This window comes from Nocardia sp. NPDC050378, from assembly GCF_040655675.1.
In the GTDB taxonomy this organism is placed as follows: Bacteria; Actinomycetota; Actinomycetes; order Mycobacteriales; family Mycobacteriaceae; genus Nocardia; species Nocardia coubleae.
This window is the reverse complement of the sequence record NZ_JBFAKI010000006.1, coordinates 287,337-345,007: the sequence shown is the minus strand read 5'-3', so window position 1 is coordinate 345,007 and position 57,671 is coordinate 287,337. Positions and strand designations below refer to the sequence as shown.

Annotated in this window: 49 protein-coding genes and 4 pseudogenes (2 of these 53 cut by a window edge); 25 read left to right on the top strand and 28 right to left on the bottom strand. The window is 66.6% G+C overall.

Features of this window, described 5'->3' with window-relative positions; translation table 11 throughout:
- The 3 genes from AB0I35_RS16845 to AB0I35_RS16835 form a co-directional block, all read right to left on the bottom strand.
- Positions 1-1,872: the 5' portion of a LuxR C-terminal-related transcriptional regulator gene (locus AB0I35_RS16845; protein ID WP_357396898.1), read on the bottom strand. 474 nt of this gene lie to the left of the window's left edge; only the first 1,872 of its 2,346 coding nucleotides appear in the window; its start codon is at positions 1,870-1,872; its stop codon lies off the left edge, out of view.
- A 51-nt stretch (positions 1,873-1,923) separates the two neighbouring features.
- Positions 1,924-2,730 carry a TetR/AcrR family transcriptional regulator gene (locus AB0I35_RS16840; protein WP_357396896.1) on the bottom strand — a complete coding sequence of 269 codons (807 nt, stop codon included), beginning with the start codon at positions 2,728-2,730 and terminating at the stop codon, positions 1,924-1,926.
- A 210-nt stretch (positions 2,731-2,940) separates the two neighbouring features.
- Complete coding sequence (locus AB0I35_RS16835) at positions 2,941-4,296, bottom strand: MFS transporter (protein WP_357396895.1); 1,356 nt, start codon at positions 4,294-4,296, stop codon at positions 2,941-2,943.
- Between the two features lie 228 nt (positions 4,297-4,524).
- On the opposite strand from AB0I35_RS16835, the gene AB0I35_RS16830 reads away from it, so the two are divergent.
- The 7 genes from AB0I35_RS16830 to AB0I35_RS16800 all read left to right on the top strand — a co-directional run bounded on the left by AB0I35_RS16830 (position 4,525) and on the right by AB0I35_RS16800 (position 11,237).
- Positions 4,525-4,977, top strand: coding sequence for a MaoC/PaaZ C-terminal domain-containing protein (locus tag AB0I35_RS16830; RefSeq protein ID WP_357396894.1), 453 nt, complete (start codon positions 4,525-4,527; stop codon positions 4,975-4,977).
- Positions 4,974-5,423, top strand: a complete 450-nt coding sequence (locus AB0I35_RS16825) for a hypothetical protein (RefSeq protein WP_357396893.1) — start codon at positions 4,974-4,976, stop codon at positions 5,421-5,423. The genes AB0I35_RS16830 and AB0I35_RS16825 overlap by 4 nt, the downstream gene beginning before the upstream one ends.
- Entirely contained in the window at positions 5,420-6,142 is a 723-nt protein-coding gene (locus AB0I35_RS16820) for an SDR family oxidoreductase (RefSeq protein WP_357396892.1), read from the top strand. Before AB0I35_RS16825 ends, AB0I35_RS16820 begins: the two co-directional genes overlap by 4 nt.
- The gene (locus AB0I35_RS16815; RefSeq protein WP_357396891.1) at positions 6,139-7,287 is read left to right on the top strand and encodes an acyl-CoA dehydrogenase family protein; all 1,149 of its coding nucleotides are present in this window, start codon (positions 6,139-6,141) and stop codon (positions 7,285-7,287) included. The genes AB0I35_RS16820 and AB0I35_RS16815 overlap by 4 nt, the downstream gene beginning before the upstream one ends.
- Positions 7,287-8,303: an acyl-CoA dehydrogenase family protein gene (locus AB0I35_RS16810; RefSeq protein ID WP_357396889.1), complete on the top strand. Its 1,017-nt coding sequence runs from the start codon at positions 7,287-7,289 to the stop codon at positions 8,301-8,303. The genes AB0I35_RS16815 and AB0I35_RS16810 overlap by 1 nt, the downstream gene beginning before the upstream one ends.
- Before the next feature lie 39 nt (positions 8,304-8,342).
- The gene (locus AB0I35_RS16805; protein ID WP_357396888.1) at positions 8,343-10,283 is read left to right on the top strand and encodes an NAD(P)/FAD-dependent oxidoreductase; all 1,941 of its coding nucleotides are present in this window, start codon (positions 8,343-8,345) and stop codon (positions 10,281-10,283) included.
- 273 nt (positions 10,284-10,556) lie between these two features.
- Positions 10,557-11,237, top strand: coding sequence for an AIM24 family protein (locus tag AB0I35_RS16800; RefSeq protein ID WP_357396887.1), 681 nt, complete (start codon positions 10,557-10,559; stop codon positions 11,235-11,237).
- Positions 11,238-11,253: 16 nt separating this feature from the next.
- On the opposite strand, the gene arfB is transcribed toward AB0I35_RS16800, so the two are convergent.
- The 7 genes from arfB to AB0I35_RS16765 form a co-directional block, all read right to left on the bottom strand.
- Positions 11,254-11,682, bottom strand: a complete 429-nt coding sequence (arfB, locus tag AB0I35_RS16795; protein WP_357396885.1) for an alternative ribosome rescue aminoacyl-tRNA hydrolase ArfB — start codon at positions 11,680-11,682, stop codon at positions 11,254-11,256.
- 76 nt (positions 11,683-11,758) lie between these two features.
- Positions 11,759-12,913 carry a CaiB/BaiF CoA-transferase family protein gene (locus AB0I35_RS16790; RefSeq protein ID WP_357396884.1) on the bottom strand — a complete coding sequence of 385 codons (1,155 nt, stop codon included), beginning with the start codon at positions 12,911-12,913 and terminating at the stop codon, positions 11,759-11,761.
- Positions 12,906-14,072 (bottom strand): CoA transferase, encoded by a 1,167-nt coding sequence (locus AB0I35_RS16785; RefSeq protein ID WP_357396882.1) that lies wholly within the window; start codon positions 14,070-14,072, stop codon positions 12,906-12,908. The genes AB0I35_RS16790 and AB0I35_RS16785 overlap by 8 nt, the downstream gene beginning before the upstream one ends.
- 38 nt (positions 14,073-14,110) lie before the next feature.
- Complete coding sequence (locus tag AB0I35_RS16780) at positions 14,111-14,545, bottom strand: OB-fold domain-containing protein (RefSeq protein WP_357396881.1); 435 nt, start codon at positions 14,543-14,545, stop codon at positions 14,111-14,113.
- Between the two features lie 18 nt (positions 14,546-14,563).
- Positions 14,564-15,769: a thiolase family protein gene (locus AB0I35_RS16775; RefSeq protein ID WP_357396880.1), complete on the bottom strand. Its 1,206-nt coding sequence runs from the start codon at positions 15,767-15,769 to the stop codon at positions 14,564-14,566.
- A 4-nt stretch (positions 15,770-15,773) separates the two neighbouring features.
- The gene (locus AB0I35_RS16770) at positions 15,774-16,277 is read right to left on the bottom strand and encodes a MaoC/PaaZ C-terminal domain-containing protein (RefSeq protein WP_357396879.1); all 504 of its coding nucleotides are present in this window, start codon (positions 16,275-16,277) and stop codon (positions 15,774-15,776) included.
- 35 nt (positions 16,278-16,312) lie between these two features.
- The gene (locus tag AB0I35_RS16765; protein ID WP_357396878.1) at positions 16,313-17,458 is read right to left on the bottom strand and encodes an acyl-CoA dehydrogenase family protein; all 1,146 of its coding nucleotides are present in this window, start codon (positions 17,456-17,458) and stop codon (positions 16,313-16,315) included.
- Positions 17,459-17,795: 337 nt separating this feature from the next.
- Between AB0I35_RS16765 and AB0I35_RS16760 the strand changes: the two genes are divergently transcribed.
- Positions 17,796-19,151 carry an AMP-binding protein gene (locus AB0I35_RS16760; protein WP_357396876.1) on the top strand — a complete coding sequence of 452 codons (1,356 nt, stop codon included), beginning with the start codon at positions 17,796-17,798 and terminating at the stop codon, positions 19,149-19,151.
- A gap of 79 nt (positions 19,152-19,230) precedes the next feature.
- Positions 19,231-20,172 (top strand): LysR substrate-binding domain-containing protein, encoded by a 942-nt coding sequence (locus AB0I35_RS16755; RefSeq protein ID WP_357396875.1) that lies wholly within the window; start codon positions 19,231-19,233, stop codon positions 20,170-20,172.
- A 157-nt stretch (positions 20,173-20,329) separates the two neighbouring features.
- Here AB0I35_RS16755 and AB0I35_RS16750 read toward each other — a convergent pair whose 3' ends face one another.
- Entirely contained in the window at positions 20,330-21,346 is a 1,017-nt protein-coding gene (locus AB0I35_RS16750) for an SDR family oxidoreductase (RefSeq protein WP_357396874.1), read from the bottom strand.
- 162 nt (positions 21,347-21,508) lie between these two features.
- The gene (locus AB0I35_RS16745; protein WP_357396873.1) at positions 21,509-22,351 is read right to left on the bottom strand and encodes an N-acyl homoserine lactonase family protein; all 843 of its coding nucleotides are present in this window, start codon (positions 22,349-22,351) and stop codon (positions 21,509-21,511) included.
- 516 nt (positions 22,352-22,867) lie between these two features.
- Between AB0I35_RS16745 and AB0I35_RS16740 the strand changes: the two genes are divergently transcribed.
- From AB0I35_RS16740 to AB0I35_RS16730, 3 genes and pseudogenes are all read left to right on the top strand, one after another.
- Positions 22,868-24,145 carry an MFS transporter gene (locus AB0I35_RS16740; protein WP_357396872.1) on the top strand — a complete coding sequence of 426 codons (1,278 nt, stop codon included), beginning with the start codon at positions 22,868-22,870 and terminating at the stop codon, positions 24,143-24,145.
- A gap of 344 nt (positions 24,146-24,489) precedes the next feature.
- A pseudogene (locus AB0I35_RS16735) lies at positions 24,490-24,717 on the top strand (zinc-binding dehydrogenase); the annotation flags it as partial.
- Between the two features lie 276 nt (positions 24,718-24,993).
- On the top strand, positions 24,994-26,115 hold the full coding sequence (locus AB0I35_RS16730; protein WP_357396871.1) for a low temperature requirement protein A: 1,122 nt from the start codon (positions 24,994-24,996) through the stop codon (positions 26,113-26,115).
- A gap of 2 nt (positions 26,116-26,117) precedes the next feature.
- On the opposite strand, the pseudogene AB0I35_RS16725 reads toward AB0I35_RS16730, so the two are convergent.
- A pseudogene (locus AB0I35_RS16725) lies at positions 26,118-26,213 on the bottom strand (peptide-methionine (S)-S-oxide reductase); the annotation flags it as partial.
- Between the two features lie 107 nt (positions 26,214-26,320).
- Positions 26,321-27,256, bottom strand: a complete 936-nt coding sequence (locus AB0I35_RS16720; protein WP_357396870.1) for an alpha/beta hydrolase — start codon at positions 27,254-27,256, stop codon at positions 26,321-26,323.
- A gap of 289 nt (positions 27,257-27,545) precedes the next feature.
- Here AB0I35_RS16720 and AB0I35_RS16715 point away from each other — a divergent pair, with 289 nt between their 5' ends.
- The 3 genes from AB0I35_RS16715 (at position 27,546) to AB0I35_RS16705 (ending at position 30,758) form a co-directional block, all read left to right on the top strand.
- Positions 27,546-28,850 carry a hypothetical protein gene (locus AB0I35_RS16715; protein ID WP_357396869.1) on the top strand — a complete coding sequence of 435 codons (1,305 nt, stop codon included), beginning with the start codon at positions 27,546-27,548 and terminating at the stop codon, positions 28,848-28,850.
- Complete coding sequence (locus AB0I35_RS16710; RefSeq protein ID WP_357396868.1) at positions 28,847-30,175, top strand: PQQ-binding-like beta-propeller repeat protein; 1,329 nt, start codon at positions 28,847-28,849, stop codon at positions 30,173-30,175. The genes AB0I35_RS16715 and AB0I35_RS16710 overlap by 4 nt, the downstream gene beginning before the upstream one ends.
- A 301-nt stretch (positions 30,176-30,476) precedes the next feature.
- Positions 30,477-30,758, top strand: a complete 282-nt coding sequence (locus AB0I35_RS16705; protein ID WP_357396866.1) for a DUF2510 domain-containing protein — start codon at positions 30,477-30,479, stop codon at positions 30,756-30,758.
- A 446-nt stretch (positions 30,759-31,204) separates the two neighbouring features.
- On the opposite strand, the gene AB0I35_RS16700 is transcribed toward AB0I35_RS16705, so the two are convergent.
- On the bottom strand, positions 31,205-31,762 hold the full coding sequence (locus AB0I35_RS16700) for a GNAT family N-acetyltransferase (RefSeq protein WP_357396865.1): 558 nt from the start codon (positions 31,760-31,762) through the stop codon (positions 31,205-31,207).
- 134 nt (positions 31,763-31,896) lie between these two features.
- On the opposite strand from AB0I35_RS16700, the gene AB0I35_RS16695 reads away from it, so the two are divergent.
- Positions 31,897-32,457 (top strand): TetR family transcriptional regulator, encoded by a 561-nt coding sequence (locus tag AB0I35_RS16695; protein ID WP_357396864.1) that lies wholly within the window; start codon positions 31,897-31,899, stop codon positions 32,455-32,457.
- A gap of 54 nt (positions 32,458-32,511) precedes the next feature.
- On the opposite strand, the gene AB0I35_RS16690 is transcribed toward AB0I35_RS16695, so the two are convergent.
- Entirely contained in the window at positions 32,512-33,078 is a 567-nt protein-coding gene (locus AB0I35_RS16690; RefSeq protein WP_357396863.1) for a TetR/AcrR family transcriptional regulator, read from the bottom strand.
- A gap of 39 nt (positions 33,079-33,117) precedes the next feature.
- Between AB0I35_RS16690 and AB0I35_RS16685 the strand changes: the two are divergent.
- Positions 33,118-34,361: pseudogene (locus tag AB0I35_RS16685) on the top strand (KasA/KasB family beta-ketoacyl-ACP synthase).
- A gap of 378 nt (positions 34,362-34,739) precedes the next feature.
- Here the strand turns inward: AB0I35_RS16685 and AB0I35_RS16680 are convergent.
- Positions 34,740-36,445, bottom strand: a pseudogene (locus tag AB0I35_RS16680) (aldehyde dehydrogenase family protein).
- 208 nt (positions 36,446-36,653) lie between these two features.
- Here AB0I35_RS16680 and AB0I35_RS16675 point away from each other — a divergent pair.
- The 5 genes from AB0I35_RS16675 (at position 36,654) to AB0I35_RS16655 (ending at position 43,137) form a co-directional block, all read left to right on the top strand.
- Positions 36,654-37,277 (top strand): TetR/AcrR family transcriptional regulator, encoded by a 624-nt coding sequence (locus tag AB0I35_RS16675; RefSeq protein ID WP_357396861.1) that lies wholly within the window; start codon positions 36,654-36,656, stop codon positions 37,275-37,277.
- Positions 37,278-37,395: 118 nt separating this feature from the next.
- Positions 37,396-38,781 (top strand): FAD-dependent oxidoreductase, encoded by a 1,386-nt coding sequence (locus AB0I35_RS16670; protein ID WP_357396860.1) that lies wholly within the window; start codon positions 37,396-37,398, stop codon positions 38,779-38,781.
- A gap of 136 nt (positions 38,782-38,917) precedes the next feature.
- Entirely contained in the window at positions 38,918-39,745 is an 828-nt protein-coding gene (locus tag AB0I35_RS16665) for a sulfite exporter TauE/SafE family protein (RefSeq protein ID WP_357396859.1), read from the top strand.
- 222 nt (positions 39,746-39,967) lie between these two features.
- Positions 39,968-41,323 carry a flavin monoamine oxidase family protein gene (locus AB0I35_RS16660; RefSeq protein WP_357396857.1) on the top strand — a complete coding sequence of 452 codons (1,356 nt, stop codon included), beginning with the start codon at positions 39,968-39,970 and terminating at the stop codon, positions 41,321-41,323.
- Positions 41,324-41,970: 647 nt separating this feature from the next.
- Complete coding sequence (locus tag AB0I35_RS16655) at positions 41,971-43,137, top strand: serine hydrolase (RefSeq protein WP_357396856.1); 1,167 nt, start codon at positions 41,971-41,973, stop codon at positions 43,135-43,137.
- A 117-nt stretch (positions 43,138-43,254) separates the two neighbouring features.
- Here the strand turns inward: AB0I35_RS16655 and AB0I35_RS16650 are convergent, their stop codons facing one another.
- Together AB0I35_RS16650 and AB0I35_RS16645 are read right to left on the bottom strand one after the other, a co-directional pair.
- Positions 43,255-43,611 (bottom strand): limonene-1,2-epoxide hydrolase family protein, encoded by a 357-nt coding sequence (locus tag AB0I35_RS16650; protein ID WP_357397018.1) that lies wholly within the window; start codon positions 43,609-43,611, stop codon positions 43,255-43,257.
- A 41-nt stretch (positions 43,612-43,652) separates the two neighbouring features.
- A complete protein-coding gene (locus AB0I35_RS16645) occupies positions 43,653-44,882 on the bottom strand; it encodes a cytochrome P450 (protein WP_357397017.1) in 1,230 nt (409 codons plus the stop codon).
- Positions 44,883-45,135: 253 nt separating this feature from the next.
- Here AB0I35_RS16645 and AB0I35_RS16640 point away from each other — a divergent pair, with 253 nt between their 5' ends.
- Complete coding sequence (locus AB0I35_RS16640; RefSeq protein WP_357396855.1) at positions 45,136-45,732, top strand: helix-turn-helix domain-containing protein; 597 nt, start codon at positions 45,136-45,138, stop codon at positions 45,730-45,732.
- Positions 45,733-45,915: 183 nt separating this feature from the next.
- Here the strand turns inward: AB0I35_RS16640 and AB0I35_RS16635 are convergent, their stop codons facing one another.
- Genes AB0I35_RS16635 through AB0I35_RS16620 form a run of 4 tightly spaced genes read right to left on the bottom strand, consistent with a single transcriptional unit; the run spans position 45,916 to position 50,439 of the window.
- Positions 45,916-46,815 (bottom strand): LLM class flavin-dependent oxidoreductase, encoded by a 900-nt coding sequence (locus tag AB0I35_RS16635; protein ID WP_357396854.1) that lies wholly within the window; start codon positions 46,813-46,815, stop codon positions 45,916-45,918.
- Positions 46,812-47,567 carry a helix-turn-helix domain-containing protein gene (locus tag AB0I35_RS16630; RefSeq protein ID WP_357396853.1) on the bottom strand — a complete coding sequence of 252 codons (756 nt, stop codon included), beginning with the start codon at positions 47,565-47,567 and terminating at the stop codon, positions 46,812-46,814. Before AB0I35_RS16630 ends, AB0I35_RS16635 begins: the two co-directional genes overlap by 4 nt.
- A gap of 13 nt (positions 47,568-47,580) precedes the next feature.
- Complete coding sequence (locus AB0I35_RS16625) at positions 47,581-48,885, bottom strand: amidohydrolase family protein (protein ID WP_357396851.1); 1,305 nt, start codon at positions 48,883-48,885, stop codon at positions 47,581-47,583.
- A 33-nt stretch (positions 48,886-48,918) separates the two neighbouring features.
- Entirely contained in the window at positions 48,919-50,439 is a 1,521-nt protein-coding gene (locus tag AB0I35_RS16620) for an MFS transporter (protein ID WP_357396850.1), read from the bottom strand.
- A gap of 85 nt (positions 50,440-50,524) precedes the next feature.
- Here AB0I35_RS16620 and AB0I35_RS16615 point away from each other — a divergent pair, with 85 nt between their 5' ends.
- Positions 50,525-51,490, top strand: a complete 966-nt coding sequence (locus AB0I35_RS16615) for an AsnC family transcriptional regulator (protein ID WP_357396849.1) — start codon at positions 50,525-50,527, stop codon at positions 51,488-51,490.
- 150 nt (positions 51,491-51,640) lie between these two features.
- On the opposite strand, the gene AB0I35_RS16610 is transcribed toward AB0I35_RS16615, so the two are convergent.
- Positions 51,641-52,738 (bottom strand): DUF3089 domain-containing protein, encoded by a 1,098-nt coding sequence (locus tag AB0I35_RS16610; RefSeq protein ID WP_357396847.1) that lies wholly within the window; start codon positions 52,736-52,738, stop codon positions 51,641-51,643.
- Between the two features lie 452 nt (positions 52,739-53,190).
- Between AB0I35_RS16610 and AB0I35_RS16605 the strand changes: the two genes are divergently transcribed.
- Complete coding sequence (locus AB0I35_RS16605; RefSeq protein ID WP_357396846.1) at positions 53,191-54,162, top strand: AraC family transcriptional regulator ligand-binding domain-containing protein; 972 nt, start codon at positions 53,191-53,193, stop codon at positions 54,160-54,162.
- A gap of 16 nt (positions 54,163-54,178) precedes the next feature.
- Here AB0I35_RS16605 and AB0I35_RS16600 read toward each other — a convergent pair whose 3' ends face one another.
- The 4 genes from AB0I35_RS16600 to AB0I35_RS16585 all read right to left on the bottom strand — a co-directional run.
- Complete coding sequence (locus AB0I35_RS16600; RefSeq protein WP_357396845.1) at positions 54,179-54,364, bottom strand: hypothetical protein; 186 nt, start codon at positions 54,362-54,364, stop codon at positions 54,179-54,181.
- Between the two features lie 171 nt (positions 54,365-54,535).
- Complete coding sequence (locus AB0I35_RS16595; RefSeq protein ID WP_357396843.1) at positions 54,536-55,420, bottom strand: MEDS domain-containing protein; 885 nt, start codon at positions 55,418-55,420, stop codon at positions 54,536-54,538.
- 3 nt (positions 55,421-55,423) lie between these two features.
- Complete coding sequence (locus tag AB0I35_RS16590; protein ID WP_357396842.1) at positions 55,424-56,416, bottom strand: MEDS domain-containing protein; 993 nt, start codon at positions 56,414-56,416, stop codon at positions 55,424-55,426.
- Positions 56,417-56,525: 109 nt separating this feature from the next.
- On the bottom strand, positions 56,526-57,671 hold the 3' portion of the coding sequence (locus tag AB0I35_RS16585; protein WP_357396841.1) for an MDR family MFS transporter. Its footprint extends 474 nt past the window's final position; only the last 1,146 of its 1,620 coding nucleotides appear in the window; its start codon lies beyond the right edge, outside the window; its stop codon occupies positions 56,526-56,528.

The following is a 57,671-nucleotide window of genomic DNA, read 5'->3' as shown; positions in this document are numbered from 1 at the left end:
GGCCACGATCCACGACATCGCCTCCAGGCACACCGCGATGCCGAGCTGATCATCCAATTGCCGCTTGAGCTCAAGGGTTTCGCGCTCCAGCTTCGCCGCCGTCGCCACGTCGCCCTGGCGCAACTTCTCGATGCCGAAGGCCCACAGCGAGAACGACCGCCACCACGACTCGCCGATCCGGGTGGTGATCTCACAGCATCGGCGGTGCCAAGCCGCGGCGCGTTCGCCCTCGCCTGCCAAGCTCAGCGCGAGCCCGACCTCGAACATCGAATGTATCTCGGCGGTGCGATGTCCCAGTTCGGCGAACCGTGCGACCGCTTCCTCCAGCCGCTCGACGGCCAGGGGCAGCTCACCCTGGAACAGCGCGAGCAAGCCCCGGGTCTGGTCGACGAACGCCGACAGCAACGGGTCACCCGTCGTCGACGCGATATCGGCGGCTTCCTCGAGCAGCGGCGAGACGACCTCGTGATCGCCCTGCAGGATGGCCAGCCAGGCGTTGAGCCGCAGGACCCGACCACGCTCGATCGCCGGTTCCGGCCCGGCGGCCGCCAATCGATCGAGCCATTGCCTGGCTTCGGCCAGGAAACCCCTGGCTAGCCAGTAGTTCTCGATGGAGTAGGCCAGGCGCATACCCGCCACCGGGTCGGCGGCGAGACCGGAGTTCAGCGCCGCCCGCAGGTTCGCGTGCTCCCAGCGCAACCGTTCGAGCCACTCCATCTGGCGTGGACCCGACCAATCCGCGTCGGCGCGCTCGGCGAGGGCGACGTACCAGCGGCGGTGGCGGCCTTCGAGTTCGGCGCGCTCCTCCACATCGAGCCGACCCGCGCCGTACTGGCGAATGGTCTCCAGCATCTGGTAGCGCGGTTCCTTGGCTTCCATCACCCTGGTCAGAATCGACTTGTCCACCAGTCCCGCGACCAGGTCGAGCACTTCCTCGCGCTCGATGTCACCACCGGCTCCGACTGCCTCGGCGGCATCGAGCCCGAAGCCGCCGGTGAACACCGACAACCGGCTCCACAGCAATCGTTCGGCGGGTGAGCAGAGCTCGAAAGTCCAGTCGATGCAGGCCCGTAAGGTCTGGTGCCGAGGCGGAGCCGTGCGGCTGCCCTGGGTGAGCAACCGGTAGCGATCGCCCATGCGAGCTGACAGCTCGGCCAGTGGCAACACCCGCAACCGGACGGCCGCCAGCTCGATCGCCAACGGGATGCCGTCCAGCAGCCGGCACAGCTCGACCACCTGTGGTTGCGTGGTCGAGCTGAGGGTGAATCCGGGGACCACACTCGCCGCGCGATCGACGAACAAGCTCACGGCCTCGCTGTCGGCCGCCGCGGCGCTGCGATTCCAGCCGTTCTCGGAATCGGGGACCGACAGCGGCGGCACCGGAACCACCGTCTCACCATCGATATTGAGCGCCTGCCTGCTGGTGGCGAGGATCCGCAGCCGCGGACACGAACGCAGCAGCGCGGCGGCCAGCTCGGCGGCGGCGTCGACCAAGTGTTCGCAGTTGTCGAGCACGATCAGCATCTGCCGATCGCCGAGATATTCGACGAGGGTCTCGAGCTGCCAGCGGGCGGAGGTTTCCCGGATGCCGACCGCCGCGTTGACGGTGTGCCCCAGCAGTGCCTGGTCCTGTAGGTCGGCCAGCGCGACGATCCGGACGCCCTCGTCGAAGGCACGCGATACTTCCCGTGCCAGCTGGAACGCCAGCCGCGTCTTGCCGACGCCGCCGGTGCCGGTCAGCGTCACCAAGCGGGCACGCTCGAAGGATTGCCGCGCGGCCGCGAGCTCACGCCGCCGCCCGATGAAGCGAGTGAGGTCCACCGGCAGATCACCGGCCGCGCCACCGCCGTCCTCCGGAACAGTAACCACCACGCCACCAGCCTCGGCTATCTCGGATCGGCTACGTCGGTCGCGGCCCGGTCGTCATCGCGCATCGACATCATCGGTTTCGAGCAGGCCTTTCAGCAGGATCTCCGCGTAGATGTTGCCGATCTCCTGCGGAGACACCGGCCCGTTCAGGTCGAGCCATACGTGCGTCCAAGCGCCCATGCCGATGATGCCGAACGCCACCAGCCGGGCGGGGGCGAGGTTGCGGAAGACGCCTTCGTTCATGCCGCGCTCGATCACGTCGACGAAGTACTGCTCGAATTCGTCGCGCTTGCGCTGGATCTCGGCGAACACCTCGCCGGAGAGGAACCGCCGCTCCTGCAGGAAGACGGTGATCTCCGATTTGTAGAGCGACATCGGTTCCAGCAGCGCCTCGGCGATCAACCGCCGCAGGGTCTGCTCGGTGGACTGTCCGGTATCGGCCAAGACGTTGCGCGCGCGCCCGAGCTGGTAGTTGATGAACTCGTCGTGCACCCTGCGCAGCAGGTCTTCCTTGCTCTCGAAGTGATGGTAGAAGGCGCCTTTGGTCAGTTCGGCGCCTTCGACGATGCTCTGCACCGACGTCGCGGCATAGCCGTTGTGTTCGAACAAGCGCACCGCGCTCTCGAGCAACGCCCGGCGAGCGCCTTCGGGGTCGCGCACTCGGCGTCCGTCGGTGCGCGCGCTGCTCGCGGAGGTGGTGTTCGCGACCGCCTCGACGAGGCTCTGCACGTCGGCGGCGTCATAGCCCTTCTCCTCGAACAGACGCCGCGCACTCTCGAGCAGTGCTTGGTGATCGCGCTCCGACGGCTTGCGCTTGCGCGAGCCCTGTTTGGCACCGGGTGACTTCGCTTCTCTGGCCACAACGCCTCTCTTCTCAGGCCGGACCACGGTGCTCCGACGCTACCCATGTATACCAACGGGTTGGTAGGTTGATCGACCTTTTGCCCAGCTGGGTCGAAGAATTGCCCCTACTGCCTGCCACAATGCGCGTCGTCCCGTATGCAGCGCTCACGCACCACACCGGTCGGTACGGCAGCCTAACAAAACGAGCGACGACACGTGGCAAATCCCTCAATCGCCGATTCGATACAGGTCGGCTCGCCGCGTCTCCCCCAGCGCCCACACGCAGCCGGCGCTCACCACGCAGCACACCGCGATCATCACCGACACCGCGAGGATCCCCGGGCCGCCCGGTGCGACGAACGTGGCCGCCAGCAGCGGCCCGAGCCCGCCGCCGATCACACCGGCGAACTGGTAGGCCAGTGACACCCCGGTATAGCGCGACGAGGTCGGGAACAACTCGGCGAGCAGCGCTCCCACCGGCCCGAGGACCGCGGCGTTGAGCAGCGTCAGGCCGATCACGTAGGCCGCCAAGATCAGCGGGAACGAACCGGAGGTCACCAGCGGGACGACGGTGAAGGCGTGCACGACGGTGAGCAGGGTGGCTGTGATGTACACCGGCCTGCGACCGATCCGGTCCGACAGGGCAGCGAACAGCGGAATCGTCACCAGCATGCCCGCCGTGGCGATCATGAGGGCATTGAGCATCAGGTGTCGTGGCACGCCGTAGCGCGTGGTGGCGTAGGTGACCAGGAACGAGGTCGCCGTCGCGTAGGCCATGAACGGCCCGGCGTACACACCGATCCCGAGCAGAACCCGCATCGGCCGCTCGCGAAGCAGCGCGACCAGCGGAGCGGGACCGCCCTCGGCCGTCGCGGACTGCTGCTGGGCCACCATCACCGGGCTCTCGACGACTGCCAATCGCACGTACATGCCGATCCCGAGCAGGACAAGGGTCGCGAGGAACGGCAACCGCCAACCCCAGGAAAGGAACTGCTCCTCGCTCAACCCGCCGAGTGCGGCGTAGGCCGCGAACGACAGCAACAGCCCCACCGCCGACCCGGTCTGGGTGGCACTGCCGAACAGCCCACGTGACTTCGACGTCGCGTGTTCCACCGACATCAGCACCGCACCCGCCCACTCGCCGCCGACGGCGACGCCCTGGACGACGCGGAACAGCACAAGCAGGCAGGGCGCGAGCACACCGATCCGGTCCGGTGTCGGCACCAGCCCGATCGCCGCGGTCGCGAGGCCCATCAACGTGAGCGTCCAGATCAGGGTGGACTTGCGCCCGACGCGGTCGCCGAAATACCCGAAGACGATGCCGCCGAGGGGGCGCGCCAGGTAACCGACGGCGAGCGTGCCGAAGGAGGCGATCACGCCGACGGCCGGACTGGCGCCGGCGAAGAACACCGGACCGAAGACCAGGCTGGCCGCAGTGGCGTAGATCAGGAAGTCGTAGTACTCGATCGCGCTGCCGATAGCGCTCGCGGCGTACACCCGCCGACGTCGGCGTGCCAGCTCGTCGTCGGTCGGCGTGGTCGGTACCGGATCGGCCGGTCGTCGACCGGTGGGCAAGGTGTCCATCTGCTGCTCCAGGACTCGAGGGGTGATGCGTCGGCGCACAACCGGGGCCGGCGAATTCGCGGACCTATGTTCCGACTAGTTGGTACCTTGGAGCTATACAGCCGATGTGTCAAGGCTTTGAACTGGTAAATATCAACATTGACGTTCCGACTAGACGGTATTAAGTTGCGTTTCAGGCGGCGAGGTTTCCGCCGCACTTCCTCTCCCGGCATCTTCGAAAGGTTCTCCATGACCGGAATGTGGTTCGACGACGCCGAGCTCGGCATGCGCTTCGACACCGAGCGGCGCACCGTCACCGAGGCCGACATCGTCAATTTCTGTGGTGTCTCCGGCGACTTCCATGCCCTGCACACCGACGCGCAAGCCATGCGAGACAGCCAGTTCGGCGAGCGGATCGCCCACGGCGCGCTCATCCTGTCGATGGTCACCGGCCTGCGCGGGCGGCTGAACATCTTCGGCGACTCGCTGCTGGCGTTCGCCGAGATCCGCGGCTGGCGTTTCCTGCGGCCCGTGTTGATCGGCGACACCATCCGGGCCGCCAACCAGATCATCGAATTGCGTCCGACCTCCAAGCCCGATCGCGGAGTGATGGTGCAGCGCGTCGAGGTCTTCAATCAACACGATGTGGTCGTCCAGGAGGGTGAGATGGTTTCCCTTCTCAAGCGGGCGGTGCCGGCATGAAGGCCAGGGTCATCGATCCCGAACTGACCGAAGCTCTCACGAAACACACTGTGGAACACGGCATTTCGGACGCGCGCCTGGTGTTCGAAGCACGTACCGGGTTGTCCGGCTGGGCAGCGGCCGAGGACGAACTCGCCGAAGCCTTCGAACTCACCAGGGAAGCCGTGCTGGCCGATGCACCGGTCGTGTATGTCGTGCGGGCCGAGGCGATCCTCGGCCGTGGCGCACCGCTGGACGCGGCAGTGGCCACCGGGTTGCTCGGGGGCGCCCGCGCGCTGGCGTTCGAGCGCAGGAAGACCGACTGCTATGTGAGCGTGCTCGCCGTCGGCGCGGGCATCGAACCGACAACCGTGGCCGAGTCGATCGAGCTGCTGGTCGCCACCCGCGGCGCCAACGGCCAGATCTTCCCGCTCGGCACCGACCATCTGGGAGCGGCACTGCCATGACCATCGCACTCGTCACCGGCGCCGCGCGCGGCATCGGCGCCGCCATCGCGCACCGGCTCGCCGCCACCGGCCATCGGCTAGTCCTGGTCGACATCGATCCCGCGGTACGCGACAGCGCCGCAGCCCTGGGCGCGGTGGCCATCGAGGCCGACATCGCCACCGACCCGGGTCGCGCGGCGATCCGCGACGCCGTCCACGCCACCGGCGAACCGCTCGCCGTGCTGGTCAACAATGCCGGGATCACCCGCGACGCGCTCGTCGCGGACCTGACCGAGGACATGTTCCGGCAGGTCACCCGCATCAACCTGGGCGCGACTTACGAACTCACCAGTGCGCTGGCCGAGGACATGGCCGACGACGGCGCGGTGGTGAACATCGGCTCACGCGCACACCTCGGCAATGTCGGCCAGTTCAACTACGCGGTGTCCAAGGCTGGAATCGTCGGTCTCACAAGATCTCTCGCTCTCGCCTACGCCCCGCGCCTGCGCGTCAACGCCGTCGCGCCCGGCTTCGTCGCCACCGATATGACCGATGCGATGCCCGAACGCGTACGCGACCGCATCGTGTCGCGCATTCCGCTGCGCAGGCCGGGACAACCCGACGACATCGCGAGTGCGGTCGTCTGGCTCGCCTCCCCCGATGCGCGTTACGTGACCGGCCAGCTCCTCTACTCCTGCGGTGGGCGCAGCTACGGGTCGACGGAAGGAACGAGAACATGACCATCCCCCGACTGGTGCCGGCGGTCACGCAGGATCCGCACGCCACCGACGAGTTGCGCACCGAGGTCCGCGCCTTCCTCGCCGAACAACGCGCACGGGACACCTTTCGTGCCGCGGTCGACACGTGGTTGACCGGCTGGGACGAGGACTTCACCCGCGCACTCGCCGCCCGCGGCTGGCTCGGCATGACCGTCCCCACCGAATACGGCGGCCACGGGCGCACTTTCGTCGAACGCTTCGCCGTCACCGAGGAGCTGCTCGCCGCGGGCGCTCCCGTGGCCGCGCATTGGATCGCCGACCGGCAGATCGTGCCCTCCTTGCTGAATTACGGCAGCGAACCCCAGAAGCACCGGTTCCTGCCCGCGATCGCTCGGGGCGAGTGCTTCTTCGCCATCGGGATGAGCGAACCGGATTCCGGCTCGGATCTGGCCAGTGTGTCGACGAAAGCTGTTCGGGTGGACGGTGGTTGGTCGATCACCGGCGCGAAGGTATGGACCTCCGGGGCGCACCGGGCCGATGCGTTCATCTGCCTGGCCCGCACCGCTCCGGTCGATCCGGCCCACCGGCACGACGGGCTGAGCCAATTCCTCGTCGACCTGCGCGCGCCCGGTGTCGATATCCGGCCGATCATCTCGATGAACGGCGAGCACCATTTCAACGAAGTGCTGCTCGACGAGGTGTTCGTCGCCGACGACATGGTCTTCGGCGTCATCGGAAACGGCTGGCAGCAGGTCACTTCCGAGCTCGGCTTCGAACGCAGCGGCCCCGAACGCTTCCTCTCGACCTTCGCGCTGCTCGCCGAAACCGCCGAACAGATGGCGGCGGGCACGCTGCCACGCCACACCGACCTCGGGCGGCTCACCGCCCGGGTCGTGGCACTGCATCAGATGTCGAGCGCTGTGGCCGGGGCACTCGAACGCGCAGAATCGGGCGCCGATACCGCTGCCGCCGTGGTCAAGGTACTCGGAACGACCACCGAGGGCGACATCGCGGATTTCGCCGATCTGCTGGCCGACGAGGACTCCCCCGCGCACTACCGCGCACTCGTCGACCATGCCGTCGTCCAACGTCCCGGTTTCACACTCCGGGGCGGCACCAACGAAGTTCTGCGCGGTGTGATCGCGCGGGGATTGGGGATGCGCTGATGAACGCCGTCGACCGCGACCTCACCGACATGATGTCGGCGGTGTTCGCCCGATACCGCGAGCAGCACCCGCCGGAAAAGGTCGCCACCTGGGACGACGAGCTGTGGTCCGGGCTCGCCGACCTCGGCCTGACCCGGCTGACCGGCAGCGCGGCGACGGGCGGCAGCGGTGCGGGGTGGGCGGAGGCGGCGGAGCTGTTGCGCGCCGCGGCGACCCACGGCGTGCGTGTCCCCCTCGCCGAGCACGATCTGCTCGCCTGCCGGTTGCTCGAGGACGCCGAACTCCCCGTCACCGACGAACGACGCACCGTCTGCCTGCTCGATCACACCGGCGCGGCCCGCGGGGTGCCGTGGGCCGCGGAAGCCGACCGAGTGGTGACCGTGTGGCGGGGTGACACCACCTACCTCGTCGCCGATGTCGCCACGGCGGAACTGCGGATCACCGGCGGCGTCAATACCGCGGGCGAGCCGCGCGACGCCGTGACCGTCGACCGCGACCACCTCACCGGTATCGCGGTGTCCGACACCGTGATCGAGCGCCTGTGGTTGCGCGGCGCGCTCGCCCGCGGGTTGCAGGTGTGCGCGGCGCTGGATCGCATCCTCGACATGTCGGTCGCCCATGCGAGCGAGCGCGTCCAATTCGGCCGTCCGCTCACGAAGTTCCAGGCCGTGCAAACCCTCGTCGCCGATATCGCCGCGCAGGCGTCGCTGGCCAGGGCCGCGACCGAGGCCGCCCTCGCCGCGGCAGTCCGCACCGACTGGCAGGGAGACGAACTGGATTTCCTTGTCGCGGTTGCTCGTTCGTGCGCGGGCCACGCCACCTCGGTGGTGGTGCGCAACGCCCATCAGGTGCACGGCGCGATGGGCACGACGCTCGAACATCGGCTGCACGAGTTCACCGGCGCGGCGCTCGCGTGGCGCTCGGAGTTCGGCTCGGTCAGCTCCTGGGACGACAAGCTCACCACGGCCGCGCTCGCGGCGAGCCGCGACGGACTCTGGCCGCTGATCACCACCTGATCCACCGCGGCGCCGCACTCACTCACGAAGGACGTTCCGATGACCGAACCGAACCCGCTCGACCTACGCACCGAAGATCTCGACGACCGCCTCGAGCAGAAGCTCACCGCGGGCAATATCCCGAGTCTTGTCGCGATGCTCTACCAGCTGACCGGCGACGAGCGCTGGCTCGCCGACCCCTACCGCCCGCGTCGCGCACCCCAGATCGACAACAACGACGACGGCGGACTCGCGCCCGAGATCCGCGCGCAGATCTACGCGGCGGCGGCAACCGCGGTCCGGGCGTGGGCGGCAGGTCGGCCTCCTGCCGTGCCCGCACCGACGGGAGACCTACTGCTGCAATTGATGTCGCTGGTCGCGGGCGAGCCCGTCCACGGCGACTTCGAACCGATGATGGCCGACGAACTCGGCTTCCGACCGCACGTGCCGCGTGCCCCGCATACGGTGAAGCGGCCGATGCGGGTGGCGATCATCGGCGCGGGCGTATCCGGCCTGCTCGCCGCCCGGGCGATGGATCTGGCCGGTGTCGATCACGTGGTGTTGGAGAAGAACGACGATGTCGGCGGCACCTGGCTGGAAAACCACTACCCCGGTTGCGGCGTCGATACACCGAGCCAGCTCTACTCCTTCTCGTTCTATCACCGCGACTGGTCCCAGCATTTCGGCAAGCGCGACGAGGTCGAGACCTACCTGCGGGAGATGGCGGCCGAGTGCGTCGACCGTTCGGTGATCCGCTTCGGGCACGAGGTCACCGAGGCCGAGTGGGACGAGGACGAACGATGCTGGCAGTTGCGGGTCACCGAGCCCGGCGGCGACAGCGTCACCGTCGTCGCCGATGTGGTGATCACCGCGACCGGTCAGCTGAATCGGCCCAAGCTGCCCGAGGTGGCGGGCGCCGAGAACTTCGGTGGGCTGCTGTTCCATTCGGCGCGCTGGCCGGAAGACCTCGATCTGACCGGGCGGCGGGTCAGCGTCGTCGGATCCGGTGCCACCGCCATGCAGATCGTCCCGGCCATCGTCGGCGACGTCGAATCGCTGACGGTGTACCAACGTTCGCCGCACTGGATCGCCCCGAGCAACGACTACTTCCGGAACATCGACAGCGACATCCACTGGCTCAACCGGCATCTGCCGTTCTATCGCCGCTGGAACCGCTTCCGGCTGGCCTGGACCTTCAACGACCGGGTGCACCCCTCACTGCACGTCGACCCCGAGTGGGACGGCGGCGGACACTCGATCAACCGGACAAACGACCGGCACCGGCAGTACTTCACCCGGTACCTCACCGAACAGCTCGACGGCCGACCAGATCTCGTCGCCAAGACGCTGCCCGACTACCCGCCGTACGGGAAGCGGATGCTGCTGGACAACGGCTGGTTCGCCGCACTGCGCGAACCGCACGTGGAGCTCGTCACCGATGGTATCGCCGAGCTGACCGTTACCGGGGTGCGGGCGGCCGACGGGACAGAACGTCCGGCCGACATCGTCGTCATGGCAACAGGTTTCGAAGCGCGGCGCCCGCTGTACCCGATCACCGTACGCGGTCGCGACGGTCGTCTCCTGCACGAGATCTGGGGCGAGGAAGATGCGCGGGCCTACCTCGGCGTCACTACGCCGGGATTCCCGAATCTCTTCCTGACCTACGGCCCGAACAGCAACATCGGTCACGGCGGCAGCTTCATCACGATCGCGGAATGCCAGGTGCGTTATATCGCCGATCTGGTGTGCACAATGATCGAACGCGACCTGGCCACCGTTGAATGCAAGCAGGAGGTGCACGACCGGTACAACCGGGAACTCGACCAGGCCCACGCCAGGATGATCTGGAGCTACGGAGGCATGCGCAGCTGGTACCGCAACGCGGCGGGCCGTGTGGTCACCAATATGCCCTGGCGAGTCGCCGACTACTGGCGGATGACACATCAGGTAGAGCTCGCCGATTTCCACACCGAAGGCGCGGTGGCCGAGGCTCGCCACTGAACCCCCGTGCCGAAAACGAAAAGGGCTGGGCGGAAATCCGCCCAGCCCCTTCCGTCGGACCGCCGGAGTCGGACGGACCCACGATGGATATCTCGGCGTCGATGTCTACAACGACAGGACTCCCGCTTCCGAGATCAGCGGCCTCGAACTCACCCGCTCGGATCGATTGCCTTGCGGTGGGCGCCGATCCGTGGGCTCGGTATCGTGAGGCAGGCGCTCGGCCCGAGGGTTCGAACAGGCGCCGACCGCGAGAGCTCAGGAGCACCGACGCGCATGCGTAGCGACATCTTCCACGCGAACAATACTGCCCAGCAGGCGACCCAACTCGGCATCACACTGCAGCACGCCAAGTGTGTGAAGGCGTGCGTCGACGGCGAGATATACGCCCGTCAAGGCGCCATGATCGGCTACCGCGGGCAATTCGCGTTCGAGGTCAAGAGCCAAGGACTCGGCAACCTGGTCAAGCGATTCGCCACGGGCGAGGGGGTGCCGCTGATGACCTGCCGAGGGCGGGGCGAGGTCTGGTTCGCCCACCATGCGTCGAATTGCTTTCTCATCGACCTCGATCCCGGAGATTCGCTCTCGATCAACGGCAAACATATCCTCGCCTACGAGCCCAGCCTCGGCTACGACATCCAGATGGTCTCCAGCGCAGGCGCTTTCGTCGGCGGCGGCCTGTTCAACTGTGTCTTCCAGGGACAGGGCCGACTGGCGATCACAAGTCACGGTCAGCCGCTTGTCATCCCCGTCAGCCCCCAGCAACCGGTGTTCGCTGATTCGGATGCACTGATCGGCTGGTCCTCGAGCCTGCAGACATCCCTCGTGCGCACCCAGAGCTTCGGATCGATGTTGCGCGGCGGCTCCGGCGAGGTGGCACAGGTGCGATTCCTCGGCGCGGGGTTCGTCATTCTCCAACCCTCGGAGTTCAACTTCGGGGCGACAGGCTCGAAGTAGCCATGCTGCGCGTCGGCTAGTCGTCGGGGGAGGCGCGGCGATTGCGCTTCACGACGCCGCGCCGCTTCTTCGCCGAGATTCGACGCTCCTTCGCTCCGCGCGACGGTTTGGTGGCGCGGCGGACAGGTGGCGGGGCGGCAGCGGCGTCACGCAACAACATGGCCAGACGTTCGCGAGCAGCCGCGCGGTTCTGCAGCTGTGCGCGTTGCTCCGAGGCGGCGATCGTGAGCACTCCGTCGACCAGACGAGTTGCCAGCCGGTCGAGCATCCGGGTGCGCAGCCACTCGGGCACCGACGGCGACTCGGCCAAGTCGAACGACAGCTCCACCCGGCTGTCGGTCGTGTTGACGTGCTGGCCTCCCGGACCGGACGACCGTGAGAACCGCTCGCGCAATTCGGACGCAGGTATCACCAGCGCCCGGGTCACGATCAGGTCCTCTGCCATGGTCCGACGATTACATCATCAGACATGAACGAGCGGCGCAGCGGACGACCTCACCGCACCCTCTCGGCCCCAACCATCAACCGATGGCGCCCTGATCGCGCAAGGCTGTGAGTTCGTCCCGGGTAAAGCCCCAGTCCCCCAGCACCTCGTCGGTGTGTTCTCCGGGTTCGGCCGGCGGTCGCTGGACCGCGCCGGGTGTGCGGCTGAAACGTGGTGCGGGAGCGGGCTGGACCACTCCCCCGACATCGACGAAGGTGCCGCGGGCCCGCAGGTGTGGGTTGCTCGGTGCCTCGGTGAGCGAGAGGACCGGAGTCAGACACGCCTCCTGGCCGGCTGCGAGGGCACACCAGTCGTCGCGGGTCCTGGTGCGGAACACGGCAGCGAACCGCTCCCGCATCGCGGGCCACTGCGATTTGTCGTGCTGGTCGGGCATTTCCGTTTCGTCGATGCCCGTGATCCGCAGCAGATTGCGCCAGAAGCGGGATTCGTTGGCGCCCACACTGATCCAGCCGCCATCGGCGGTTTCGTAGACGTTGTACCAAGGTGCGCCCGAGTCGAGCCGGTTCACGCCGCGCTCGTCGCTCCAGTAACCCGCGGCGAACAGGCCGTAGAACAGCGTCATCAGCGAGGCCGATCCGTCGACCATGGCGGCGTCGACCACCTGGCCTCGGCCGGAAGTTCGACTTTCCAGCAGCGCGGAGACCACCCCCAGCGCCAGATACAGTGACCCACCGCCGAAGTCGCCCGCCAGGTTGAGCGGGATGGCGGGCGGTTCACCCGCACGGCCCACCGAATGCAGCACCCCGGTCAGCGAGATGTAGTTGACGTCGTGGCCGGGGTCGTGCGCGAGTGGCCCGTGCTGGCCCCACCCGGTCATCCGGCCGTACACCAGCGCCGGATTCACGGCCATACACTCATCGGGGCCGAGGCCGAGTTTCTCCGCGACCCCTGGCCGAAATCCCTCGAGCACCACATGGGCCTCGCCGACGAGTCGCAGCACCGCTTCGACCGCCGCGGGCTTCTTCAGGTCGAAGACCGCACTGCGCCTGCCCCGGTTGAGCAGGTTGAACTTCGCGTCGATCGGTGCGCCGCCGTCGTAACCCGGCGGGCGGTCCAACCGGATGATGTCGGCGCCCAGATCCGACAGCAGCATCGCGGCGAACGGTGTCGGTCCGACCCCGCCCAGTTCGACGATGCGAATGCCCGTCAGCGGGCCACTGCCGTCAGTCATCGCCGATTTCGTTGCTGTGGTGTCCGAGAACGGCACGCAGCTCGTCGTCGGCGCCACCGACATCCTGAGCGGCGGGCATCGGTGACGGTCGTTTGCCATCGAACGACAGTGGCAGTCCGACGACCCCGATCTCGTCCTCGTCAGGGGCACCGATGATACCGAGGGCCTTGGTCTGCTCGTGGGCAACCATTTCGGCGGTCGTCTGCACCGGTGCGACCGGAACACCGAAGTCCTGCAACTGTTTCTGCCAGTGTCCACGCGGGTGCGCTGCCAATCGCTCGCCGATCAGGCGATCGATCTCCGCCCGGTTGGCCAGGCGACCCGCGTTGGTGGCGAAGCGGTCGTCGCTCGCCCACTCGGGCCGGTCCAGCGCCTGGCTCAGACGTGCGAACAGCCCGTCGTTGCCGCAGCTGATGATCAGATCACCGTCGGCTGCCGAGTACGCGCGGTGCGGGACGATGAACGCGACGCCCGAGCCGTGCCGTTCACCCGGCGCGCCGTCGGCGTTGTAGCCCGCGACGCCGATCGACATCCACGCGATCGCCGTTTCCAGCAGCGACGCGTTCACCGCGGCACCGTCCAGTTTGGACCGGCGTCGATGCAGCGCCGCGAGGATACCGATGGCCGCCCACATGCCGGTGCCGAAGTCGATGATCGACACTCCCGCGCGGACCGGTGGGCCGTCGTGTTCGCCGGTGATGCTCATGATGCCGGAGAACGCCTGCATGAGCGGGTCGTAGCCGGGCAGGCTGTTCATCGGCCCGGTGTGCCCGAACGCACCGACCTCGCAGTGCACGAGTTCGGGCTTGGTGATCCGCAGGCTCTCCGCGTCCAGGCCGTACTTCGCCGCGGAGCCGGGTCGCAGATTGTGCAGGAACACGTCGGCGCGTTCGGCGATCAACTGGTGCAGCAGCGCCAGCTGGTCGCGGTCCTTGATGTCGATCCTGATGGACCGTTTGCCGCGGTTGAGCGCGTGGAACGCCGCGCCGCTGCCCTTCCACATGCTCGGTCCCCAGCCGCGCGACGAATCGCCGCTCGGCCGTTCGACTTTCCACACCTCGGCGCCGAGTTCGGCCAGGATCTTGCCGGTGAACGGTGCCGAGGCGCTGTCGCCGAGTTCGACCACGACGATTCCTGCCAGCGGAAGTTCGTTCTGCATCGACTGCTCCTGCCCTGGTCGTGATCGGTCGTGTGCTGTCATCGTGCACCGCTTCCCGTGGACGCCGCGGTGAAGACCGGAATGGTCTGTGCCCCACGTTCGACGAACCGGACGGTGACGTCCTGGTCGATCGCGACGGTCTCGGGGTCGCCTTCGATCTGGGCGAAGAGCATGTAACCCTCCGCCATCCGCACGAACCCGACGGTATACGGCGTGATCGACGCCCACACCGGGGTCGGGCCGCGCATCACCGTGCTGAAGGAGTAGACCGTCCCGCGCCCGGCCGACTCCTCCCAGTTCAGTGCGGACGATGAGCAGTAGGGGCAATACGAGTGCGCGGGCCAGACGGCTTCGGCGCAGTCGGCGCAGCGTTGAAAGGTCAGGCGCTGCTCGTGCAGCGCCGCCCAGTACGGTGCGGCATCGAGCAGCTGGTACGGCTGTGGCCAGTCGTTGGGTGCGGTGGTCTCGCTCATGATGTTCTCCGATTCCGCTCAGGCCGCCAGTACGAGGACACTGCCCGCCGCCAACATGCCGCCCGCACCTTGCACCAACGCGGTCTCCGGCTTGCGGGTCGGCGCCAGCCCCAGCGCCTGCCCGCGCAGCTGGCGCACGGTCTCGATGAGGGTGTCCATATTGCAGGAGATGCCGGGCTGGCCGAAGGACAGCCAGCCGCCGTTCGTGTCGGTCGGCAGGTCGCCGTCGACACCGGTGCGACCTTCGCGATAGACGTCGATGCCCCGGCCCTTCTTCGCGAAGCCCAAGTCCTCCATGACGATCGGGCCCATGTGTGCGAAGTTCACCGACATCTGCACCATGTCGATATCGGAGGGACCGAGTCCGGCCATCGCGTAGGCCTGCCGTGCCGCCTCGATGGTGGCGGTATGGGTGAGGTTGGGCAGGGTGCCGAAGTCGGCGAACTTGCAACTTCGCATGTTCATCCGGTCCGACAGGTATTCGTGAGTGGTGGCCGATCCGTACCCGTGCAGGTAGACGGCCTTCTGGTGGGCACGCACATTGTCGGGCGCGGTGACGACCAGCGCACCGCCGGTACCACCACCCCAGGTGGAACACATCCACCGCCGCAACGGCGTCGCCACATACGGCGAGGCGAGCACGGTGGCGACATCGATCTCACCGTGTTTGGCCTTCGCCGCGTGCGGATGGTGGGCGCCCCAGCGCTGATTGGCGACGGCCACCTCGGCCAGATCGGCTTCGGTGATGCCGAATTCGTGGAAGTACCGGCGGGCGGCCTGGGCGTAGAGGGACGGGATCGTCGGTCCGTACATCACTTCGAACTGCGGATCCGCGTCGGCCTCCGCGCCCATGGCCACCGCGTCGACGAACAACTCCGTCGCATCGCTCTGCAGGCACAGCACATACTCCGCCTTGCCCGCGGCGATCATCTGCGAGGCCTGGGCCAGCGTAGCGGTGAGGCCGGCGCCGTGCAGGGTGAGTTCGCTGGTGAAGGTCAGCGGCATCTGCATGTGCGAGGCGAAGATGTTGTTCCACTGCGAACGCTTGTCGGCCCACGGCGAACGACCGGTGAACAGCGCGTCCACCTGGTTCTTCGTGATCCCCGCGTCGGCGAGCGCGGCCACGGTTGCCTCGACGGCCAGCTGCAGGGGGTCCTTGCGATCAGCGCGCGTGGCATAGGCATCGCCCATACCGACGATCGCTGCGACGGGTTGTGCGGTCATGGGATCAGCCCCGCACCTTTTCGGTCGGCAGCGAAGCGCCGACGAGGGCGTCGAGGTCGTCACGCTTGCGCAGCATGAGCAGGCTCCACTCGCTGCGCTGGACCACGTCGCCGTGCTGGTTGAGCGCCTTCATCAGGAAGGTGATGACGCCGAACTTCTCGTCCTTGTCCTTCTTGGCGATCACCTCGGCGGTGACGTAGATGGTGTCGTTGATCAGTACCGGCTTGAGGTAGCGCAGGTTGTCGATGCCGTAGTTCGCCTGGATCGACGGACCGAACTGGATCAGGCCGGTCATCAGCGAGTAGGTCAGCGAACCCTGGACCAAACGCTCACCGAAGCGGGTCTGCGCGGCGTAGTGGACGTTGGAGTGGATCTCGATCCAGTTGCCGGTCAGCGCACAGTAATTCACCACGTCGGCTTCGGTGATGGTGCGTCCGCCGGAGCGGAAGACGGTACCGACCTCGATCTCGTCGAGCGGCATGTCGATGCGGTTGTTGATGGTTGCCATCGAAGTTCTCCTGAGAATGCTTGTGGGAGTGTGGGTTACAGGCGCATCGACTTGGCGATGATGGTGCGCTGGATCTGGGAGGTGCCGCCGCCGATGGTGGACTGCACGCTTTCACGCAGGTACCGCTCCATGTCGGCCTCGGGCAGGTTGGCGTAGCCACCGAGGATCTGCATGCCGTCGAGGGCGCACTGCTTGAGCGTCTCGGAGCCGTAGAGCTTGGCCATCGAGGTCTCGCGGGCGGCGGGCAGACCGGCGGCCTTCATCTTGGCGGCGCGGTAGCAGAGCAGGCGCGCGGCGTCGACACGGGTCTGGTTCTCGGCGAGCATGTGCTTGAGCACCTGGAACTCGTAGATCGGCTTGCCGAACTGGATCCGCTCGTGGGCGTACTTGTTGGCGGCTTTGACCGCCTCCTGAGCATTGCCCACGTAGGCCGCGGCGACGGCGCAGCGTTCGAGTTCGAGGTGGTCGGTGATGATCTTCCAGCCCTGACCGACCTGGCCGAGTAGCGCATCGGCGGGCACGCGGACCTCGTCGAGGAAGATCTCGGTGGTGCCGGTGGCGTGGCGCGACAGCGTCGGCAGCTTGCGGATGTCCAGGCCGGGAGTGTCGTTGGGGATCAACAGAACCGACAGCCCACCGTGCTTGTCGTCGGCGTCGGTGCGCACCAGCATCGCGATGACGGTGTCCTTGGCCGCGGCACCCGAGCACCACAGCTTCTGACCGGTGACGATCCAGTCGCCGTTCTCGTCACGACGCGCGCGGGTCTTGGTATTGGAGGCGTCGGAGCCTGCGTCGGGCTCGGAGATCGACACCGAGAAGCGGATCTGCCCGTCGATGAACGGCTTGACGTAGCGTGCCTTCTGCTCGTCGGTACCGTACTTCAGGATGTTCATCGCGGTGAAGGTGGGAACGAGCACCGAGCAGGCGAAATCGAACCCGAACTTGCCGAGCCCCTCGGCCATCAGCGAGTAGTCGAAGATGTCGCCGCCGGAGCCGCCGTCGGCCTCGTCGATGAGGATGCCGAGCCAACCCTGGGCGGCGATCTTCTCGTACGCCTCGTAGGGGTACTCCCGGCCGCTGTCGCACTTGCGTACATATTCCACCGTGATTTCGTTGTCCATGAACTTGTTCACGGTATCGAGCCAATCGGCCTGCGCCTCGTCCAGGAAGTTCGAATTCATTCTCTGTACTCCGTATGCGATGAGTTCGGATAAATTGTGCGCCGATCCGTACGTTAATTCCACTCGCCCGATGCGCCAAGTGATGATCTTCGAATTACCTGTTCGGCAGCTGCGAATCCCTTGCGCACGCCCTCCTGAACCAGCAGGTGAGCAACCCTTTTCGGCGACAATTCGAGGTTTGTCCACAGGCAGGGTTTCAGCAAGTGAAAAATTCCGAATCTGCGATTCGAAGACAGCGAATTGAATAGCAGTAATAGCCCAACTATGGTCGGGGAACATTCGTCGCCGGACCACAACGGTAGCGCGGTGACGTTGCAACGGCCATTCGGGAGTCATCATGAGAAGTGTTCCTTTCTCGGCACGGTACTGGAGTGCTGTCGAGACCTTGTCGGCGCAGGAGGCGCGCCGGGTCCAGGACGAGCGGCTCCGCGAACAGCTCGCCTACCTGACCGCGCACAGCGCCTTCTACCAGGCGAAGTTCGCCGAGCACGGTGTCGACGTGGGCAAGATCGAGACCGTGACCGACCTCGCCGGCCTGCCGTTCACCGAGAAGCAGGAACTGCGCGACAGCCTCGCGTCCGCGCCCCCACTGGGGACCCACGTCGCCGCCGCCGATGCCGACATCGTGCAGATTCAGGCGTCCTCGGGCACCACGGGCTCACCGTCCTATGTCGGCCTGACGGAAAGCGACATCCGCACCTGGAGTGAGCTGGGCGCACGTGCCCTCTACGCCAACGGATTCCGCCCCGGTGATCGACTGTTGCACGGCTTCGGCATGAGCAAAGGCTTTGTCGGCGGACTGCCGATCGTGCAGATCCTGCAGTACATGGGCATCGTCGACATCCCGATCGGCGCGGAGGCAGGCGCCGAACGGCTGCTGCGCGTACAGGCCGATCAACGCCCCAACGCCCTGATCGGCACCCCCTACTTCCTCACCCATCTCGCCGAGCAGGCGCCGCAGATCGTCGGCCGTGCCGCCGCCGACCTCGGGGTGCGCGCGATCAGTGTGGGCGGCGAACCGGGCGGTGGACTGCCCGCGGTGCGCGAAAAACTCGAGTCGCTGTGGGGCGCCACGGCACGGGAAATGCTGGGCGGCACCGACATCGCGTGCACCTACTGGGGCGAGTGCGAGGTCGGCGACGGCATGCACTTCCTCTCACCCGATCTGATGATCGCCGAACTCATCGACCCCGAGACCGGCGACCAGGTGGCGCCCGTCGAAGGCGCGAGCGGCGAACTCGTCTACACCGCGCTGCGCCGCCAGGCCTCTCCCCTGCTGCGCTTCCGCACCCGCGACCACGTGGTCGTCACCGGCACCGATTGCGCATGCGGCCGAACGGGTTACAAGGTGCGCTGTGTCGGGCGCACCGACGACATGCTCATCGTGCGTGGCATCAACCTGTTTCCCTCGGCGGTCAAGGAACTGGTCATGGAACTGGCGCCCGCGACGACCGGCGAGATGCGCATCCGCGCCGACTTCGAGGGTCATTCCACTCAGCGCCCACTGCCCCTGGTCGTCGAGTACGCACTGGACCTGACGTCGGAGCAGCGCGACGACCTGCGCGCCACCATCGAAAATCGGGTGCGCTCGGCGCTCAATGTGAAGACGATCGTGCAACTGGTGCCTGACGGCACGCTGAAGCGGCCCGACCACGTCAAGGTCGCCCTCATCGAGCGGGTGCCGACCCCCTGAACACAAGATATGAAATATTCTTCGCCCGGAAACGCCCTATGATCGGAGAATCCGGTCACGGCTCGACAGCGGAGGTGAGATGGGCACGCTCAACCGGTTGCACCTGATCAGACAGGTCGACCTGTTCACCCTGCGCCTGTTCCTCTCCGCGATCGAGGAACAGCAGATCGGCTTGGCCGCGATCCGCGAGAACATCGCCGCGTCCACCGCGACCAAACGCATCCAGGTCCTCGAGAACATCGCGGGCGTCAGGCTGCTCGAGCGCACCCCCAAGGGGGTGGTGCCGAGTCCGGCGGGCGCGATCCTGGCCCGCCACGCACGGATGATCTTCGACAGTCTCGACGACATGCGCACCGAATTCGCCTCGCTCACCGAGGGCGTCCAGGGCGAGTTGCGGATCGTTTCGGCCCGCTCGGTGATCGTGCCGTTCCTGGCCCGTGAGCTGGGTGAGTTCAGCCGTGAGTACCCGCTGGTCGACCTGGTGGTACACGAAGTGGAGAATGCCGACATCGTGCAGGAGGTCGCCCGAGGCGAAGCCGACCTCGGCGTCTTCGCCTCGGCCTACGGTCTGGACCTGGACGGAGTCGAGGTGACCCCGTACCGACGCGACCGCATCGTCGCCGTGGTCCCCCTCGACCACCCGCTCAGCCGACAGGCCGGCGTGACGATCCGAGATCTGTTGCCGGAGAACCTGATCGCGCCGCGCGCGCTGGTCGGGGCGCTGCGCGCCGCGGCGCAACGCATCGGCGAGGAATACACACCGAAGCACGTGTTGCGCAGCGGCGGTGCCGCCATCAGCCTGGTGCATGCCGGGCTCGGCGTCACCGTGCAACCGGAGTGCCTGGTCGGCCACGAATGGACCGGCCGCGTCGCCGTACTGGAACTCGCCGAGCCGTGGGCGGAACGGCGGATCCACCTCGCCACCGCGCGTAGTCGCGAATTGAGCCCGGCCACAAGGGTTCTCATCGAGCAGTTGCTGGCCAGGCCGATCGACGAGGACGAGCTGACACCGGATGGATGAGCCGGGGCCGACGGCACAATTGTCGATGACCCCGGCTCACACCCCGGCGCAAACCGTCAGAGGTGGTGCTTGAAGAAGGGCACGGCCGATGTTGTCCGTTGTCATGAGCTTCCTTTCTCGCCGGGTCGGAGCTTTCGAGTCGGCAGTGCGTCGGGTTTCAGACGGTTCGTGCTCGGGCGGCCCATCGTGTTCCCAGCCCACCGACGGCGCAGGCCAGGAGCAGGCGCCGGGCGGTGGGGTGGGTCGCCAGCCAGGTGTAGGGACTGAACGGCAGCGCTTGCTTTCCGAAGTCGCCCTTGACGCGTGCGTCGCCGCTGGTCTCGTAGAGATTGCCGTCGGTGTCGGTTGCCGCTTCCTTGGTTTGTTCCATCGGGATACCGAACTTGGCCAGCACGGCGTCGGCCACTCGCGGCGTGAGGTGCTGGGTCACCTTCATGAGCTTGGCCGCGCCGCCGGCGTAGAGATCGCGGGCCGGGTGGGTGGCGGCGTACAGAACGCAGTCGGCGACCACGCCCGGGTCGTAGAACGGTGGGGCGCCCTTCGGCTTCACCGCCATCTTGTTGCGGCCGTTGTCGAAGAACGGGGTATTGATCGCCGCCGGTTTGATACTGGTGACCGAAATCGGTGTACCCGCGGCTCGCAGCTCCCGCCGCAGGGCGTCGAGCATTCCTTCGACCGCGTGCTTGGACGCGGCATAGGCGCTGTTGAGCGGCATGGAGATCACGGTCTCGCCCGATCCGACCGACACCAGCGCACCGCCGCCCGCCCGGCGCAGATGCGGCAGCGCCACCTGGAAGCCGTGCACCTGCCCCATGAAGTTGACTTCCATCAACCGACGGAACTCCTCGGGTGTGGTGTGTTCGAAGTCCGCGTAGACCACCACGGCCGCGACGGCGACCCACGTGTCGATGCGACCGAATTTCGCCACGGCTGCCTCGGCTACGGACTCGACCTGAGCCCGATCGCTCACATCGCAGACGGCATAGATCGCCTGCCCACCGGCATCTTCGATCTCCCGCACGAGGGTCGAGAGCCCCGCCTCGTTGCGCGCCGCCACCACCACCTTCGTTCCCGCGGCGGCCAGCCGCAGCGCGGTCGCGCGACCGATCCCGCTGGATCCGCCGACAACGACGGCGACCTGCTGCTCGAGTGGTCGGAGCTTGACCCTTGACATCCGTGATCCCTTCAGTTCAGTCTCCATCGAAAAATTACGCATTATGCTTAGCCGAGGCCACGGTGCATCTACCCCATTCGGCGGGTCCGAATCAACGGGCCGAAGGTTCCCGACGCGGCCCCCCGAACAGCGGACGGGGCGTCGATGACAGCGCCGGTGTCTTCACGCGGGTACCGAGTCCGCAGTGCGAGCCCGCAGCGTCGCGGCGCTGGTTATCTCCGAGCCGCCTGCTCGCAGCTCGGCCCAGTCCGTGGGATCGTGGCTGATCCACACGGTGGTTCCAGGTTGAGTGGAGAGCAGTTTGATCTTCTGCAGCGAGTGGTTCTTGCTCGACCGGTCGACGTCGAACGGCATGCCGATGGTCAGGTCGACGTTGTTCCATTTGTGCGCGGCGTCGCTGGTGAGGACAAGTGTGCTCTCGTCGGGCATGCGCAACTTCAGGCCGAGCGTGCCGGGGGTGTGCCCGTGCAAGGAGAGGAGGGTGACGCTGCCGTCGCCGAACAGGTCGTGATCGTATCCGGCGGGCACCTCGTTCCACGCGATCTTCTGGGCGGCCGTGATGTCCTCCTCCCGGAAGAAGGCGGCGTCGAGGTTCGACGGAGTCTTGGCGTACCGCAGTTCGCCCGCGCCGATGAATCCCTGTGCGTGCGGAAAGAGGTCGAGTCCACCGGTGTGGTCGAAGTGCATGTGCGACAACACGATCCGGCGGACGTCGCGGGTGGTGTAGCCGATGGCCTCGATCTGCCGGTCGAGTCGGTAGTGTGCGGGGAAATCGATCCGGAACGCTGCGGCCATCTCGCCGTAGGCGGCAGCGGGATCGCCGGCGCCGGTGGTCGCCAGGCCCGCGTCGAACACCATCAGCCCCTCGTCGTGCTCGATGAGGAATGTGGGCGCCGGAATCGTCTCCTGCACGCCGCCCGAGCCGAGCATCAAGATGCCGCAGTCGACGGTGAGCTGGGGGGCGTCGAGCGCCCATACACGGCGGATCGTCTTTATTGCTGCCATGGGGACTCCAATGTCGTGCCAGGTGGGGTGCCGAGAATTCGATTTGAGCTTCTCAGCATTAAATATAGTGCAGTCTGACGTGATGAATCAGTAGATCGAAGGAGAGTCGAGTTGTCATGACTGTCCGATTTGTGCCGTGGATCACAGGATGGCGCGAATACTATCGTCAGCGACATCGAGATTCAACAGGTGACAAGATTGAGCTGCTACCTGCATCGATAACCCCCATGACAAGCCCCTGAGGGTCACCGTGAGCGCCACGGCATGGCGCGGTAGGCGGGCGACCCGGCGCACAACCGCGAGATCTCCGCGCACGACGGGTTGCGCGAAAAAGCATTATGTTTCATGTATCTTCTCGTATCCTGCTGCTGGGTAAAGCTCCTGCGGTCCCCTTCCCCGACCGCCCTGGTGCCCCCATTCCGCACCGCCACTCCCCCGCGCCCGCCGCCTGCCCCCGACAGCCCGCGACGGCGCCCCGAGGAGCAGCGTTCCTTCGCGCAGAACAAGAGAGATCCGATGAATCCACAGAAGTCTTGGGCAGCCACGATCGGCATGCGCCCCAATCAAATAGCTGTCGTCCTGTTCTGCGCGTTCCTGAACATGCTCGACGGATACGACGTCCTGGTGATGGGCTTCGCGATGCCGTATCTCCCGGAGGGATTCGCGTCGAACGCCCAGAAGGGATACCTGGTCAGCGCGGCCCTGGCGGGCATGGCCGTCGGCGCGATCGGGCTCGCCCGCTTCGCCGACGTCTACGGGCGTCGCAAAGTTCTGTTGATCGGTTTGGCAGTCAACACGATCGGACTGGCGACCTCGGCCCTGTCGACCAACTTCGAGACGCTGTTGCTCACCCGGTTCGTCACCGGCATCGCCATCGGCACGATCAGCGTGGTGATCATCGTGCTCGGCCAGGAGAGCGCGCCGGCGAATCGGCGCAGTATCGCGCTGGGTGTGGTCATGATCGGTTATCCGCTCGGCACGATGTTGGCCGGTTTCGCCGGAGCCGGGCTGCTCACCTGGGTCGGTGGCGCATGGCAGGGCATGTTCTGGATCGGCGCGGCATTCGGTGCCATCTCCCTGGTCGTCACCGCGGTCTTCCTCCGTGAATCCGACGAGTTCCTCCAGCGCAAGGCCACCGGCGAGCCGGCGCGACACGTGGCCACCATCGCCGAAACCCGACTGTTGGGCCAATCGCTGCGGACGCGGACGATCCTGCTGGCCGGCGGCTACTCGATGCTGACGGCCGCTTACTACTTCGTCGGCACCTGGACTCCGCAGTTGATCAAGAACGCCAGCGGGGATGCGGGCAGCGGTGCGATGGCAGGCATCATGATCGGCTTGGGCGCGGTCATCGGCGGCACCCTTTTCGGTGCGGTCGGCCTGAAATTCGCCGGCGCGCGGATCGCCGCTGTCACCTCGCTGGTGGCAGCGGTCGCGATCGCCGTGTTCGCGGTGACACTGCGCGGCCCCATCGCATTGACCATGGCGGCCGTGCTCGGCGCGGCGATCTTCGCGGCGCTCACCGGATACACCGCGACGTCCACCGCCGTCTATCCCGTGCTCGCCCGGGCCAAGGGTTACGGCGTGATGATGGGAGTCGGCCGGGCCGGTGCGATTCTGTCGCCGATCGTCGCCGGCTACGCGTTGAGCGTGCTGACCCCGCGCTCGATGTACCTCGCGGTCATCGTTCCACTGACGATCGCCGCGATCGTCGCGTTGGTCCTGATGCGGGTACGTCCGCCGAGTGACCCCGAGCCCGCGACGCAGACATCGCGAGCGACGGTCGCGGACTAGTGCCAGGCCGGCCGATGGAACCCGCACGACCGGACGACCCAAGGGCGCGTTGTTCTCCCACGGCGACGCCCGGTGGATCGGCTCGATCCAGGCGCAACGCTGGCGCATCGGCAGCGACACCGTGAGCCAGACCAGTGGGCCGCTGTTCCACGCGGGCGGCTTCGAGGTCCTGTTGCTGCCGGCGCTGACGTCGCACGGCACCGCGATCGCCTTCCCGGCGGGCAACTTCACGCTAGAGAACAGTTCTGCGGGCTCGGCACATTCTTCCAACGCACCGTCGTGCCGGCGGGCGCGGCCATCCGGATCTCCGACCGGGTGCCGATCGTCTCCGCTGCCCTGCTCGGATGTGGCGTGCTCACCGGATTCGGGGCCGCGGTCAAGATCGGCGGAGTCCGGGTAGGCGATCCGTCGCGGTCATCGGTTGCGGTGGGGTGGGCCTGAACGCAGTACAGGGCGCCCGGATCGCAGGCGCCATCATCATCATCGCTATCGATGTCCACACCGACCGCCTCGCACTGGCCACCCGCCTCGGTGCGACCCACACTCTCACGGCGAGTCCGGACGTTATCGAACAGGTGCGGCGGCCCACCGGCCGCCGCGATGCCGACGTCGCGATCGAAGTGGCCGGACGCCGCCGATCAGGCGGCGGCGATGGCCCGGCACGGTGGCACCGCGCTTCTGGTCGGCGCGGGGCGCGCGGTCGTCCTCTCCTGAGTGCCCGTGGTAGAAGGACGGTCGGCTCCTCGATGCGGGCGCTCACGGGCGTGGCGACAAGCGGATCCGGACCGCACCGATCGGTATGCTGAGACTTCGCTGGGCACTTCTGGAGAACAGCTACGGAGGAAGCCATGAGCGCACCGCGTCTTCCGCTCGCACGCGCGGTGTCGCCGCTGGAACTGTTCTTCGACCTGGTCTTCGTCCTGGCACTGGGCCAGCTCACCCATCATCTGGTGTCACATCTGAGCTGGCGGGGCGCGGCCGAGGCACTGGTCGCGTTGATCGCGGTGGTCGGTATCTGGACGTTCACCACGTTCGAGATCACCATGCTCGACGTCGAACGCAAGACCACCCAGATCATCACCGTGGTGGTGATGGCGTTCGGTCTGTTCGCCAACGCCGGAATCGCGCACGCGTTCGACGACAGTCCGTGGCTGTTCGTGGTGCCGATGCTGGCAGCGCTGATCGGGCCCTGCGTCTATGCCGCGGTGACCGCGCCCGGCGAAGCTCTGCGTGAGCACTTTCTGCGGGTGCTGCTGTGGTTCGCGGTCTCTGCTCCACTGTGGTTGATCGGCGCGGCGACCGAACCCGGGACGCGCCTGTGGTTCTGGGCCGCCGCGGCAGCGATCGACCTGATCGGGACATGGGCCGCACACCCGATCCCCGGGCGGCGGATCCATTCGCGGCAATTGGCCTTCGATGCCGAACACATTGTCGAGCGGATGCGGCTGTTTCTGATCATCATGCTCGGCGAGACCGTGCTGACGCTGGGCCGGGTGATCACCGAACACCACGACGACGCGCTGGTGCTGACCATGGCCTTCGGCTGTTTTGTGGCGCTGGTGTGTCTGTGGCAGATGTACTTCGCGCGAGCCGAGCGTCAGGTGGTCCGGCACATCACGCGTACCGCCGACCCGATCGCCGCCGTGCATCTCGGGCTCAGCGCGATCTACGGCGTGGTGGCGGGGCTGGTGATGTTCGCCGCGGGCGCGGAAATGCTGCTCGGCCACGCGCACACGGCCCCCGCCGGTGCCGCGGGCGTGCTCGTCTTGACCGGGCCTGCCGTCTACCTGCTCTCGCAGGCCTTCTATTTCTATCGTGAGACGCGACGCGATTGGGTGCCCCGCGTGGTCGGCGCGGCCGTGCTGGTCGCGGCGTCGATCGTGGCCTACCACCTGCCGCCTTGGGCGGTGGTGGTGCTGCTCGTTCTGGGCCTCGGCGGACTGGCAGTTCGACTGTCGCGCACCCTTTGAATCACACCTGTCGACACCACATCGGCCTGCTCACCGATCAGTTCCTGCATGCCCCAGAAGCACGCACCGGCCGGTACAGCTATCTGTGGGTTGTTCATCGTCGTCTTCCCCGAATCAATACTGCGCGATCGGCCCAGTCGGCCACCCGACACGTACGAAGCGAGGGCCACCGGTGTCGGTGGCCCTCGCTTCGTCTGGAGCTAGTTCAGCCCAGGTTCTTGTGGAAGAACGGCACCAGACTCTCCAGCGCTTCGCCGGTGGGGCCGGGCTGGTCGTACAGGTCGTAGTGCGAGGCACCCTCGACCACGACGAGCTGCTTGTCCTTCGACGCGGCACGACCGTAGAGCTCCATACTCAACCGCTGCGACGCGAAGGCACCGGGCTTGTCGCCGATTACGACACACAGCGGCTGGGTCAGGAAGACCTCGACGCGATCGTAGGCATCCCAGTCGGCAAGGGCGGCCTGGCGGCCGAAGTTGAAGCTGGTCTTGCCACCGGGAGCCTGACCACGATCGGTCTTGTAGTAGTCGGTGGCCTCGAGCACATCGATATCTTTGACGCCCGCCTGCTCGGCCGCCTCGACCGACGGCGGCAGCAGATCGTTGATCACCTGAGCCTGACCGCGTGCCTCCGCGGTGCGCTGCGCGGCGATGGCCTCGAGCATGCCGAGCGGGTTGTACTCCGAAAAGCCCTCACGCATCAGCCGGCCGACGTTGCTGCCGACCACGGTGCCCAGCGCCTTGATCCGGCGGTCGATCTTGGTGGCGGCCACGGCGTAACCCGCGCCACCGCAGATCGCGAGCACACCGATGTTCTCGGCGTCGACATACGGCAGGCTCACCAGATGGTCGATCACAAAGCTGAAATCGCTGGTCCGGAAGCCCGGATCCTCGACCGAGCGCGGATCGCCACCGCTGTCGCCCTGGAAGCTGGCGTCGAAAGCCGCCACCACGAAGCCGGCCTCGGCCAGCGCCTTGCCGTAGATGTTGCCCGACGTCTGCGCCTTACAGCTGCCGGTGGGGTGGGCGGAGACGATCGTCGGATACACCTTCGACTCGTCGAATCCCGGTGGGAAGTAGATATCCGTCGCGATGTCCCAGGCCCAGCCCTTGACCGCCACTGTCTTGATGTTGTCTGCCATGGCCTTTCCCTCTTCCGTTCGCTGGCTACTCACTGGCTATGACTAGAAGCTACGGCCGTTACAGCAGCGCTAGAAGGGCAGAACAGTGCCTAGGAAAGATCCTTCCCACTCTGACCCGATGTCGCCGATTGGCAGACAACACCGATGAGCAATGCACAGTCGCCACAGACCTCCAGCGCCTGTGCCTGTATGAACTCCTCGAGCTCGGGCGGGGTGAACCGGATCTTCTACGATCTGAGCAACTCGGACAGCGTCAACGTATTGTCCGAGACGTTCCCGAGGAGGCCGGATGTCGGACAAGACGCCTGCGCGTGCGATCACGGGGTGGACGGTCGGGCTGTGGAGCTTCACGGCGGTGGCCGGTGGGGTGATCGTCGGAGGGCTGCTGCACGAGCCGGAACCCGAGCTCACCACCGCGCCGCCCACCACCACTGTTTCTGTCACGCCCGAGGCCGAACCGCCGACGCCGGTCCGTGTTTCCCCGTCCGTGACGTTCCCGACTCAGATTCCCGGCTGTTCGAGTGTCGAAGCGCCGTCGTCCGACGAGTCGTATGGCGCGGTCTTCGGTCCCGGCGAATACGACAACCCGGCCTACCCGTGGTTCTCCGGGCGGAAGGCTGTCGCGATGTCGACGGCGCTGCGTGCCGCGCTCCCGACCGATGTGACGCTCGAATTCGGGCCGCTCGATCGATCACTGCTGTTCACACCGATCCTCGGGGAACCCGACAGCCCGTTCGGTGGATTCACCGATGCGAGAGCGGACCTGCGGCGCGGTGCGGGTGCCGGGACGCTGTCGGTGACCGTCGAACAGTCCGAAGAACCGGTCCCGGCGTGCACGGCGGGCTGGCTCGACGAGCGCCGGACCGCGCCGGACGGTTCGACCGTCGACCTGCACGACACCTGGGAGGAGCTGGACGGTATCCGCACATTGTCACGCAGCGTCATGGCCTATCGCCCCGATGGCAGCCGGATAGTGGTCCGCTCCACCGATGCTCCGTCGGTGTCGATGCCGACCGGAACCGTGCCCCTCACCAGAGACGAGCTGGTCGCGATCGCACTCGCCGACGGGCTCGGTGTCGGCGATCCGATTCCGCCGGGCACCATCGAACCGCCGCCGCCTTGTCATGTGCGAGTGGACGATTCGCCGGCCTTCGGCGAATCGGTGGCAGCGCGGGTGAACGCGGCGCTGGCCGGCGCGCTCGACGGGGTGAGCACCGACCGCCCGCTCGGCGACGTGCGACCCGACGATTTCGGTCTGGGCCTGTGTCAGGCGGTTCGGGTCACGACGCCGGGGCAGCCGTCCACGCTGACGGTGTCGATCGCCGCAGGTCAGCCGATGCCGGACACTGAACCCAAGGATGGCGGTTCCGCACGGACCAGCGCCGACGGCACCGTGATCGAAGCCCGTGAGGAATACTTCACCATCGCTGATCAATCCGGGCGCACCGCCGAAGAATTCGTGCGGACCGTCGTTCTCACCACACCGGACGGCACCCGCATCGACGTCACCTGTCGAGCGGAACAGCCGTCGGCGCCGCTACCGTTCGAACAACTCGAAAAGATCGCTCTCGCACCGGGTTCGGTGACGCCGTGACGACGCCGGGACTACGTGGACTGATCGTCGCCGCTGTCGCAGCGCTCGTCACCGGCGTCGGGGCGGTGGTGGTGTTGTCACAACCCGTCGATACCACTCGCAAGATCACCGGAACCAACAGTGCCGCACCGGGTCTGGCCTGGTCGGTGAGCGCGGCCGAGTTGTCCGGGTCAGCAGACGCGGTCTTCCGTTCGCCGGTATTCGGCACCGAATTCGATTCCGGTAGCAGCGGTTTCGTCGCGACCGACGACATCCTGGTGACCGTGGTCGGCACCGGGGAAGCCTCGACTCTGTACGGCATCGATGCGTACGACGGGAGTATCCGCTGGCGTGCGCCCGCCGCCGATCTCGGTGGCTGTGCCGACGTGCCCGTCGACGGGCACCTGGTGTGCTTCACGGGGTTCAGCGCCGACGGTACGGCGGTGGTCGGCTATGACCTGTCCACGGGGCAATCGACACGCACCCCGATCGACTGGTCTCCGTTCGCGATCGCGGCCACCGAGGACCGGGTGTACCTGGTGGAGGGCAATGCGGAAGACGATGACGTGCGCGTGCGAGCGGGCACGCTGCAGGACCCGGATCGGTTCTGGACCACGCAGTTCGCGCTGGGCGGCGCCTGGGAGGACGTGTTGATGGACATCATCATCGACGTCACACACGGCCAGGGCGTGCTCGCGCTCAGCAGTGACCTGGCAGGCTTCGCCCTCGACACCGGTGCGCCCACCTGGACCGCCACCCGCGCGGGCTGCGGCTGGTCGAGCGCCCTCGCGGGTGCGCTGGTGCGGCGCGTCTCCTGCGACACCGGCACCGACATCCTCGACCGCACCGGCAAGCCACTGCCGACGACCGAAACCCCCGGCCGCACCCTGCTCGATCACCCCGCCGACGACACGATTCCCGTCGTCCTGGGCAACCGCGCCTACGACCGCCGCACCGGCGCCACCGTGTGGACCTCCCCCGACCTGGAGGCCACTTCCACCTCGACACTGGTGGCCGTGGTCGACGACACTGCCCTCCTGGCCGACCCGGAAGCCCAAACGCTGACAGCCCTCGACATGCACACCGGCCACCGCCGCTGGCAACGCCCCCAGTCCACCCCCATCGAAACCGTCGCCACCACCACCGACCCGATCGTCATCACCCACACCAACGGTCTCACCGCCCTCGATCGCGCCACCGGCGACCCACTCTGGGACATCCCTTTCCGCGCCATCCACCCAGACCCCCACGCCCTCACCGCGGACGGCACGCCACTCCCCCAGCCCGACGACCGCCTCGTCTACGTCAGCGCACGAACAGCCATCGGCCTACGCCCGCTGCCCTGACAACACAGATCCAAAGCGAGCGGGTCACATATGGACGCGACTGTTGGATCACGCCGCTCCCCACCAGTCTCCGTGTCGCGCCGGAGCGAACCGCGGTCATGTTTATGAATTCAGCACGTTTGCGCTAACTCGTTCCTGGGTAAAGCTGAAATCCGTATGCTGACCCCTGCCGTAAGCCGGGTCATACGAGGGGCCAACCATGTTCGAGCAACGACCACAGCCGCCCGCGCACCCGCGATATGTGTCAGCACCACCCAACGCGCCGAACCGGAATCCTTGGTGGGCAGCCGTACTCATCGGTATGTTCACCATCTTCCTGCTCGTCCGCGATGGCAGCAGCATGAGCGGCGCGCTGACCGTGATGCTCGTTCTCAGTGTTCCAGTCGCCCTTGCCGTGCTGATCGTGCGTGCGCTGTATCGAGTGGGTGAACCACGGCCTGCACCAATCACTTTCGTCACACCCCCGATGTCACCGGGATCCCGTTCCTCACCGCCGCCTGGTTGGTACAACAACCCGGACGGCGACGACGAACGCTGGTGGGACGGGCGTGACTGGACCGAACACACGCGTCGGCTGAACTAGGGCGATCTCGGCAGGGACGACGGAGCTCGCGCGCGGGTGGGGTCGGCCCTGGACGTACGGATAGGCGTCGGAGCGGTGTTGGAAGGACAGCATTCGGAAGTTGAGTACTCTCGGGCCGCCGCGGACTTCAATGGCTCGGTGGAGGGTGTCACCGGCGTCCCAGTCGTCGGCGCCGGCGAGGACGACTGAGTGGTATCCGAGCAAGGTCCTGGAGTTCTAATGTGGCTTTGTCGGCGGGTGGCCCACTCAGGCGAGCTTGGTTCCGCTCGGTACCGGAAGTTTGAAGCAGATCGGGTTGGGTCGCGCCGCTCGTTGTCGTAGCCCTTGCCGAGAACGATGTCGTCGCAGTTGTGAATCGCCCGAGGGACATTATGTCGATCGGGGTGGGAATTGGAGGCGGATCGTGCGACCCGTGTTGCGCCGTCGGCCTCGCCTGGCACGGCTCGCTAGGCCTCGCGACGGTGCATTCGCCACACGGACAGGTCAGTGTCGAGCGTGATGTGGTCGACCACCGAGAACCCGAACCGTTGGTACAGCGGAAGGTTTCGTTCGGTCGAGGTATCCAGCCAACAGGCATGCCCGGCTCGATCCAGTTCGGCCAGGCCATGTTTCATCAGCGCGGTGCCGAGGCCGGCTCCCCGGGATTGTGGTGTGGTACCGATGGTGGCCAACAGCCAGGCGCCGTCGGGCACCGGCAGCGTCGACAGTCGTTCCTCGGCCGCCATCAGGTGATCCAGTCGGTCGCCGTGCAGGTCCGCGATTTCGGCCGACACCGCCGCGCTCGGCGCTGGGGTGTCCGGCGGCAGGAAAGCGATCACGCCATGGCCGGTGGTGTCGATGTAGGCGCTCCCGTAGGGAAGCGCCATGTGCGCGAGATAGATGCGCTGTAGCGATGAGATGCGTTGTAGGTGATCGTCTTTCGCGACGCACCAATTCGTCCACGGGTAGTCGACGAAGGCCTCGCCGAGTACCTGCGCGGCGCGGTCGAGGTCTGGGGTGGACATGGGGCGGATTACAGTGGGCACAGCCAATTTGTACCCATGTACAAATTGGCTGTCCAGTCTATTTCCCGCTCGCGTACGATCGCACCCTGCCGTTCGGTGTCCGGGGCCGAGCGAAACGTGCGATGGAGAGATCGATGGCTTATCTGGCCCGCGCCGCGCGCCGTCATTCGATCGTCGAGGCGGCAGCCACGGTGGTGGCACGAGAGGGACTGAGCGCGGTGACGGCGCGCGCCGTCGCGAGCGAACTCGGCGGCTCACAAGGACAGATTCATCATCACTTCTCCTCGACCGACGAACTCGCCGCCGATGCGTGGCGGCAGTACGCGGCCCGCGAGATAGCGGCCTACCAGCACGCCATCCTCGACCTCGAGCCGGCCGCCGCGCTGGCACTGTTCTTCTCCGACCTGTTCGGCGACGGCGAGGGTCACGCACTGGCTCGTTGGGCCGAGGCCGGTGCGCACGCCCAACTGCGCGGCCCGGTCGCGAGCAGCTATGTCGAAACCCTCACGCAATTGACCGACGTCCTCACGGCCGTGATGTCCCGTGCCGTCGCCGATGCGACCCAGGCGCGGGCGGCCGCCGCTCGCCTGCTGATGCTCGGCGTCGGTCTAGCCGGAATCACCCGGATCACCGATGACCCGCCAGTACCGGTGCGGGCGGTCATGGCTTCCGCGATTCGCGCCGAACTCCCCTGACAGCTGCCTCGGGGCATCGCCGTCAGGGGTTTTGAATCACCGCAACTCCACGACCTATCGGTCGGACGGCAAGACCGCGTCGATCAGGGCGCGGGCTGCGTGGCCGGTGCGTTCCCGGTCGCCCGTGATCACACGGTCTTGAATGATGCCGCGCAATCCCGAGACCAGCAGCGTCGACACCACCTCAGGATCTTGGGCCGATCCGGTCCTGCGCAGCGCCACTGCGAGTTCGTCGACAAAGGCCGCGATCGCGGTATTCGCATAGTCCTGATACGGCGACTCCGGCGCACACGCCGCACCGAGCACCTGCAACAGCACCCGCACGCTGTCTGCCTCCGCGCCATCGGCATTCAGGTCGAAGAAGCCGATGAGCCGATCGCGTAGCTGTGCGGGTTCGACCACGTCGGCGAATACCGCGGCGAGGTCTGGTCGCTGTGTGGCCAGGGCCTGGACCAGCAGTTCTTCCTTGGTGCCGAAGTAGTAGATCAGCATTCGCGAGCTGGTCCCGAGCGCGGCGGCCAGCGGGCGCAGGGACAGTTCGGTCAAGCCGTGCGAGGCGATATACGCGACGACGCCGGCTAATAGCTCCGCGCGTTTGCGGTGGTCGAGGGGACGAGCCATAGGTTGACTGTACCGACTGCTACAGGTATTCATGTCGGCATGACTGTATCGATCGCTTCAGAAACTGCGGAGGGTGTGGTGGTGACCGCGTACGCGGCGACCACCGCACTGGCCGACACCATGGACGAGACCTGGTCGCGTCTGCTGCGCGGCGAGAGCGGAATCCGTGCGCTGCCTGCGGAATTCCTCGCCGAGCACGATCTCCCGGTGCGGATCGGCGGACCACTGGTCACCTCGCCCGATACCGAGCTGACGCGGATCGAACAGCGCAGAAATTCCTACGTCGAACGCATGGCTCTCGTCCTGGGTAGGCAGGTCTGGCAGGCAGCGGGCGCCCCAGACGTCGACCGCGAGCGCCTCGCTGTTGCCATCGGCACCGGCCTCGGCGGTGGTGACGCACTGATCGATGCCGTCGACGCGATGCGGGCCGGCGGCTACCGCAAGGTCTCTCCGCTGGCCGTACCGATGGTGATGCCCAACGGCCCTGCCGCCACCGTCGGGCTCGAAATCGGCGCACAGGGTGGTGTTTTCACACCGGTCTCAGCGTGCTCGTCGGGATCGGAAGCAATCGCGCACGCATGGCGACTGATCCGAACCGGTGAGGCAGACGTGGTGGTGACCGGCGGCGTCGAAGGACACATCGATCCGGTCCCCATCGCGGGCTTCGCGATGATGCGGGCGATGAGTACCCGCAACAACGAGCCCGAACGCGCCTCCCGGCCCTTCGACCGCGACCGGGACGGCTTCGTCTTCGGCGAAGCGGGCGCGCTGCTTGTGCTCGAATCCGAGCGGCACGCGAAAGCACGAGGCGCGCAGATCGTTGCCAGGGTGTTGGGTGCCGGCATCACCTCCGACGCCTTCCACATCGTCGCCTCCGACCCCGCAGGCACCGGAGCCGCGCGGGCGATGCGTAAGGCGATTCACACTGCCGGACTGCGTGCTTCCGACATCGACCACGTGAACGCGCACGCGACGTCGACACCGATCGGTGACGCCTCCGAAGCAGCCGCAATCACTGCCGTCACTCCTGAAGCGTCGGTGTATGCACCGAAATCAGCGCTAGGGCATTCGATCGGCGCAGTCGGCGCACTCGAATCGATCCTCACGATCCTGAGCTTGCGTGACCAGCTCGCCCCGGCCACACTGAACTTCGAGAACCCGACCCGGCAAGCGATCTCGACATCGTCGCGGGTGGGCCACGATCACAGCGAATCGATTACGCACTCAACAACTCATTCGGATTCGGCGGCCACAACGTCACGCTCGCATTCGGCAAACCATAGTGGAAATGCGCGTAGTGTCTACGCCACCCAGCGTCGTGTCGATGTCGCGTAGCCAAGAGAACTACCGAGAAGAATGGCGCCTCGGCGACATCGTCTTCGACCTGGACATCTGGCCCGACCTGCCCACACCATCTACCAATCGCAATGCGGCCGCGACATTTTCGCTGAACCGACCCTGCTGTTCCAGCAGTCCAGGAGTTAGCTGCTATAACGCGGATTGTTGCAGAAAGCGCGGGCAGCCGCTCACCTTCGATCCGACCGAAGGACCTCAGTGATCGACGAACCGAGTACGCCGATGGAGCCTCATCGCGCGGATGATGTCGGCGGCCGCGTGCGGGCGCATCCGGGTCGCTGACACGACTAGCCTGTCATTTTCACTTATCCGCGCAGCGCGGAGGCGAAGATCCCGGGAAGCTCGGCCCAGCCTGGTCGGGCAGCGAACTGCGTGAGTCCGCGGCCGGTGGTGGCGGCGGTTCGGTTGGTGACGAACCAGGGCGGGCGTGGGGAGAGTGTGAACTCCCCAGTGAGCACCGAGCGTGGGAACGGCCGGAACGGTCCGCGAACCACGGTTCGTTCGGTGTGGTCGAGGAGGACGCCGTTGTGTACCACCCCGATTCCGCTCTGCGCGTCGTAGATTGTGTGGCCGGGGAAAGCGCCCCAGGTGGCGCGAGCAGTGAGGTAGCCGACGCCGGTCCATGCGTTGATCGCGATGGTGCCGTAGTGCAGGTCGGCGATCGCTTCGGTGAATCGAGTGCCGAGCCGTCGCTGCGTGCGCGGGTGGATAAGGATATTGGCACCGAGAGTGCCGGCCAATCGGGTGTTGGCGAATTCGACTGCATTGTCGAGGAATTGGCTGTCCTGGCCGGGCACATAGGTGATCGCGAGTACCGGGCCGAAATATTCTTCGGTGTAAGCGACGTCGTCGGCGGTGAGGTCGTCGAGCAGGAGCCTGCCGGTCTCGTCGAGAGGTTCGGCGCCGGGATGTGCGGCGGTCGCGCTCGCGCATCGATCGTCGCTGCCGGGGTAATCGCTTGCCGGGCAGGCGCGTTCGCGAGGGCTTTGCGCAAGGCTGCCACAAAGGCGTCCTTCTGTTCCCAGTCGCTGCTGAGCACGAGCACTTGCGAGGCTGCGCAGTTGTACCCGTTGTTGTGCAGCTTCTGGGTTGCGATGTGCTCGGCCTGGTAGGCGAGATCTCGTACCGACCACTTGCCGGGAACCACGATCGTCGGTGATACCCCGCCGAGTTCGCTCGTGATCGGCTTGTCCAGCAGCGTTTCGCCGCGTTGTTTCCGGGCTCGGCCCTCCGCGCCGGGCCCGAACACGATGGCGTCGTGGGACTTCACGCTGCCGGTGATATGCACATGACTGATTCCCGGGTGGGTGACGGCCGCCTGCCCGACGTCCACACCACCGGTGACGATGCCGACGAGGCCGAGGTCGATGAACCGGGCGAAGATCTGCTCGAACACCGGCAGCAGCGGATCGGTGATCGGGTTGAGTTTGAGCAGCACAACCCGATTGCACGCGAACAGTTCGTAGAGCGTGTCCAGCGGCGCTATCGAGAAGATGTTCCCGGCACCGAGAACCAGTCCGACACCGGCGGTTTCGGCGGGTCGACGCTGGGCGAGGCCTGCGGTGGCGCGCAACTGCGCGACCGAGGTGCCAGGCCTGGACCACACGTCGGCGGTGAACCCGTTCAGCAGCAGCCGGTCGAACAGGTTGTGTGGCAGCGCGCGAATCGCCACACGGTGGCCGGGAGCCTCGGACAGGTGAGTGCCGTCCAGCGGGCTGCGTCCTTCGGCGAGAGCGGCCAGCGACTCCGACAGTGCTCCGATGCTGCTGAGCAACGCATACGGGCCACTGATCCATTCCTCACCGGCCAGTGGCGAATCGGCGGCGAGGCCTTTGATACGGCATGCGGTGTCCACCCATTGCTGAGCGTTGCGCTGCGTCGCTTGGGTCAAGGTGGTCAGAAGGTCGATTCTGTCCCGCAACGACAGTGCCGCCCAGGTCTTTTCGCCCTCTCGCAATCGCTCGATCACGGCGTCCAGCGGTGGGATCGCTACGCGCTCGGTCGGTGTCATGGTGATTGCCCTCCAGGAATCGAAACGATCGAGAATTTCCGAGGCCGAGCCGGGGAGACCGGCACCAATCACCACGACCTCGATTTCGGTCAGCCCGGACTCGTCTCTCTACAAAGTCAGTCGGCTGTATGACTGTAAGATAGGTGACACCCGGCAAGTGTGCAAGAGTTGTGGCGAACTTTGTCCGCCGGCGAGTCGAGGAGAGCCCGTGGTTTACGTCAAAGCGTCCGAGCGTGAGGAGCAGATCATCGCGGCGGCCGTCACCGTGCTCGGCGACGTCGGCGTACCGGCCACGACGCTGCGTGGGGTGGCCGCCGAGGCGGGCGTGCCGCTGGGAACTCTGCAATACGTGTTTCCCACCAAGGACCAGCTCCTTCGAGCCGTCCTCACCCGGGTCATCCACGACATCTCCGAAGCGTTGCGAGCAGGGCTCGAACTCGACAAAGGCGTCGAGCACGCCCTACGGCAAGGCGTTTCCAGCTTCTGGGACAAACTGGTCGGCAACCACGTCGGGCTGCAGATCATGCAGTACGAGTTGATGACCTACTCCCTGCGCAACGAAGCGGGCAGCTTGGCCCAGCTGCAGTACGAGAGCTACGGCTCGGTCGTCACCCAGTTCTGCGAACAGGCCGCCCAAGCGGCGGGCGAGCGCTGCGCCGTCGGCTTCGACACACTCGGGCGCCTCGCGCTGGCCCTGATCGACGGGCTGATTCTGCAGTACATAGCCAGGCCTGATGCCGCCCGCGCTCGCCGCGACCTGGATCAGGCATTGGACATGTTGGTCCTGTTCGCCGACCCGCAGCCGGTGGCACGCAGCGCGACGCGGCGGTAGCGACCCCCGAAGGCTTTCCTCTCGCCCATTGCGGCCAGGGCATCTCGGCTCTATCGTGGCTAATACATACGACTGACTTAATGAGTCGGCTCATGTTCACCCATCGGAGTGTGACGAGATGCCCCAGCACAGATCCATCGATCCATCCGCAGCCCCTCCTGGACCGAGGGCGGTCACGGTTGCCGTGATCGGTGCCGGTATGGCCGGGCTTGTCGCAGCCCGTGAACTGCATCGCCACGGCATCGACGTTGTCGTGCTCGAAGCCTCTTCCCGGCCGGGCGGGCGGTTACTGACCGAGACCACGGCGCTCGGCTCGCGAGTCGATGTGGGTGGCCAATGGATCGGACACGGCCACCATCGTTTCGAAGAGCTGGCCGCCGAACTCGGCACGACAGTCTTCGCCATGCATACACCGAAGCGACCGGTCATCGTGAATGGTGTTGCGGCCGTGCGGAACTGCAGCGCGACAGGTGCGGTGACCACCGCCACCTTGCTGGTGTGGGAAATCATGTCACGGTTGGGTCAGCCCCGCTCCTGGAAGTCGCAGAGCGTCCAGTCATGGCTGCGGCGGGTGCCGAACCGGCGAGCTCGGCGGCTGCTGGAAGTCCTCGTCTCGGTATCCACCACCGCCGACCTCGACCGGTTGTCGATGCGTGCCTTCCTCGACGGCGTCCGCTACCAGGGCGGCCTGGCGACAATGCTGGCCACCAAGGGCGGCGCGCAAGACAGCCTCATCGTCGAGGGGGCCGGAACACTCGCCGAGCGGCTCGCGACCGAACTCGACGGAAAAGTTGTGTTCGACAGCGCGGTGACCGCATTGCACCGTGCCGACACCGGCGTCACGATCCATTCGGCGACCGGTACGTACCGTGCGGCCGAGGTGATTGTGACCGTTCCCCCGCCGATGGCTTCCGGAATCGAACACCATCCGCCACTGCCCGCCGAACGAATCCGGTTGCAGGACAACACTTATATGGGTTCTGTGTACAAGGCGATCGCGGTCTACGACCGGCCGTACTGGCGTGAGCACGGCGATGCCGAGCTGATGACGCTGACCGAGCCCGCCATGTCCGTATTCGACACATCCCCACCCAAGGGGCCCGGCCACCTGTGCATCCTCATCGCCGGACCCGAAGCGCGCACACTCGACGACCTCGACGAAAGCGCCCGCCGCTCCGCCATCCTGACTCCACTCGCCGCGCACCTCGGCTCTCAGATACTTCAACCCCGAAGCTGGCACGAGAAGGCGTGGCACCGAGACCGTCACGTCGGCGGCGGTTATTCGGCGTTGCCGATCATCGGGCACGACGAGGGACACTTCCCCATCGCCGCACACCCGATCGGCCGTATCCACTGGGCGGGCACCGAAACCGCCGGCGAGCACGCCGGGTACGTCGAGGGCGCCATCGAATCCGGCGAGCGCGTGGCGCGTGAGATCCGTTCCACCCTCGCGGACAACAGTCCCTGCCACGGCGCCGCGCCCGACTCACCGACGCACTCGTGAACCCACGCCCCGCCCGAAGGAGCACACAGCCCACCGACGACAGCGCCGGGACACACCCCCTCGTTCCATCGGTGAATTCTGACATCACCCGGCCGGGGGCCACGGAGGCTACAACGGGTCCGTACCGTCTGCGCGTGTGAGCGATGTAGTCGAGGAACCGACAGGAGCAGTGGGCCGAGCACGGCGTGATGCGCTGGGACCGGCGTTTGTCTCGGGTGCGGTGATCGGGGTGCTGGGCGGGTTGATCGGGCTCGGGGGCGCGGAATTTCGGTTGCCTCTGTTGATCGGGTTGTTCGGATTCGCCGCCTTACACGCGATTATCCTGAACAAGGCGATGAGCCTGATCGTGGTCCTCACCGCCCTGCCGGCCCGGCTCATCGCTCTGCCCTACACCGAGGTGAGCCAGCAGTGGACGATCGCCGCGAACCTGCTCGCGGGCAGCCTCGTCGGCGCCTGGCTCGGTGCGGGCTGGGCCACGCGAATGCACTCACGCACGCTCTACCGGGTCCTGGCCCTGCTACTCGTCCTGATCGCCGTCGCCCTGGCGGTGACCCACCTCGGCCACGTCGGGACGCTGGAGCTGTCGACCATCGCACGGGTCGCTGCCGCGGTCGGCGCGGGCGTGGGGATCGGTGTCGTCGCGGCGCTGATGGGTGTCGCGGGTGGGGAACTGTTGATCCCGACAATCGTGCTGCTGTTCGGCGTCGACATCAAGGTCGCCGGAAGCCTGTCGCTGATGGTGTCGCTGCCGACGATGCTGGTCGCTTTCGCGCGCTACAGGCGCGACGCCTCCTTCCAGATCCTGCGCGCCAACACCCGTTTCGTGCTCGTCATGGCCGCCGGGTCGATCGCTGGCACCATCGTTGGCGGGCTGCTGCTCGGTATCGTGCCCAGCGCTGCGCTCATCCCGGTCTTGACCGCGCTGCTGGTTGTCTCCGCGATCAAGGTCTGGCACCACAAGTAGTCAGCCACGTCAGAACTCGCCGATCCGATGAGCCGTTGCCCGCTGCCCCTCGGCGTCGGGATTCACCGACGAACGACACCCCAACAACCCGGTGCGGCTCGTCGACCTGAGCCACCACGCGTGACGATTTGGGCTCGCCTCTTGCCCGACGGCGTTGTCGCGATCTACGCTCGCAGACAAGTTCGGTCATACGACTGACTTTGTCAGTGAGGAGTGCAAACCATGCAGGACGTCGATGTCGTGATCGTGGGTGCCGGTCTAGCCGGGCTGACTGCGGCCCGCACGCTGGTCGCGAAGGGCAAGACCGTGACTGTGCTCGAGGCTCGGGACCGCGTCGGCGGCCGCACCGAGGGAGGCACCATCGACGGCCGGCCCGTCGAACTCGGCGGGACCTGGATCGGCGAGGGCCACGACGAGATGTACGCCTTGGTCGAGGAGCTCGGCCTGGAAACCTTCCCCACATGGAACAAGGAGGGCTTGCTCCTGCTCCAGCTCGGCGGCAAGCAGTCCCGACTCGCCGGCCACAAGGGCGCGACGCCGAAGCTGAACCCGTTCGCGCTCGCCGACCTCGCCCAGGGCCTGCTGCGCTGGGAGCGTCTCGCACGCACCATCGACCCGGAAAAGCCGTGGACACATCCCAAGGCGCGTGAGCTCGACGGCCAGACCTATGAGTCCTGGATCCGGCGCAACTTGCGGACCGCGAGCGGCAGAGCGTACTTCCGGATCGTCGCCGAAGCACTGTTCTCCGCTGACGCCGAGGACCTGTCCCTTCTGCACGCGCTGTTCTACAGCCGCAGCAACCGCGACCTCGAGACGCTGATCTCGGTCGACCAGGGCGCCCAGAAGGACCGTGTAGTCGGCGGCTCGGTGCTCGTCGCCGAACGACTCGCCGACGGCCTCGACGTCCGGCTCGGCCGACCCGTGGCCACCATCTCTCAGCACGACTCGGGCGTCACCGTGACCACTCGCTCCGGGGAAACTCACACGGCACAGCAGGTGATTGTCACCATCCCTCCCACCCTCGCCGGTCGGCTGGACTACGACCCGGTGATGCCGGCCTGGCGTGACCAGCTCACCCAGCGCCTCCCTGCCGGTACCGTCGTCAAAACCTTCGCCACCTACCCCACGCCGTTCTGGCGGGACAAGGGACTCAACGGTCAGGCCATCAGCGACCAGGGACCGGTCAAGGTCACCTTCGACGTCTCGCCACCCAGCGGCGAGATCGGCGTCCTGTTGGGCTTCGTCGAGGGCGGAGAGGCACGCCGCTGGCAGCGCCTACCCGAGGACGAACGCCGCCGTACCGTCCTCGACTGCTTCGCCCGATACCTGGGCCCGGAGGCCGCGAAACCTGTCTCCTACCTGGAGAAGAACTGGAGCGCCGAGGAGTTCACCCGCGGCTGCTACGGCGCCCACTTCGGCCCCGGGACCTGGACCAGCTACGGCGATGTTCTCCGCGAGCCCGTCGGCCGGATCCACTGGGCCGGTGCCGAGTACGCCGTGGACTGGAACGGCTACATGGAAGGGGCGGTCCGCTCCGGGCGCCGCACCGCCGAAATCGTTGCCGGGCACCTCTCATGAGCGCCACAGCGGGTCGGCGACCTCGACGCGATGGTCGGACGGCCGGCAGTCGGACTGCGCGTCCGGTCTGGCGCAGCATCGGCTGAGCGGCGCGCTCCCTGCTCCTCGCCGTTGGGGCGCCACGGCGGCCCAGGCGCACGAGTGGGTCTGCATCGCCACCGCGATCAAGGACTGGACCCCTCGCCCCCGCTCGTTGCCGAGGGGACACTCGCGACTGGCTGCTGCCGTCGCCCACAACCGCACCGTCGTGCTCGAGCTGAACCGCCTACCGATCCGCCCGGCCAAGGACGGCGCCCGTCGCCTTATCCGAGGTCGACATGTCGAATGTTGATGCCTCCGCGTACGCCATGCACGCGCACATCTTTCGGTCGCATGACTTGAACTTTGCCGAAAAGCCCTGTGGCCACGGCAAAACGTTGCTACCGTCCTCCATGCATCAGCAGTCGGTTGTATGACTGATTTTGAGGAGACGTCGTGTCGACATGGAGCACCACTCGACCCGATCGAAGTAGGGCTCCATCGCACCGCACGGCCCCGAGGAGCCGATGGAACTGGCTGCGCGGAGAGCTGGAGCCCTATCCGCGCCCGCGCAGAACTTGCGCGGCTCCGAACCTCATCCGCGCACGTGACCTGAGAGGACGATGACCATGACCACGCCGGAGACGAACGACGAGACCGTTCTGGCAACCTGGCGGACGCCCGAACGGATCCGGGAATCCTTGCAACACATCGCGGACTTCCTCCCGACGGCGCTGATCCGCCGAGGTGATCGCTCCGTCGCCGAGCTACCACTTGCGCCGACGCCGCTGCGCGACTTGGTCGTCTCAGCCGACTACGGCACGATCACCGACGCGCATGCACGGACCGAGACGGATGCGTGGCTGGTGCTCCACGGCGGACGCATCGTCGAAGAGCAATACTTCACGCCGATGACCGCCGATACCCGTCACCTGCTGATGTCGGTGAGCAAGTCGATGACATCCATCATCGTCGGCGCGCTCGTCGACCAGGGAGCCCTCGCCACCTCCGAGCAGGTGACGACCTACCTACCGGAGCTGGCCGACAGCGGGTACGCGGGCGCGACCCTGCGCGATGTGCTCGACATGCGCACCGGAGTCCGGTACTCCGAGGATTACTTCGACCCCGACTCCGACGACGCGCTCCACAACGAAGCCATCGGCTGGGCACCCCACCACCACGGCGGCCCCCTCGGCCAGAGGCAGCTGTTGCGCGGTCTCACCGCTGACCGGCCGCACGGCGGATACTTCGAGTACCGCAGTTGCGAGACCGCGGTGCTGGGCTGGGTGTGCGAGGCCGTCACCGGGAAGCCATTCGCCGACCTTACGGCCGAGCTCCTGTGGTCTCGGCTCGGAGCCGAGGCCGACGCCTCATTCTGCGTGGACCCCGGAGGCAGCGCGATGCCCGACCGCGGAATCGTCGCGACCGCGCGCGACGTCGCCCGTTTCGGGATGACCGTGCTCAACGGTGGCATCACGCCCGCCGGTGAACGCGTCGTCAGCCGGGCGTGGATCGATGACCTGTTCGCGCCGAGCGACGAGCTCACCGCAGCGTTTGCCTCCGGACCTGACGCCGACTACCTTCCCGGCGGCCGTTATCGCAGCCAGTTCTGGGTGCCGGCAGATGGCGAAACAGCGTCCTGCGTAGGCATCCACGGACAATTCATCTACATCGACCGCACCGCCGACATGGTCGGCGTGAAACTGTCGAGCTGGCCAGTCCCCCTCGACCCCGAACGGATCATGATCACGCGGTTGATGTTCGCCACCGTCGCAGATCACCTCCGTAGCAGATGAGCCACCTGCACCACCGGGCCGCGCAGTGGTTCGAGACCTATACCGAAGTCGGCCGTGGGTTTCAGCTATGACCTGAAGCAACCGGAAACAAGAAAACCCCTGGTCGAAGTGGCAGCCTCATGCCTCCTGGTTCATCGCGGTGAACTGGCCCATGTCGAAGTAGTCGCGCCAGGCTACGATCTTGCCGTCACGTACCTCGAAGGTTCCCATCACCGGCAGCTCGATCCTCTTCTCTCCCAGCATGAAGCGGTCGGTCCGCTCGTTGAGCACAGTGTCACCCACCATCGCCTGGTGGTGGATGGTGAAGTCGATGCGGCCGAAGGTGCCGATGAACCCGTGCAGGAAATCCAGGATCGCGGCTTTGCCGATGAGCGGGGGCATCGGAATGTTGTGGTAGACGGCATCCTCGCTGAAATAGGCGGCAATGGATTCCGGTGTGCCCACGCCCCATTCGGCGCAGAACGCGGTGACCAGGGTGGCAGGGTCGGTGGTGTTCACGATAGTCCCGTCGAGAGTCAGTGGATGATCAGGGGAAGGCTCTGGTGCCGGCGAACGAAGAAGCTCGGCACCCACAGCGGCGGGTTGTCGGGATCGAGAGTGATCGATGTGCTGCGTTCCAGTAGTGCGGTTATGGCCGCGACGGCCTCGAGTTTGGCCAGCGCCGAGCCGACGCAGAAGTGCACACCCTTGCCGAAGGCCAGCTGCGCGCGTGCGCCGTTGCGGTCGAGATCGAACGCGTCGGGGTCGGTGAACATGGTCGGGTCGCGGTTGGCCGCTCCCCACAACAGCAGCAGATGACTGCCCGCAGACAGTGGCACGCCTCCGAGTTCGGTATCGCGGGTGACGTGGCGATGGTGGCCACGAAACGGCGACTCCAGCCGCAGCGTCTCGTCCAGGAAGGCTGGGATCCGGTGCGGCTGCTCACGCAGCCGCTGCTGCACCTCCGGGTCGGTGGCGATAAATCTTGCTGCGCTGGCGATCAGGCCCGCAGTCGACTCCCCGCCCGCGCCGACCAGCTGCACCAGGGTAAGGACCGCTACTTCGTGAAGCAGCTCCCCCGTGTCGACTGCGCGCGCGAGCACACCGAGCAGGCTGTGAGCCGACTCCTCTTGCGCCGCAGATCCTTCCACAAAGAGCAGTTGCTCGTGCAGGTAAGCCGCCAGCTCGGCCGCCGACGTCACCAGCGCGCCGAGACGTTCGACAGGTACCACACCACCGAGCATCTCGGTGCTGTCGTAGGCCCACCGCAAAAGTTGCGGGACATCAGCATCGGCCAGTCCGATCACCGCAGCGACCAGTGCGAGAGGCAGCTTGTCGGCCATACCCGCCGCGAAGTCGATGCGGCCGTCGCGCAGCTCCTGCGACCACAGCCGATCGACCAGTTCGTCTACGGTCGGCCCCATTGTGCGGATCCGCTTGGACAGCACCGAGGACACCAGCTTCCGGTGCAGCTGGTGGACCGGGTCGTCGGCGGTGGCCAGCACGTGAATGGCCTGACCGCCGTGGTCCATGTCGAAGGCGGTGGTGGTGCCGTCGGGCTGCTGCACCAGGGTCGCGGTCAGGTTCGAGGAGAACTCCCCGCTTCGGCCGGTCACCTCGGTCACCAATTCCCACGAGGACACCAGATAGAAATCGGTACCCGGCAACCGATACACGGGCGCCTGCTCCCGCAGCTGCCGGTACATCGGATACGGATCCTCGAGGTTCGCCGCATCGAACACGTCGATCACCGGCGATGACGCCATTGCCATGCTGACTCCCATCCGCGGAACTGCTTGCCGCACGCCACCGTGCTCCCGAGTGACACATGTGTCAATGGGCTTCTCACACTGAGACAGGACGTCTGCTGCAACCGAGCACGAACGGAGTCTCCACCCTGCGATACCTACTGATTGTGCAGTCAGATCCACAAATCCGACTCGTCAAAGTCGAGACGGATTCGAGAATCTGTCTTAAGCTGAGACAGTATGGAGATCGGCGAGAGAGACAGTGACGCAGGTGCCTGATCAGCGCATCGATTGGCTCACCGGCCGCGCCCGCCACACCGTCGCGCGGGAGCGCATCGTGGCTGCCGCTGCGGACCTTTTCCTGCAGCACGGCGTCGCTGCGGTCGGTATCGACGACATCGCCGCCCACGCCGGTTGCTCGCGCGCCACCCTCTATCGGCATGCGGGCGGCAAGACCGAATTGGTCCGTGCCGTCATGGCCGCTTCCGCCGCCACCGTCGCCGACCGGGTGCACGCCGAGGTCGCTGGACTCACCGGGCATCGCCGCACCGTCGAGGCCATCGTCGCCTCGATCCGCGCCATCCGCACCGACCCAGCGCTATCGCAGTGGCTTGCCAACATCCGCGCCAACGGCGCCGACGAATACCTCGCCACCGCACCCGAACTCGGCCACATTGCCATCGCGGTCACCGGCCTGAACCCCGACGACGAGGCGGCCCAATGGATCGTGCGTGTCGTCCTGGCACTGCTCGCCTGGCCGCTACCCGACTCCGCGGCTGAACGTCACCTCATCGAACGCTTCGTCGCACCCACCCTCGTCACGCCCACACCAGCTTCCGAGCACAGCGGCGGCGCGATCCGTTCATAGCCGGCAATTCACATCACACGTCGACTGCCGGATATAAGACGCGGATCTGACCCGTTCCATGCACACCGTGCCCCGCCGGGGCGCCAACCTGCCTCACTTGCACAGCTCGACGTAATCCGCGTGCACCCGAGGCGAAGCGTCTGCTCGCCTACGACCAGGCCGAAGTCGCCGTGCTCTGGCGAATCAGTTTCCTCGGTGGCGCTCGACTGATTCCCGCACAGCGGGAACGACCTCGCGCGCCCAACGCCTCAGTTGGACGGGATCATCCGCCGGTGCACCGAAGACGAAGGTGTCCATGCCGTACTCGATGACGAGGTCGGTCAGCTCCTCGACCCACTGGTCGACAGGGCCGGAGAACGCACCCGATGAGGATCCGTCGGTCGTGATCGTGCCGAAGACGTTGTACACGCGCCGAATTTCGCGCGGATCGCGACCTGCCTGCTGCGCGGAGTCGTCGATACGGCGCTGCATCTCGGGCAGGTCGGAAGGGGGTACGTAACTGGACGAGGGCACCCAGCCATCGGCCTTGCGGCCGAGTGCCCGCAGCAGCCGCGGGCCGCGCACACCGAGCCAGATGCCCGGCGCGGGCGTGGGAGCGGGACCGGGGTGCACCCCGGCGAGCTGGTAATGGGATCCGTCGTAGCGCACCGATCGTTGGCCCGACCACATCAGACGGATGACATCGATGGCTTCCTCGAGCGCTTCGGCGGCTTCGCGTGGGTTGCGTGCGGGACCGCCCATGGCTTGCACAGCTTCGTTGAATCCGCCTGCCCCGAGACCGAGTTGGAATCGTCCGCCCGACAGCAGGCCGAGGCCGGCCGCGGCCTTGGCCAGCACTGCGGGTGGCCGGAGCGGCAAGTTCGCGACGTCGGGGAATACCTGAATGCGCTGTGTCCGGGCGAGCAGGAAAGCCATCAGTGTGAAGGTGTCCAGATGCCGGCTCTGGTATGGGTGGTCCTGCACCCCGACCAGGTCGAGCCCGTCGCGATCGGCGGTCTCGACGACGGCGAGCACCTGTTGCGCGCTGTCGGCGTCCGGAGTCGGGAATATTCCGAATCGAAGCGGTTGCCCGTAGTCGGTCATGCTCGGGACCCTACGCTCGGCGGCAACGAAAACCCCGATACGACTCCGCGGCTCTGCGCGTATTCGTCCGATCGCAGTGCACGCGGCACCGCGTTCGGCGATGCGCATTCGGTCGCCGCGAAGATCCGGCCCACCAGTGTCTCCCAATTGCGGGCAATTTGTTCGAGTGAATAGCCCTGGTCGTGGAGTTGATGCGCTACCAAGGCGGCGTCGAGCGGGGCGAGGACGGCGTCGGCCGACAAGTACGGATCGTCGCCCACCCCGGCCGTGTTCAACAGGCCGGTGACATGATCCCGTGCGGCGAGATAGTACGACGACCCGAATCGGTGTGATCCGTCGGCTGCCAGGCGGATGTCGGCTTCGACCTGGGTGCAGGCGAGTCGAGCGCGACCGAACGCGAGCAACCGTTGGAGCGGTGAGGCGCCCGGCCCCAACGGGGCGGGCCCGGACAGATATGCCACCTGCAGGTCGTGCTCGTAGGCGTCGAGCAGGGCGTTCATCAATCCGGTTCGGTTGCCGAACCGGCGATACAGCGTGCCCTTGCCGACTCCGGCGTGCTTCGCGACGGCGTCCATCGTCAGGGCATCGACGCCATGGAGGTCGATCAACTCTGCGGCGGCGTCGAGGACCCGCCGACGGTTGCGTGCCGCATCTCTTCGTTCGATGATGACGCACCCGGTACGGGCCGAACCGGGGCGGGCCGCCGGGTGGCGCGAAACCTGTTCACGGTCGGGTTGGTGCACTGTGTTCACGGTTCCTCCATCTCTACTGACTGACGAATTCGGTCACGTGGTGGCCGGCGGCGACGAGCCGGTCGCGGACCAGCTCTGCCGCCGTCACCGCCGCGAGGGTGTCGTCGCACAATCGGCCGTCGCGTTTGACGGTCCTGCCTGCGACCAGCACGGTGTCCACGTGCGCGGTGTCCATGCCGAGTACGACCGTGCTGTAAGGGTCGTAGACCGGTGCCGTGCCCGGCTGGTCGGCACGCAAGAGCACGACATCGGCTTGTTTGCCGGGGGTCAGCGAGCCGATCCGGTCGGACATGCCGAGCGTGCGCGCGCCCTCCACGGTGGCGAACTCGAGAATGTCGCGGACGGTGTGCTCGAGCCCGGCGAACCTGCTGAGTTGGAAGGCTGTCCGCATCTGCCCGAACAGATCCGAAGCCACGGTGACTTCGACGTCCACGCTGAGACTGGGGCGCAGCCCCGCGGCGTCCGCGGCGGCGAAGGGCGGAAGCCCATGGCCCATCATGAGCTCGATCGCCGGTGCGATGGAAAGCCCGCAGCCCTGGTCGGCGATGATGCGCAGGTCGTGCTCATCGAGTCCGTTGCCGTGGATGAACGTCGTTCCGGGCACGATCACACCCAGGTCGGCGAGGCGGAGCATCGGGCGATCACCGGGGTGGGTTGCCACGACATGCCGGGTGACCGGCACGTCGAGTTCGCGGGCCAAGCCCCAGTTTCGGTGCTCATCCTGCGCGGTGCCCTGTTCGGTCGCCAATGCCATGGTGACGCGGGCGTGGTCGTCGGGCAGTAGCCGATCGCGCACCGTGCGAACGTAATCGGGCAGCTTGCGGTCGCTGGCCAGCCCATGGGGCATGCCGTTGCCGTAGGCGAAGACGGCGCGTAGGCCGGATTCCTGCAGTGCGGCGATGGTGGCTTCGGTGTGTCCGGGGGTGTTCTGCACATTCGAGATGTCTTGGACAGTCGTGACACCGGCGGTCAATGCGCTGTAGGCGCTGAGTAGGTTTCCCAGATACACGTCGTCGGGCGTGACCACCTGACCCAATCTGCTGAGGACATGACCGAAATAGTCCATCAGCGTGTGGTGTGGCGCGCAGCCCCGCAGCACGGCTTGCCACATGTGACGATGGGTATCGATCAGCCCTGGAATCGCGATCTGCCCGGCACCGTCGATGACGGCGGCCGGCTCATCGGGATCGAGATCGACGCCGACAGCGACGATGATGTCGCCCTCGATGAGCAGATCTCCCCGGGGGAGATCACCGATCGCGGGGTCCATGGAGAGGACCGTGACGTCGCGGATCAGCGTTCTCTGTCCCTGATGCACTGAATTGCTCCTTCTACCTTGTGATTTCGATGATCAAGACGCTCGTGCCGGTGCTTCGACCGGCTGAACGGGGGTCGCTGTTTCGCGTTTTCGGACAAGGGTGAACACGATCACCGCGCCGGCGATCGCGCCGATGCCTGCGGTGTAGAAGATTCGGTCGAGACCGGCGGTGAACGCGGCATGCACGACGTGGTGGACCGATTCCTGTGCGCGTGGTGGTGCTTGCGCGATGAGCTCCGCTGCGCGACCACCGCCCAGCGCTGAGGCGGCGGCGTGCGGGTCGGCGAAGGTGGCGGCCTCGGCCAGGGTTTCACGCGCCCCGATGAGGAAAAGTGGGCCGAATACCGCGACGCCGAGGGCGTGACCGAGCTGACGGAAGGTATTCACCGCGCCGCCGATCAGACCAGCGTGCTGAGGTGGTGCGGTTTCCAGGGCGGCCGCCATCAGCGGTCCGGTCGCGACGCCGACACCGGTTCCGATGAGCACCAGACCGACCAGCAACACCGGCCAGCCCGACCCCGCCTCGATCGCGGTCTGTGACAGGGCGCCCGCGCCGATCAACACCAGGCCGCCCCCGATCGTCCAGCGCGGATGCGCGCGGTAGAGGCGTCTGCCCGCGATCGTCGCGACCAGGAACGAGGCGACGCTGAGCGGGGTCACCACCAGCCCGGACGTCAGCGGACTCATCCCGAGCGCCGATTGCAGCCATATCGAGGTGTAGCCGAGCGAGGCGAAGGCGGTAGCAGGCAACAGCAGTGCGGCGACCATCAGTCCGGTGAAGACCGGCCGCCGGAAAAGGCTGAGATCGAGCAAGGGTGCGACACTGCGAATCTCGATCAGTACGAACAGCACCAGCGCACCGGTTCCGACACCGAGCAGCAGCGCTGTGACGCCGCCCCAGCCCGCGACCGCTCCCTCGATCAATCCGGCCACGAGGGCCGTCGCCGCGACCGTGAAGGACAGTGCACCCGCGAAGTCGAACCTGCGCCCGGTCGGCGCCATCGATTCGGGTAACACGCTGCGCGACAACGCGATCGTGAGGACGGCGATGGGAACATTGATCAGGAAGATCGAAGACCATCCCCAGGTTTGCGACAGCAGCCCGCCGAGCACCGGGCCGACCGCCGCCGCGGACCCGCTGACCGCGGCCCACACGCTGAACGCCACAGCCCGGTCCTTGCCGTGGTAGATCACGGCCAGAAGCGCGCTGGTGGTGGCGAACATGGCAGCACCACCGATGCCCTGCGTCGCACGGCCCAGGATCAAGACGGCGCTGTTGGGGGCCAATCCACACACCAGCGAGGCGATCGCGAAAACCGTCAAGCCGATCAGATAGACCCGACGGCGGCCGACGCGGTCGGCGAGCGCGCCCGCCGCCAGCAGCACCGCGGCGAGCCCCAGCGCATAGGCATCGATCACCCACTGCAGCGCGGACATGGACGCGTTCAGATCTTGCGCCATCTGCGGCAGCGCGACATTCACGATGGTCACATCGACCAGCAGAATGAACGCGCCGAGGCAGATCGCCACCAGCGGCAGCCACTTTCTACTCATGTGTGCCACTGTCCGCGATCACGGAGCCACCTCGATACATACAGCGCCATTTGCGAATAATCTCGACATCTGCGAACGTAATTTGATGAAATCCCCGCAGGTGGACCCGTTGGATATGAAGATCATCCACGCGCTGCAGATCGACGGCCGAGCCCCGTTCAGCCTCATCGGCGAGACGATCGGCGTCTCGGACCAAACGGTGGCCCGGCGGTATGCGCGACTTCGTGCCCACGACGCCATCCGCGTCACCGCGCAAACCGACGCGTGGATTGTCGGCGAAGAGGAATGGGTGCTGCGCATTCAATGCCCGCCGGATGCCGCGGGAGCCATCGCTACCGCGGTCGCCAGGCATCCGGAGGCGCGCTGGGTGCAGCTCACCTCGGGCGCGACCGAGATCGTCTGCACGACGAGAGCTCCCGTCGGTGGCGATTCAGTGCTGCTGCGCGAGTTGCCCCGTACTCGTCGCGTCACCGGCGTCAGTGCGCATTGGCTGTTGCACACCTTCTACGGCGGCCAGCGAAACATTCTGAACAAGATCGGTCCACTGTCCGCTGATCAGATCGAGGCGCTTCGTCCCCCCGCGCCGCCCGGCGACGGGCAGGTAGCTCTGAGCACTTCGGACCACGCGCTGCTCGCCGAACTGTCGCGCGATGGGCGCGCACCCTATCGCGACCTCGCCCGTGCCGCGGGGCTGTCACAATCCACCGTGCAACGCCGAGTCGGTGAACTTCGGGAGGCGGGTGCCCTGTATTTCCGCGTCGACTTCGACGACGCACTGATAGCCCGGCATACGACCGCGATCCTCTGGCTGTCGGTGGCCCCGGCTGCTCTGGTGGAGGTGGGTGAGGAACTCGCGGGCCACGAGGAGGTGACCTTCGTCGGGTCGACTACGGGACCGACGAACCTCTACGCGGTGGTCCTCGCCGAGAACTCGCGAGCTCTGCATCGGTATCTGACCGGCCCACTCGCCCGCCTGCCTGCCATCACCCGGATCGAGACCGCGCCGATCGTGCAGCCGTTCAAACGAGCAGGCGTCCCCGTCGCCCGGTAGATCCGAACACCGACACGCAGGTCGTTCGCCCGCTACACGGACATGGCCGCCGCTGCGAACATGCTCGGCAAACGCGTGGTGAGTGCGGCACTCAGCTGTCTCCGCGTGCGTGTCCGCTACATCAGCGGCGCCTGTCGGGACCCCTGCGCGCTAGCCGGCCGCCGTCCAGGCTGCGGACTGACGCTCGGCGATGGCGACGAGCCGGTCGTAACCGAAGTTGATGTCCACGAGGTGCGATTCGAACAGGGGAATCTCGTTCAGCCGGCCCGGGCCACTGATGTCGATCTGATAGAAGTTGTATCCATTGCGTTCCGCACAGCGGCCGGTGCCCCGTGTCGCGGTGCTGGTCCACGAGGAATCCGAATGTGGAAGGGCATCGGGGAATGTGGTGTAGCCCAACAGGATCGAGATGATGCCGAACGGATAGGGGGCCGACGGCGTCGTCACCGGTTGTGGGCCGGCGTCGCCGCTGAGCACCGCGGGATCGGTACACGCCACCTGATACCCGGGCCCGAACGGCAGCCCCCAGCGCAGCGAGATCAAGCTCAGGTCCGCGCTGCCGAACAATGACAGCAGCGGATCATCCTGCGCCACCGAATACGCGACGACACACCCGTATTCACCGGGCCGGGTGCACAGTGGGATGTTCGCGAAGTCACCACCGGTGGTGCTGCCGCGGGCAGTGGTGAAGTTTCCGCCCATGAGGAAGGCACCGACCAACCGGGACCGCAGCACCGGATCGGGGTCGATGTGTTCACGAATCAGCTTGCGCGCCATCAACGTTCCCTGCGAATGACTGATGATCACCACGCCGCGACCGTTGTTGTGTTCGGCGAGGTACTCGCTCCAAGCCGCCTCGATATCGCGGTAACCCGGTTCGGCCAGATCGACACCGGCCAGCAGGCTCACCGGCAACGCGGGCAGAGTCACCTGCCGGTAGACCGGTGCGAAGACACGGCACATGCTCGAGAACCTCGCCGCCTGATACGACGCGATCGCCTGCACCTCGGGCTGGGCGACCGGGTCCTGGTTGAGCGCGACCTGGTTGCTGACCGTCGGATACAGATAGAAGCAGTCGACCGGTTTGTCGGACTCGGCCACCGGCTCCGGCGCGCTGACCGTGCCGGAACCGAGGTCGGTGGTGTCGAGGGGCAGATCGCACGGATCGGCCGTGGTCGAGGGGTGACACAGCCAATTCGTGCCGGTAACCGGCGGCGCCGCGACAGCCTGCGTGGAGGGCGACACCACCGTAGCCACTGCCGCCAGAACCAACGCACTAGCACCGATCAACGTCGAGAAATTCACCGCACCCGCTCCCACCATCGCACCCGAAGACTCGGGGCCGGATCATAACCAGACCACTGACAGGTCCGGACCATATTCGGCGTAGCAGCATCACCACGACCAGGCCCCAGACGAAGCATGGTCGAGTGCGCCCTTTTAAGCCGCGCACGAGGTACTGATCCGCCACGACGGCATCGCACGGCTCCGGCACGCCGACATCGGACACCTGGACTCACCTTCCAGTCCCTCGATCTGCCCCTGTCCGACCGAGCCGTACACACCCCATACGATGCCGCATACCTGGTAGAACCAGATGACGAGAGGCCGACCGGAGCCTGTTCAGATCTGCCGACGCACGCGTCCGCGGTCGCCGTGCCCCGGTCTGCGGATCGACACGCCGGCACCAGGAGACGTCAATGGCTACCGACCAGAGTTTGCTGCACCGTTTCGTCATCTCCCAGCTCAGCGCGGCCGGGCTCGATCGCACCCAGCTGATCCGGGACACCGGTATCCCGGATTGGTCGATGACCGGCCACGATGTGCATCTGCCCAGCGAGACGTTCTCCCGGCTCTGGGAGGTCGGCGAATATCGTCTCGGCCCGGACGTCGCGTTGGCGGTGGCCCAGCGCTATGTGCTGTCCAGTCTCGGCCTGTACGACTATCTGTTCACCTCGGCGCCGACGCTGGGCGCCGGGCTGGCCACCTGTGGGCCCAACGTCACCGCGGTCACCACCAACCACCGGTTCGACCTGGTCGCCGAATCCGACGACGAGTCGACCCTCTACCTGGAGATGATCGACGGAGAAGGCCGCGGTCGCGACCACACTCAGCTGTGGGGGCTGGCGGCCGTACTGAGCCGCGCGCGTCGCGTGATCGACGCCCCACTGGATCCGGTGCGCGTCTCACTGCGACAATCCGCTGCCCCGACCCTGGACATGTTCCGTGCCGTATTCGGGTCGGCCACGCTGGAATTCGGTGCGGACACGGACTCGATGACCTTCCGGAACGTGGACCTGGATCTGCGACTGACCACGGCCGATCCGGTGCTGGCGACCGTCTTGCGGCCCTTGGCCGCCGCACTACCGCCCCCACCGACCCTCGCCTCGGCCTGGCCCCGACGGGTGGCCGACGCGGTGGACGAGGCCATCGAAGCCGGAACCGTTTCCCTCGACAGGGTCGCGCTGATGCTGTGCATCAGCCCTAGAACGCTGCAGCGGCGGCTGGCCGAGTCGGGCACGACCTGGCGCGCCGAACTGGAACGGGCGCGTCGCGCACGGTTGTCGCGAGCCACCGCGACAGGACCGGTCAGCGCCACCAGACAGGCCGAACTCCTCGGTTACTCCGATGCCGCGTCGTTGCGCCGGGCCGCCCGGCGCTGGACGGCGTAGCGACCACCGATGACTTTCACAACCTGAGATGGGTCGACGCGATCCGCCAGAACGTCTCCTGCTCCATCGAGCGGAAATCCCAGCCGCCCGCGATGTCGCGGAACGCGGCGACGAGGCCGGCCACATCGAAATCGTCCCGCGTGGCGGTCCCCTTGGCCTCGAGCGCCGAAACCACGTAGGCGGTAGCGCTTTCCCTTGTCATCGACACCGCACCTCCCAGTTTCTCTACCGACAAGATTGCTTGTCAGTCTCGATTCCTCACCGCGGCTCGCCAAGAGCAGAACGCGCCAATCCGCCGCCGAACGCGCCACTACCAGTACCGGGTGTCCGGCTCGTTCGCGAGGTCCGGCACGGCGACCGCCCGGAAGCCGGCTCAGGAATCGGTGCGCTTGATCAGCCGTCGGGGATCGAAATTCATGACGCTCCATACCCGCTCGACGACAGGATGGGCGTTGACCAGCCGTATCGATCGGTGTGCACGCTGGGACGGGTCCATGCCCGCCAGCACCGCCGACGCGCGCACACTCAGGAACGACAGACCGCTGACGTCGAGGTCGGCGCCCTCGCTCGGCAAGACCTCGAGCGCGCCGATCAGTGCGGGTATGCCGAATTGGTCGATCTCCCCGTCGAGGATCCGGTGGCCGTCTCGCCAGTACATCCCGAACGTGGTGGGGACCCGGGAGGGACCGTGGCGCAATGGGTGTACGGCCATGACCGCGCCCAGGTCCTCGCCGGTCGCGGTGAGGTCGTAGGCACACATCGCGGCCACCGGGTGGCCGTCGGCCATGAACGCGTCCACGACGTGCTCCCACCGGACGTGACCGGGACGGCGCGCGGAGTCGAGGGTCAGTGCGGTGATATCGGTGAACACGCGAATGCCTGCGAAACCCGCGGCGCGGGCCGAAGCGACTTCGGCGCGGTAGTGAGCGAGCTGGGCTTCGGCGTCGATCGGTGCGGTCAGGTCGTAGAGCGTCCTGAGGGAGGTATGGGTGAGCTCGCGGCCGTGCCCGGCATCGGCCGCGGCGAAAGCGGCCGACAGACGTTCACCGGCATCGTCGTCGTCGGTGAACGCCAGCAGCCGCTGTCCGATCGCGGCACCCTCGAGCAGCCATTTCACGGCGGCGCGGTCGCGTTCGGCGCGGGTGGAATACGCCACGCAGGCATGATCGTGGCAGCCCGCGCTGCGCTTATCGGTCAGTTGACCGGCCGCCCTGGCCACCGAGGAACCGCGCGCGGGTGCGGAGAGGTCGATCGACATGTCTCAGATTCCTTCCCGCAGGCCGGAGGACGGGATTTCGCACCACACGTTCTTGGCGTGCCCTGCTGGGTCCGGTTCGGTGCCCCATCGACTCCCCAGTGCCGCGATCAGGATCAGACCACGTCCACCGACCGCACTTCCGCGGTCTGTGCCCAGTACCGGCCGGCGCGGGCTGAGGTCCTCGGCCTCGATCCTCACCGCCCCCTCGATCTGGGACACACGGATCCGGAACGCGGTGTGCGCGTGGGCAACCGCGTTGGCGGCGAGTTCGGAAACCACCAGCGCGGCATCGTCGATGACCGCGGGGTCGTGCTGCCATTCCCCCAGCCTGCCGGTGACGAACCGGCGCGCGGCGCTCGCGGCGCTGGGTACCGGCACAAAGATTCGAGAATCGGTGTCCGGGTCGACGCTCGGCTCGAGCTCCGCGCGGGCGACGGTGTAGCTGTCGGGAGCGACGATCTCGGAGTGATGGGCGCACACCTGCTGCAGGCGCACCAGATCGTCGGCGCCGGCGAGTATGTCACGCGGGTAGGCACAGTAGAGCAGGAACTGACGACTCCGAGCCAACTCGTTCCACATCGCTTCGAGCTCGATCGCGGCCCCCGGATCGCCGTCGGCCCACAGCAGCGCTACCATCTCACCGAACGCGCGAACGGAACGATGACCCGCACTCGCCGCGGCGATGACGTCCCCGATCACCTCGGTGAAACGATTCCGGTCGAGCACGCCGTCGATGGTGAAGCTCGCCAAAGTCTGCGCGGCATCCAGGGCGCGATAGCGGCCGGCCGCGATCAGGGCGGTCACGTCCAAGCCGTGCTCGCTCAACCGCGCCGCGACAGCTTCCCGGTGGGCGGGGGTGGCGATCACCACGGCCGCACCGTCGGCGTCGAGCCCCTGCCCGAGGAAGTCGCTGACGTGGCGGGCCAGCTCCTCCGAATCGTCGTACATGCTCACGACGTGGTCGTGCGGTGGAGCCCCTGCAACCTGGACACTCATACGAACGAGGCTACGGTATTCGGCCGGTCACCGGGACCTGGTCCGAGCCGACACTGCCACCGCGAGTTGAGCGCGATGGCACCACGAGCGCCGTTGGAACAGCCGACGGTCAGCGTCCTGGTTGCCCCGCCGCGACGGGCGGCGCCCCGGTGGCCGGTTCGGGCACGCTCATGGGGTCCAGCGCGGGATCGATGTCGATCGTGCGTCGGAGCGGACGGTTCGGCAACAAGGAGGTCGCCACGAGAGCCACGACCGCGGCGACCGCCGCGATGAGGAAGATCCGGCCCGTCGCGTCACCGTAGGCAGCGCGAACGATGGTGGCGATCGGTCCGGGCAGGGCACCGATGTTCAGATTGCTGCCGCCGGAGGAACTCGGCTGCACACCGATCTCGGCGAAGCCCGCGGCCGAAAGGTCACTCACGCGAGTGGCCAGGATCGAGCCGAGCACAGAAACCCCGATCGCGCCGCCGAAGGTGCGGAAGAAGGCGATGCTGCTCGACGCGGACCCGATGTTGTGCACGCTGACGGTGTTCTGCACGGCGAGTACCAGGTTCTGCATCATCATGCCGACGCCCAAGCCGACGATCGCGATGAAGACTCCCACCAGCCACAGGTTGGTGGCGTGATCCAGGGACGAGAGCAATGCGAAACCGACCACCAGTAAGGCGCCGCCGGTGACGACGAAGGCCTTCCACTTTCCGAAACGGGTGATCAACTGCCCGGAACCGACCGAGCCGATGAGCATGCCCGCGACCATCGGAATGGTCAGAATGCCCGCCATGGTGGGGGAATATCCGCGCGCGGTCTGGAAGTACTGACCGAGGAAGGTGGTCGCGCCGAACATGCCGACGCCGACCGCGATCGAGGCGATGATCGCCAATCCGGTGGTGCGTTCGGTGATGATCGGCAGCGGGATGATCGGCGACTTGGCGCGGGATTCGACCCACAGCGTCGCGAGCAGGAGCAGCACACCCGCTCCGACGTAGAGCGCCGTTTCCCGGGAGAACCAGCCGTAATAGCCGGCCTTCCCCGCGAAGGAAACCCAGATCAGCAGCACGGACACACCTGCGGTCAGCAACGTGGCACCGAGCCAGTCGATGGAAACGCCCTGCTTGCGTTCGGTGGGCAACCGCAGGGTGCGCTGCAACAGCACCAACGCGATCACGGCCAGCGGCACGCAGATGAAGAAGGTCCAACGCCAGCCGAGCGGGCTGTCGACGATGACGCCACCGAGAATGGGCCCACCCGACATCGA

Coding starts and splice junctions, on each gene's coding strand:
- AB0I35_RS16835 (WP_357396895.1), bottom strand. CDS start 4,296: ATGGACACCTTGCCCACCGGTCGACGACCGGCCGATCCGGTACCGACC.
- AB0I35_RS16830 (WP_357396894.1), top strand. CDS start 4,525: ATGACCGGAATGTGGTTCGACGACGCCGAGCTCGGCATGCGCTTCGAC.
- AB0I35_RS16825 (WP_357396893.1), top strand. CDS start 4,974: ATGAAGGCCAGGGTCATCGATCCCGAACTGACCGAAGCTCTCACGAAA.
- AB0I35_RS16820 (WP_357396892.1), top strand. CDS start 5,420: ATGACCATCGCACTCGTCACCGGCGCCGCGCGCGGCATCGGCGCCGCC.
- AB0I35_RS16815 (WP_357396891.1), top strand. CDS start 6,139: ATGACCATCCCCCGACTGGTGCCGGCGGTCACGCAGGATCCGCACGCC.
- AB0I35_RS16810 (WP_357396889.1), top strand. CDS start 7,287: ATGAACGCCGTCGACCGCGACCTCACCGACATGATGTCGGCGGTGTTC.
- AB0I35_RS16805 (WP_357396888.1), top strand. CDS start 8,343: ATGACCGAACCGAACCCGCTCGACCTACGCACCGAAGATCTCGACGAC.
- AB0I35_RS16800 (WP_357396887.1), top strand. CDS start 10,557: ATGCGTAGCGACATCTTCCACGCGAACAATACTGCCCAGCAGGCGACC.
- arfB (WP_357396885.1), bottom strand. CDS start 11,682: ATGGCAGAGGACCTGATCGTGACCCGGGCGCTGGTGATACCTGCGTCC.
- AB0I35_RS16790 (WP_357396884.1), bottom strand. CDS start 12,913: ATGACTGACGGCAGTGGCCCGCTGACGGGCATTCGCATCGTCGAACTG.
- AB0I35_RS16785 (WP_357396882.1), bottom strand. CDS start 14,072: ATGCAGAACGAACTTCCGCTGGCAGGAATCGTCGTGGTCGAACTCGGC.
- AB0I35_RS16780 (WP_357396881.1), bottom strand. CDS start 14,545: ATGAGCGAGACCACCGCACCCAACGACTGGCCACAGCCGTACCAGCTG.
- AB0I35_RS16775 (WP_357396880.1), bottom strand. CDS start 15,769: ATGACCGCACAACCCGTCGCAGCGATCGTCGGTATGGGCGATGCCTAT.
- AB0I35_RS16770 (WP_357396879.1), bottom strand. CDS start 16,277: ATGGCAACCATCAACAACCGCATCGACATGCCGCTCGACGAGATCGAG.
- AB0I35_RS16765 (WP_357396878.1), bottom strand. CDS start 17,458: ATGAATTCGAACTTCCTGGACGAGGCGCAGGCCGATTGGCTCGATACC.
- AB0I35_RS16760 (WP_357396876.1), top strand. CDS start 17,796: ATGAGAAGTGTTCCTTTCTCGGCACGGTACTGGAGTGCTGTCGAGACC.
- AB0I35_RS16755 (WP_357396875.1), top strand. CDS start 19,231: ATGGGCACGCTCAACCGGTTGCACCTGATCAGACAGGTCGACCTGTTC.
- AB0I35_RS16750 (WP_357396874.1), bottom strand. CDS start 21,346: ATGTCAAGGGTCAAGCTCCGACCACTCGAGCAGCAGGTCGCCGTCGTT.
- AB0I35_RS16745 (WP_357396873.1), bottom strand. CDS start 22,351: ATGGCAGCAATAAAGACGATCCGCCGTGTATGGGCGCTCGACGCCCCC.
- AB0I35_RS16740 (WP_357396872.1), top strand. CDS start 22,868: ATGAATCCACAGAAGTCTTGGGCAGCCACGATCGGCATGCGCCCCAAT.
- AB0I35_RS16730 (WP_357396871.1), top strand. CDS start 24,994: ATGAGCGCACCGCGTCTTCCGCTCGCACGCGCGGTGTCGCCGCTGGAA.
- AB0I35_RS16720 (WP_357396870.1), bottom strand. CDS start 27,256: ATGGCAGACAACATCAAGACAGTGGCGGTCAAGGGCTGGGCCTGGGAC.
- AB0I35_RS16715 (WP_357396869.1), top strand. CDS start 27,546: ATGTCGGACAAGACGCCTGCGCGTGCGATCACGGGGTGGACGGTCGGG.
- AB0I35_RS16705 (WP_357396866.1), top strand. CDS start 30,477: ATGTTCACCATCTTCCTGCTCGTCCGCGATGGCAGCAGCATGAGCGGC.
- AB0I35_RS16700 (WP_357396865.1), bottom strand. CDS start 31,762: ATGTCCACCCCAGACCTCGACCGCGCCGCGCAGGTACTCGGCGAGGCC.
- AB0I35_RS16695 (WP_357396864.1), top strand. CDS start 31,897: ATGGCTTATCTGGCCCGCGCCGCGCGCCGTCATTCGATCGTCGAGGCG.
- AB0I35_RS16690 (WP_357396863.1), bottom strand. CDS start 33,078: ATGGCTCGTCCCCTCGACCACCGCAAACGCGCGGAGCTATTAGCCGGC.
- AB0I35_RS16670 (WP_357396860.1), top strand. CDS start 37,396: ATGCCCCAGCACAGATCCATCGATCCATCCGCAGCCCCTCCTGGACCG.
- AB0I35_RS16660 (WP_357396857.1), top strand. CDS start 39,968: ATGCAGGACGTCGATGTCGTGATCGTGGGTGCCGGTCTAGCCGGGCTG.
- AB0I35_RS16655 (WP_357396856.1), top strand. CDS start 41,971: ATGACCACGCCGGAGACGAACGACGAGACCGTTCTGGCAACCTGGCGG.
- AB0I35_RS16645 (WP_357397017.1), bottom strand. CDS start 44,882: ATGGCGTCATCGCCGGTGATCGACGTGTTCGATGCGGCGAACCTCGAG.
- AB0I35_RS16635 (WP_357396854.1), bottom strand. CDS start 46,815: ATGACCGACTACGGGCAACCGCTTCGATTCGGAATATTCCCGACTCCG.
- AB0I35_RS16620 (WP_357396850.1), bottom strand. CDS start 50,439: ATGAGTAGAAAGTGGCTGCCGCTGGTGGCGATCTGCCTCGGCGCGTTC.
- AB0I35_RS16615 (WP_357396849.1), top strand. CDS start 50,525: ATGAAATCCCCGCAGGTGGACCCGTTGGATATGAAGATCATCCACGCG.
- AB0I35_RS16605 (WP_357396846.1), top strand. CDS start 53,191: ATGGCTACCGACCAGAGTTTGCTGCACCGTTTCGTCATCTCCCAGCTC.
- AB0I35_RS16600 (WP_357396845.1), bottom strand. CDS start 54,364: ATGACAAGGGAAAGCGCTACCGCCTACGTGGTTTCGGCGCTCGAGGCC.
- AB0I35_RS16595 (WP_357396843.1), bottom strand. CDS start 55,420: ATGTCGATCGACCTCTCCGCACCCGCGCGCGGTTCCTCGGTGGCCAGG.
- AB0I35_RS16590 (WP_357396842.1), bottom strand. CDS start 56,416: ATGAGTGTCCAGGTTGCAGGGGCTCCACCGCACGACCACGTCGTGAGC.